Here is a 52931-nt window from a genome sequence, read left to right as displayed (position 1 = left end):
TCGCGCAGGGCCAGGGGGGCGACGGCTCGCAGGGGCTGGATGAGCATGGCAAAGACTCCGGTGCGGGTGGGCGACGGGGTCATTGGAAGCCGGAAGGGGCAGGGTGGCTACTGTCAGATCTGACAGGGGCGGGTGGGTTTGCGACCGGCGGTCATGCGCCTGCGGCGAGGGAGCAAGCGCCCTCGCCGCAGGTCAGGGGCGGATTTCGATCATCGTGCCGTCCGGCACCAGGTTCCAGACCTCACGCATGTCGACGTTGCGCATGGCGATGCAGCCGTCGGTCCAGTCGAGGGTGTGGAACAGGTTCTCCGGGTTCTCGGCGGAGTCCGGCGTGCCGTGGATCATGATCATCCCGCCGGGCTCGACGCCTTCGCGGCGGGCGCGGGCCGAGTCGCTGATGTTCGGGTAGGAGATGTGCATCGACAGGTTGAATTTGTCGCTGGTCTTGCGCCAGTCGATCCAATAGAAGCCTTCTGGCGTGCGTTTGTCGCCTTCAATCAGCTTCGGGCCTTTTTTCGCGCCTTTGCCCAAGGAGATGCGGTAGCTCTTGAGTGGCTTGCCGTCGGCGATCAGCTGCAGTTGATGGGCCGATTTGAGCACCAGCACCTTTTCGATCAACGGCGTGTTGGACGGTGTCACGGTGGTCACGAATGACGCCTGGGAGACGGTGACGAACGACAGGCAGAACAGGGCAAGCAACCAGCGCATTGAAACGATTCCCCAAAAATGAAGCAGATACTTTATTTATAGATGCCGTGCAGTCGCCGTCGCGGGCTGCGTACACGGGTTATCGGCCGGAGTGCGCGCAAATCAAGTGATGGCCGGCTGAACGAGCGGCGGGATCGACTCTGAGCGTACCGGGTAGGCCTCGGTGCGCCGGTCGGCGAAGAAGCATTCTAAGGTACGGCCCACGGTGCGGAAAGCCAGCTCGTCCCATGGAATGTCCGCTTCGTCGAACAGTTGCACCTCCAGGCTCTCGGGGCCGGCGGCGAAGTCCAGGTCCGCCAGTTCGGCGCGGAAGAACACGTGCACCTGGCTGATGTGCGGCACGTCGATCAAGGTGTAGATGCTCAAGTTGCGCACGCGGGCGCAGGCTTCCTCGGCGGTTTCGCGCATGGCGGCCTGTTCGAGGGTCTCGCCGTTCTCCATGAAGCCGGCCGGCAGCGTCCAGTAGCCCAGGCGCGGCTCGATGGCGCGGCGGCACAGCAGCACTTTCGTGCCCCAGGTCGGCACGCAGCCGGCGACGATGTTGGGGTTCTGGTAGTGAACGGTCTGACAGCTGTCGCAGACGAACCGCAGGCGCGAATCGCCTTCGGGAATGCGTTGGGTCACCGGGTTGCCGCACTGGCTGCAAAATTTCATGCTGGGGTTCCTGAAGGCTGCGCCTATCTTGGCGTGCGGCGGTGGCAGACGGCAAGTTGCCGTTTCGCGACATGGCGCCGTTCCAGGGGTTGGGCGGCTGCGGCGATTGGTGCATGATGCAGCGTAAGGCACAGATCGAGAACACTTATGCTGGATGAGCTGCTGCACCGGGTCAGCAATCACACGCCGCGCACGCTGGAGACCGACAAGCGTTTCCCCGAGGCCGCCGTCCTGGTGCCGATCACGCGCAACGACGAACCGGAACTTGTCCTCACCCTGCGCGCCAGCGGGCTCTCGACCCATGGCGGCGAGGTCGCCTTCCCCGGCGGCCGGCGCGACCCGGAGGATCCGGACCTGGTGTTCACGGCGTTGCGTGAGGCCGAAGAGGAAATCGGCCTGGCGCCGGGGTTGGTCGAAGTGATCGGGCCGCTCAGCCCGTTGATCTCCCTGCACGGCATCAAGGTCACGCCGTACGTCGGGGTGATTCCCGACTTCGTCGAGTACCAGGCCAACGACGCCGAGATCGCCGCCGTGTTCAGCGTGCCGCTGGCGTTCTTTCGCGAAGACCCGCGCGAACACACCCACCGCATCGATTATCAGGGCCGCAGTTGGTACGTGCCGAGCTACCGTTACGGTGGGTTCAAGATCTGGGGGCTGACGGCGATCATGATCGTCGAGTTGATCAATCTGCTGTATGACGCCAAGATCAGCCTGCACCGACCGCCCAAAAGCTTTATCAACACCTGAAGCCATCGTTCGAATGGCCGCCACCGTGAGCCCCGAGGAAAACACGATGAAATACCGCCTGGGCGACGCCCGCGTCGACACCCATCCGCAGAGCTGGGTCGCCCCCAATGCCGTGCTGGTGGGCAAGGTCAAGCTGGAAGAGGGCGCCAACGTCTGGTTCAACGCCGTGCTGCGCGGCGACAACGAACTGATCCTGATCGGCAAGAACAGCAACGTCCAGGACGGCACGGTAATGCACACCGACATGGGCTACCCGCTGACCGTCGGCACCGGCGTGACCATCGGCCACAACGCCATGCTCCATGGCTGCACCGTCGGCGACTACAGCCTGATCGGCATCAACGCGGTGATCCTCAACGGCGCGAAGATCGGCAAGCACTGCATCATCGGCGCCAACTCGCTGATCGGCGAGGGCAAGGAGATCCCGGACGGTTCGTTGGTGATGGGCTCGCCGGGCAAGGTCGTGCGCGAGCTGACCGAACCGCAGAAGAAAATGCTCGAAGCCAGCGCCGCGCACTATGTGCACAACTCGCAGCGTTATGCGCGCGACCTGGTCGAGCAGGAAGAATGACCACCCCAGAACGTCCGGTGGCGTCGCCCTGCGTGAGCATCTGCGCGCTGGACGATGACGACATCTGCACCGGCTGCCAGCGCACGGTGGAGGAAATCACCCGCTGGAGCCGCATGAGCAACGACGAGCGGCGGGTGGTGCTCGGGTTGTGCCATGAGCGGGCGAAGGCCAGCGGGTTGATCTGGATGTTGGGCGGCAAACCGGAACACTGAAGCGCGGCCATCGCCAGCAGGCTGGCTCCCATAGTGGATCCGTGTTGCCCATTGGTGTGGGAGCCAGCCTGCTGGCGATGGCGCCCGCTCCCTTGGCCCGGTGCCCGGCCTGAAGTACCCTGTGCGCCAATCCGACAGGTCGCCCCCCATGCTCTTTCTCATCGCCTACATCAGCAGCGTCGTGCTCATCAACTTCGCGTTCTCCACCGCGCCGCACCTGGACATCATCTGGTCGGCCTGGGGCGGGCTGGTGTTCGTGCTGCGGGACATGGTGCAGACCCGCTACGGCCACGGCGCGATCGTGGCGATGCTGGCGGCGCTGGTGCTGTCCTATGTCACGTCCGATCCGTCCATCGCGCTGGCCAGCGCCACGGCGTTCGCGGTGTCCGAGTGCATCGACTGGCTGGTATTCAGCATCACCAAGCGCCCGCTGCGCGATCGCCTGTGGATCAGTTCGGCCCTGAGCATTCCCCTCGATACGTTCATCTTCTTCGGCATGATCGACGCGCTGACCCCGCCGGTGATCATCACCGCGTTGGCCTCCAAGTTCGCCGGCGTCACGGCGGTCTGGCTGATCATGGCCTGGCGCGAGCGCAAACAGGCTGTCGCCGGCTGAAGCCAAAGCCTTCGGTTCATGTAAAATGCCGCGCTTTCTCCCCATGGGAAGTGCGCCTTTGGCCGCGACCCTCGACGATCCGCTGCTTTGAGGACCTGAGATGACCCGTATCGGAACGCCATTGTCGCCGACCGCGACCCGCGTATTGCTGTGTGGCTGTGGTGAGTTGGGCAAGGAGGTGGTGATCGAGCTGCAACGCCTGGGTGTCGAGGTGATTGCCGTTGACCGCTATGCCGATGCGCCGGCCATGCAGGTCGCCCATCGCAGCCACGTGATCAACATGCTCGACGGCGCCGCCCTGCGTGCGGTGATCGAGGCCGAAAAGCCGCATTTCATCGTGCCGGAAATCGAAGCCATCGCCACCGCCACCCTGGTCGAACTGGAAGCCGAAGGCTTCACCGTGATCCCGACCGCCCGCGCGGCGCAACTGACGATGAACCGCGAAGGCATCCGTCGCCTGGCCGCCGAAGAGCTGGATCTACCGACCTCGCCGTACCATTTCGCCGATACCTTCGAGGACTACAGCAAGGCGGTACAGGATCTGGGCTTCCCGTGCGTCGTCAAACCGGTGATGAGTTCTTCCGGCAAGGGCCAGAGCCTGCTGCGCAGCGCCGATGACGTGCAGAAGGCCTGGGACTACGCCCAAGAGGGCGGCCGTGCCGGCAAGGGCCGTGTGATCATCGAGGGCTTCATCGACTTCGATTACGAAATCACCCTGTTGACCGTGCGTCACGTCGGCGGCACCACATTCTGCGCGCCGGTCGGCCACCGTCAGGAGAAGGGCGACTACCAGGAGTCCTGGCAGCCGCAGGCCATGAGCCCGGTGGCGCTGGCGGAGTCCGAGCGTGTGGCCAAGGCGGTGACCGAGGCCCTGGGCGGCCGCGGCCTGTTCGGCGTCGAGCTGTTCATCAAGGGTGATCAGGTGTGGTTCAGCGAAGTGTCGCCTCGTCCGCACGACACCGGTTTGGTGACGCTGATTTCCCAGGATCTGTCCCAGTTCGCCCTGCACGCCCGGGCGATCCTCGGCCTGCCGGTGCCGCTGATCCGTCAGTTCGGCCCGTCGGCGTCGGCGGTGATCCTGGTGGAAGGCCAGTCGACCCAGACCGCCTTCGCCAACCTCGGCGCCGCCCTGAACGAGCCGGACACCGCGCTGCGCCTGTTCGGCAAGCCGGAAGTCAACGGCCAGCGCCGCATGGGCGTGGCCTTGGCCCGTGACGAGTCGATCGAGGCGGCCCGCGCCAAGGCGACCCGCGCGTCCAAGGCTGTTGTGGTCGAGCTGTAAACCGAGGCTCGCCTATCGCGGGCAAGCCCGCTCCCACAGGTCAAGCGGTGTTCACAGCTTTTGTGTACGACACCGGCACTGTGGGAGCGGGCTTGCCCGCGATGCTTTTGATCTTCTGTCAGGCAACCTGATTCAGGTCGTTGTGGCGCGTTTCCTTCAGGCACAGCACGGCGATCAAGCTCAGCACCGCCGCCCCCGACACATACCCGCCGACGTAACCCAATCCCCCCATCGCCACCAGTTTCTGGGCAAAGAAGGGCGCCGCCGAGGCTCCGACGATGCCGCCCAGGTTGTACGCCGCCGAGGCCCCCGTGTACCGCACATGGGTCGGAAACAGCTCCGGCAGCAACGCGCCCATCGGGGCGAACGTCACGCCCATCAGGAACAGCTCGATGCACAGGAACAGCGCCACGCCCGCCGTCGAGCCCTGGGTCAGCAGCGGCTCCATCAGGAAGCCGGACAGGATCGCCAGCACCCCGCCGCCGACCAGCACCGGTTTGCGCCCGTAGCGGTCGCTCGCCCAGGCCGACAACGGTGTCGCCGCCGCCATGAACAGCACCGCGAAGCACAGCAGCCCGAGGAATGTTTCGCGGCTGTAGCCGAGGGTGGATACCCCGTAGCTCAGGGAAAACACCGTCGAGATGTAGAACAGCGCGTAGCACACCACCATGGCCGCCGCCCCCAGCAGGGTCGGGGCCCAGTATTGGCTGAACAGCTCGACCAGCGGCACCTTGACCCGCTCCTGGCGGGCGATGGCGTTGGCGAACACCGGGGTTTCATGGAGCCTGAGGCGCACGTAGAGGCCGACCATCACCAGCGCCGCGCTGAGCAGGAACGGGATCCGCCAGCCCCAGCTGCGGAACTGTTCGTCGCTCAGGCCCATGGCCAGCGCCAGGAACAGGCCGTTGGCCGCCAGAAACCCGATGGAAGGGCCAAGCTGCGGAAACATGCCGAACCACGCCCGTTTGCCCTTCGGCGCGTTTTCGGTGGCCAGCAGCGCCGCGCCGCCCCATTCGCCGCCCAATCCCAGCCCCTGGCCGAAACGCAGCACGCAGAGCAGGATCGGCGCCCAGGCCCCGATGCTGTCGTAGCCCGGCAGCACGCCGATCAGGGTGGTGCACACGCCCATCAGCAGCAGCGAGGCCACCAGCGTCGACTTGCGCCCGATGCGGTCGCCGAAATGGCCGAACAGCGCCGAGCCCAGGGGGCGGGCGAGGAACGCGATGCCGAAGGTGAGGAAGGCCGACAGCATCTGCGCCGTGCCTGAGGTCTGCGGAAAGAACACCGGTCCGATCACCAGCGCGGCGGCGGTGGCGTAGACATAGAAGTCGTAGAACTCGATGGCGGTGCCGATGAAGCTCGCCGTGGCCACGCGGGCGGTTGAGTTGGCCGGCTGGGCGGCGTCGGTTTCGCGGTAAGCGGTATGGGTCGTCATGCGGTGATCCCTGACAGTCATGAGCTCCATTGGAGCGAATTATTATGGTCGAACACCCAGGGATGTGGGATGGGGCGCGAGCGCTGTTTCAGGTAGGAACAGTCGTCGGTGTGGTGCGGACATTGCCGGTGGTCAGGCCGGAACCTGTCGGTTGCCGGGTAGGCGCGCGGTTCGGCGGGGCTGGGTAAGCGCCCCGATTATAGGAAGCCGGCTAACGATCAAACAAGAGGACAAGATCCTGAAGGACGTCTGGCCCCTGTGGTGGTCAGACCGGCGCCGTTGCCGAGCTGGTGTGCCAGATCAGCACCTTGCTCACCCGGTTTTCCTCGGTTTCGAGGATCTCCAGCCGGTAGCGGCCGATCTTCAGGCACACCGCGCTTTCCGGGATGCTTTCCAGGGCTTCGGTCACCAGGCCGTTGAGGGTGCGCGGCCCGTCGCTCGGCAAGTGCCAGCCCAGGCACTTGTTCAGTTCGCGGATCGAGGCGGCGCCGTCGATCACCATCCGTCCGTCGGCCTGGGGGTGGATGTGCGGGTTGTCGAGGCTGTGCTCGCTTTCGAATTCGCCGACGATCTCTTCCAGGATGTCTTCCAGGGTGACGATGCCGAGCACTTCGCCGTACTCGTCCACCACCATGCCCAGGCGCCGCTGCTGCTTGTGGAAGTTCAGCAACTGCAGTTGCAGCGGGGTGCTTTCCGGCACGAAGTACGGCTCGTAGCTGGCGGCCAGCAGGGCGTCGCGGGTCAGTTGGCCGTTGTCCAGCAAGTGGCGGATCTGCCGGGTGTTGAGCACCGCTTCCACCTGGTTGATGTCGCTGTGGAACACCGGCAGGCGGGTGCGTTTGTTGTGGCGCAGTTGCTCGGTGATCTCCTCGATCGAGTCGTCGAGGTTGATGCCGTCGACGTCACTGCGGGGCACCAGGATGTCATTGACAGTGATGTTGTCCAGCGCGTGGATGCCCGCGACCGGGTGGGGCCGGCCGGCGGGGTGGTCTGTGGCCTCGCGGTCCGCCGGGGTGTCGTCCTCGCTCTGCTGCACGACCTGGGCCTTGCGTTCCAGCGGCCGCATCAGCAACCGGCTGGCGGCGGCGAACAGCCAGGCGAGTGGGTAGACGATCTTCAGCGGCACCGGCAGCAGCGCGTTGCCGAACGACAGCACGGCGTCGGGGTAGCGGCGGGCAAGGGTGCGCGGGAAGTGGTCGGCGAAGATCAGCAGCGCCGCGACGGCGCCGAGGCTCGCCGCCCAGGGGCCGTTCTCTGCGCAGAGAAAGATCGCCAGCAGCGTCGCCAGCACCACGGCCAGGGTTCGGCACAGGGTGTTGCAGAAGATCAGGCTGTCGAGCGGAAATGCGAGTCTGGCCAGCGGCTTGTCGCTGGCGCGGGACGCGGTGCGCTGCGCCAGCAGGTGCTGCTGTGCGGTTTCGACGGCGGTGAACAGGCCCGACCACAGAATCAGCAGGATGAACGCCGCGATCATAGGCCCTATGGGCAAACCGTCCATTTATGTCGCCCGTCAGATGTGCAGGATGTATTCGCGGACCAGTTTGCTGCCGAAGTACGCAAGCATCAGCAGGCAGAAACCGGCCAGGGTCCAGCGGATCGCCTTGTGGCCGCGCCAGCCCAGGCGGTTGCGGCCCCACAGCAGCACGCTGAACACGATCCAGGCCAGGCAAGCCAGCAGAGTCTTGTGCACCAGGTGCTGGGCGAACAGGTTCTCGACGAACAGCCAGCCGGAGATCAGCGACAGCGACAGCAGCGTCCAACCGGCCCACAGGAAGCCGAACAGCAGGCTTTCCATGGTCTGCAGCGGCGGGAAGTTGCGGATCAGCCCGGACGGGTGCTTGTGCTTGAGCTGATGGTCCTGCACCAGCAGCAGCAAGGCCTGGAACACCGCGATGGTGAACATGCCATAGGCGAGGATCGACAGCAGGATGTGGGCCAGGATGCCTGGCTCTTCGTCGATCACCTGCACCGTACCGGTCGGGGCGAACTGGGCCAGCAGCACCGTGACGGCGCCGAGGGGGAACAGCAGCACCAGCAGGTTCTCCACCGGGATCCGCGAGCAGGCCAGCAGGGTCAGGGCGATGACGGCGGCGGCGATCAGGCTCGAGGCGCTGAAGAAGTCCAGGGCCAGGCCGACCGGGGTCAGCAGGTGGGCGAGCAGGCTGGCGCCGTGGGCCAGCACGGCCAGCACGCCGAGCGTGACCAGCCGGCGCTTGTCGGCCTTGGCGCCGGTGGCCAGGCGGGTGCCCTGATAAAGGGTCGCAGCGGCGTACAGAAGGGCGGCGGCGAGGGTAGTCAGCAAACTGGGTGACAAGGGGAGCATAAGTCCTGTTAGGCAAGCCCGAAAGGCGCTGAGTGTGGCATAGATCGGCCACGGCACGAAAGACCGCATGACCCGACGGCGAGGTGTCCGCCGGCCGCAGTCTTCGCTATAATCCGCCGCCTGCCCACGCCGCAGGCTCGCCGGCCACCTGTTTGATTCCGGTTCGGGCCGCCATTATCCCGGTCTACACAGGGCCTGAAAGGATCGCGCAATGTTTGAAAACCTAACCGACCGTCTCTCGCAGACGCTGCGCCATGTCACCGGCAAGGCGAAGCTGACCGAGGACAACATCAAAGACACCCTGCGCGAAGTGCGCATGGCGTTGCTCGAAGCCGACGTCGCCCTGCCGGTGGTCAAGGACTTCGTCAATTCGGTCAAGGAACGCGCCGTCGGCACCGAGGTGTCGCGCAGCCTGACGCCGGGCCAGGCGTTCGTGAAGATCGTCCAGGCCGAGCTCGAAAGCCTGATGGGCGCGGCCAACGAAGACCTGAACCTGAGCGCGGTGCCGCCGGCCGTGGTGCTGATGGCCGGCCTGCAGGGCGCCGGCAAGACCACGACCGCCGGCAAGCTGGCGCGCTTCCTCAAGGAGCGCAAGAAGAAGTCGGTGATGGTCGTGTCGGCGGACGTCTACCGCCCGGCCGCGATCAAGCAGCTGGAAACCCTGGCCAACGACATCGGCGTGACGTTCTTCCCGTCCGACCTGAGCCAGAAGCCGGTCGACATCGCCCAGGCGGCTATTAAGGAAGCGAAGCTCAAGTACATCGACGTGGTCATCGTCGACACCGCCGGCCGCCTGCACATCGACGAAGAGATGATGGTCGAGATCAAGGCGCTGCACGCCTCGGTCAAGCCGGTGGAGACCCTGTTCGTGGTCGACGCCATGACCGGCCAGGACGCCGCCAACACGGCCAAGGCCTTCGGCGATGCGCTGCCGCTGACCGGCGTGATCCTGACCAAGGTCGACGGTGACGCCCGGGGCGGCGCCGCGCTGTCGGTGCGCTCGATCACCGGCAAGCCGATCAAGTTCATCGGCATGGGCGAGAAGAGCGAAGCGCTCGAGCCGTTCCATCCTGAGCGGATCGCCTCGCGGATCCTCGGCATGGGCGACGTGCTCAGCCTGATCGAGCAGGCCGAGCAGACCCTCGACAAGGAAAAGGCCGACAAGCTGGCCAAGAAGCTGAAGAAGGGCAAGGGCTTCGACCTCGAAGACTTCCGCGACCAGCTGCAACAGATGAAGAACATGGGCGGCCTCGGCGGGCTCATGGACAAGCTGCCGAACATCGGCGGCGTGAACCTGTCGCAGATGGGCAACGCCCAGAACGCGGCGGAGAAGCAGTTCAAGCAGATGGAGGCCATCATCAACTCCATGACCCCGGCCGAGCGTCGCGACCCCGAGCTGATCAGCGGCTCGCGCAAGCGCCGGATCGCCTTGGGTTCCGGCACCCAGGTGCAGGACATCGGCCGCTTGATCAAGCAGCACAAGCAGATGCAGAAGATGATGAAGAAGTTCTCCGCCAAGGGCGGGATGGCGAAAATGATGCGCGGCCTGGGCGGCATGATGCCCGGCGGCGGCATGCCCAAGCTCTGAAGAATCCGCGCCGGTCGTCGCACCGGCGCTGAACCCGCAAGGACGCGGGATCCACGGCAAACCCGCATACGGCGGGAGCCGACCGGCCGTTTTCAACGACGGCTCTACCGCAAATCTGCACGGCATGCCACAGGCGCCGGAAAAAGTCATTTGCAAAAGTCCGGATATTCCTTAGAATATGCGGCCTTTCGGGCACCCATGCCCGCTGTGCATTTAGATTTGCAGCACCGACTACAGGAACGATGTTCACATGCTAACAATCCGTCTTGCCCTTGGCGGCTCCAAAAAGCGCCCGTTTTACCACCTGACCGTAACCGACAGCCGCAACCCGCGCGACGGTTCCCACAAAGAGCAGGTTGGTTTCTTCAACCCTGTTGCCCGTGGTCAGGAAGTTCGTCTGTCCGTAAACGAAGAACGCCTGAACTACTGGCTGAGCGTTGGCGCACAGCCATCTGAGCGCGTTGCTCAGTTGCTGAAGGAAAAAGCCAAGGCAGCAGCCTGAGCAATATGAACGCGACGCCAGAAAAAGCGGACGACCTGATCGTCGTCGGCAAGATTTTTTCGGTTCACGGCGTTCGCGGCGAGGTGAAGGTCTTTTCCTTTACCGATCCGATTGAAAACCTGTTGGGTTACCGCAACTGGACGCTTCGGCGCGAAGGCGTGGTCAAACAGGTCGAGCTGGTCAGTGGCCGTTCCACTCAAAAGGATCTGGTCGCCAAGCTCAAAGGCCTCGACGATCGTGATGAAGCCCGTCTTCTGAGCGGTTACGAGATTTGCATCCCGCGAAGCCTTTTGCCCGACCTGACTGCCGACGAGTACTACTGGTACCAGTTGGTGGGTCTGAAGGTCATCAACCAGGACGAACAGCTGTTCGGCAAGGTTGATCACCTGTTGGAGACCGGCGCGAACGATGTAATGGTGGTCAAGCCCTGCGCAGGCAGCCTGGATGATCGCGAGCGGTTGTTGCCCTATACGGAGCAATGCGTGCTGGCCATCGACCTTGAGGCAGGCGTGATGAGGGTGGAATGGGACGCGGATTTCTAAGCGATGGCGAGCCTGCGCGTAGAAGTCATCACGTTGTTCCCCGAGATGTTCTCGGCCATCAGTGAGTACGGCATCACCAGTCGTGCGGTCAAGCAGGAGCTGTTGCAGCTGACCTGCTGGAATCCGCGGGATTACACGACGGATCGGCATCACACTGTGGACGATCGCCCGTTTGGCGGTGGTCCGGGCATGGTGATGAAGATCAAGCCCCTGGAAGACGCCCTGGTTCAGGCCAAGGCAGCGGCAGGGGAAGCGGCGAAGGTGATTTACCTGTCTCCGCAAGGCCGTCAGCTGACTCAGCCGGCGGTTCGCGAGCTGGCGAAAGAGGATGCATTGATCCTGATTGCCGGCCGTTACGAAGGCATCGACGAGCGTTTCATTGAAGCTCATGTCGATGAAGAGTGGTCGATCGGTGACTATGTACTGTCTGGCGGCGAGCTGCCGGCCATGGTGCTGATCGACGCGGTTACACGACTGCTGCCCGGAGCTTTAGGGCATGCGGATTCCGCCGAGGAGGATTCCTTTGCGGATGGTCTGCTGGATTGCCCGCACTACACCCGACCGGAGGTGTATGCGGATCAGCGTGTTCCCGACGTGTTGCTGAGTGGCAATCACGCGCACATCCGGCGTTGGCGTTTGCAGCAGTCCCTTGGTCGGACCTATGAACGACGCGCCGATCTTCTGGAAAGCCGCTCGCTTTCTGGAGAAGAGAAGAAGCTGCTCGAGGAATACATCCGCGAGCGGGACGATAGTTAACAACGTATCGATGGTAGATCCGACGATTTACCTTAGGAGCACAGCATGACCAACAAAATCATCCTTGCACTCGAAGCAGAGCAGATGACCAAAGAGATCCCTACCTTTGCACCGGGCGACACCGTTGTCGTTCAGGTTAAAGTGAAGGAAGGCGACCGTTCCCGTCTGCAGGCGTTCGAAGGCGTTGTCATCGCCAAGCGTAACCGCGGCGTGAACAGTGCGTTCACCGTTCGCAAAATCTCCAACGGTGTTGGCGTAGAGCGTACTTTCCAGACCTACTCCCCGCAGATCGACAGCATGGCTGTCAAGCGTCGCGGTGACGTACGTAAAGCCAAGCTGTACTACCTGCGCGACCTGTCGGGTAAAGCAGCCCGCATCAAGGAAAAACTGGCTTAATCCAGTCTCCGATGCAGAAAAAAGCAGCCTACGGGCTGCTTTTTTGTTGCCTGTCGTTTATCCACAACCCCGCAATCCCAGGCCGTACCCATGACTTCCCGCCAGCAAGAAATCGAACGCCGCACAGAGCTTTCCGTGACCCGCGTGACCAAGGCGGTCTTCCCGCCGACCACCAACCACCACAACACCCTGTTCGGCGGCACCGCCCTGGCCTGGATGGACGAGGTGTCGTTCATCGCCGCCACCCGGTTCTGCCGCCTGCCGCTGGTGACCGTGTCCACCGACCGCATCGACTTCAACCATGCCATCCCGGCCGGCTCCATCGTCGAGCTGGTGGGTCGTGTGGTCAAGGTCGGCAACACCAGCCTCAAGGTCGAGGTGGAGGTGTTTGTCGAAAGCATGAGCTGCGACAGCCGGGAGAAGGCGATCCATGGCCAATTCAGTTTTGTCGCCATCGATGATGACAAGCGGCCGGTGCCGGTGCTGCCGGGGTTTGCCGACTGAGCCGACTGGCTCGGCGGTTGCCCGTTTCGCTGCCCGTTCATGGGCTTGACGGTTCCTTGAAGGGGCGGGCTATGAAAGACTAGCGGCCATTTTTGACGACCACTCTTTATTTGCGCGCACCATGCCAGCCATCGACCATCCGCTGATTGACCAATTCCTCGACGCCCTGTGGCTGGAAAAAGGCCTGTCCGACAACACCCGCGATGCGTACCGCAGCGATTTGGCGCTGTTCAACGGTTGGTTGCAGGAGCAGCGCCTGGAGCTGATCGACGCCGGTCGCGAGCTGATCCTCGATCACCTGGCCTGGCGCCTGGAGCAGAACTACAAGCCTCGCTCCACCGCGCGCTTTCTCTCCGGCGTGCGGGGGTTCTACCGTTATCTGCTGCGGGAGAAACTGATCGCGGTGGATCCGACCCTGCGGGTCGACATGCCGCAATTGGGCAGGCCGTTGCCCAAGTCGCTGTCGGAGGCCGACGTCGAGGCGCTGCTGGCCGCTCCGGACTTGAGCGAACCCATCGGCCAGCGCGACCGCGCCATGCTGGAGGTGCTCTACGCCTGCGGTTTGCGGGTGACCGAGCTGGTCAGCCTGACGCTGGAACAGGTCAACCTGCGCCAGGGTGTGCTGCGGGTGATGGGCAAGGGCAGCAAGGAGCGTCTGGTGCCGATGGGCGAGGAGGCCATCGTCTGGGTCGAGCGCTACCTGCGCGACGGCCGCAACGACTTGCTCGGCGGGCGCCCCAGCGACGTGCTGTTCCCCAGCCAGCGCGGCGAACAGATGACGCGCCAGACCTTCTGGCACCGGATCAAGCACCAGGCCCAGGTCGCCGGGATCGGCAAGTCGCTGTCGCCGCACACCCTGCGCCACGCCTTCGCCACCCATCTGCTCAACCACGGCGCGGACCTGCGGGTGGTGCAGATGCTGCTCGGCCACAGCGACCTGTCCACGACCCAGATCTACACCCACGTCGCCCGCGCGCGGCTGCAAGACCTGCACGCCAAGCACCACCCGCGGGGTTGACCGGGGCCTTCTGCGGTCGTCATCGCCAGCAGGCTGGCTCCCACAGCGCGCGCGCCGCAGACACTGTGGGAGCGGGCTTGCCCGCGAAGGCGTCGGTGCAGTCGACACCGTCGCTGTCCAAGCCACAGGTTTCGGGTCGGGCCGACGTCTTGCGACAGGCGCATTCGGCCACGGAGGCCTTATGTGTTAGGCTTTGGCGGTTTGTACGATGAACGGTTATGACCCGGTGCCGCGGCACGGGCGTTCTGGCCGTTCCATCTGTCCGCCTTCAGGAGTTCCCATGCGTCTGACCCAGATTTTCGCGGCCGCCGCCCTCGCGTTGGCCAGCACCTTTGCCGTCGCCGACGATGCGGCGGAGAAAGCCATTCGCCAAAGCCTGGAAAACCTCCAGCTCGACGTGCCGGTCGACACCATCAGCGCCAGCCCGCTGCCCGGCCTGTACGAGGTCAAGCTCAAGGGCAGCCGCGTGCTGTACGCCAGCGCCGACGGCCAGTACATCGTCCAGGGCTACATGTTCCAGCTCAAGGACGGCAAGCCGGTCAACCTGACCGAGAAGACCGAGCGCCTGGGCATCTCCAAGCTGATCAACGCGATCCCTGTGGCCGAAACCGTGGTCTACCCGGCCGTGGGCGAGACCAAGTCGCACATCACCGTGTTCACCGACACCACCTGCCCGTACTGCCACAAGCTGCACGCCGAAGTACCGGAGCTGAACAAGCGCGGCATCGAAGTGCGCTACGTGGCGTTCCCGCGCCAGGGCCTGGGCTCGCCGGGCGATGAGCAGCTGCAGGCGGTGTGGTGCTCCAAGGACAAGAAGTCGGCCATGGACAAGATGGTCGACGGCAAGGAGATCAAGGCCGCCAAGTGCGATAACCCGGTCTCCAAGCAGTTCGCCCTCGGTCAGTCGATCGGCGTGAACGGCACACCGGCCATCGTATTGGCCGACGGACAGGTCATTCCGGGCTACCAGCCTGCGCCGCAAGTCGCCAAACTGGCGCTGGGCGCGAAATAAGTCCGCATCGTCACGGTTCGCCGTGACGAGCGTGGCCCGGCGGCGACATGGCCGGGCCGTCAACAGAGAGCCGCGATTGCGCGGTTGTTTTCACGGCCGGCCTCGCGTCGGCCGTTTCATGGGGAGTTCACAGTGAAACCGGTCAAAGTAGGCATCTGTGGGTTAGGGACCGTCGGTGGCGGAACCTTCAACGTACTTCAGCGCAACGCCGAGGAAATCGCTCGTCGTGCCGGGCGTGGGATCGAAGTGGCACAAATTGCCATGCGCACGCCAAAGCCTCAGTTCCAGACGACCGGTATTGCGATTACCAACGATGTCTTCGAAGTGGCCACGAACCCTGAGATCGACATCGTCATAGAGCTGATGGGCGGCTACACCGTTGCCCGCGAGCTGGTACTCAAGGCCATCGAGAATGGCAAGCATGTGGTCACCGCGAACAAGGCTCTGATTGCCGTTCACGGTAATGAAATTTTCGCCAAGGCACGCGAGAAAGGCGTGATCGTGGCATTTGAAGCGGCGGTAGCCGGTGGCATTCCGGTGATCAAGGCGATCCGTGAAGGCCTTTCCGCCAACCGTATCAACTGGGTCGCCGGGATCATCAACGGCACCGGCAACTTCATCCTCACCGAAATGCGCGAGAAGGGTCGCACCTTCGAAGACGTGCTGGCCGAGGCCCAGGCGCTGGGCTACGCCGAAGCCGATCCGACCTTCGACGTCGAAGGCATCGACGCAGCGCACAAGCTGACGATCCTGGCGTCCATCGCGTTCGGCGTTCCGCTGCAGTTCGACAAAGCGTACACCGAGGGCATCACCAAGCTGACCACCGCCGACGTGAACTACGCCGAAGCGCTGGGCTACCGCATCAAGCACCTGGGCGTGGCGCGCAGCACCGCGGCCGGCATCGAATTGCGCGTCCACCCGACGCTGATTCCGGCCGACCGCCTGATCGCCAACGTCAACGGCGTGATGAACGCGGTGATGGTCAACGGCGACGCCGCCGGCTCGACCCTGTTCTACGGCGCCGGCGCCGGCATGGAGCCGACCGCTTCGTCGGTGATCGCCGATTTGGTGGACGTGGTCCGCGCCATGACCTCCGACCCGGAAAACCGCGTGCCGCACCTGGCCTTCCAGCCGGACTCGCTGTCGGCCCATCCGATCCTGCCGATCGAAGCCTGCGAAAGTGCGTACTACCTGCGCATCCAGGCCAAGGACCATCCGGGCGTGCTGGCCCAGGTGGCGAGCATCCTGTCGGAGCGCGGCATCAACATCGAGTCGATCATGCAGAAAGAGGCCGAGGAACACGATGGCCTGGTGCCGATGATCCTGCTGACCCACCGCGTGCTGGAGCAGCGCATCAACGATGCGATCGCCGCCCTCGAAGCCCTGGCGGGCGTGGTCGGTCCGGTCGTGCGGATCCGTGTCGAATCCCTGAATTAACAGCAGCGGCAAGCGGCAAGTCGCAAGCGGCAAGTCAAAGGCAGTTCGGCTTTTCCTTGTTGCTTGCAGCTTGAAACTCGCGGCTCAAACCGAAGGTTTGAAAACATGCGTTATATAAGTACCCGCGGCCAGGCACCGGCCCTGAATTTCGAAGACGTCCTGCTGGCCGGCCTCGCCACCGACGGCGGCCTGTACGTCCCGGAAAACCTGCCACGCTTCACCCAGGAGGAAATCGCTTCCTGGGCCGGCCTGCCGTACCACGAGCTGGCTTTCCGCGTCATGCGGCCGTTCGTCACCGGCAGCATCGCCGACGCCGATTTCAAGAAGATCCTCGAAGAGACCTACGGTGCGTTCGCCCACAGCGCCGTCGCGCCGCTGCGTCAGCTGAACGGCAACGAGTGGGTGATGGAGCTGTTCCACGGCCCGACCCTGGCCTTCAAGGACTTCGCCCTGCAACTGCTCGGCCGCCTGCTCGATCACGTGCTGCAAAAGCGCGGCGAGCGCGTGGTGATCGTCGGCGCCACCTCCGGCGACACTGGTTCGGCCGCCATCGAAGGCTGCAAGCGCTGCGAGAACGTCGACATCTTCATCCTGCACCCGCACAACCGCGTGTCCGAAGTGCAGCGCCGGCAGATGACCACGATCCTGGGCGACAACATCCACAACATCGCCATCGAAGGCAACTTCGACGACTGCCAGGAGATGGTCAAGGCCAGCTTCGCCGACCAGGGCTTCCTCAAGGGCACGCGCCTGGTGGCGGTGAACTCGATCAACTGGGCGCGGATCATGGCCCAGATCGTCTACTACTTCCACGCGGCCCTGCAGTTGGGCGGACCGGCGCGTTCGGTGTCGTTCTCGGTGCCGACCGGCAACTTCGGCGACATCTTCGCCGGTTACCTGGCGCGCAACATGGGCCTGCCGATCAACCAGCTGATCGTCGCCACCAACCGCAACGACATCCTGCACCGCTTCATGAGCGGCAACCAGTACGTCAAGGAAACCCTGCACGCCACGCTGTCGCCGTCGATGGACATCATGGTGTCGTCGAACTTCGAACGCCTGCTGTTCGACCTGCACGGTCGCAACGGCGCCGCGATCGCCGGCCTGATGGATGCGTTCAAGCAGGGCGGTGGTTTCAGCGTTGAACAGGAACGCTGGACCGAGGCGCGCAAACTGTTCGATTCGCTGGCGGTGGACGATGCGCAGACCTGCGAGACCATCGCGCAAGTGTTCGAGCAGACCGGCGAAGTGCTGGACCCGCACACCGCCATCGGCGTCAAGGCCGCGCGGGAATGCCGCCGCAGCCTGGACATTCCGATGGTGATCCTGGGCACGGCGCACCCGGTGAAGTTCCCGGATGCGGTGGAAAAAGCCGGTGTAGGAAAAGCTCTCGAACTGCCTGCACATCTTTCTGATTTGTTTGAAAGAGAAGAGCGCTGCACCGTCCTGCCGAACGAGCTGAAATCCGTGCAGGCCTTTGTCAGCCAGCATGGCAACCGCGGCAAGCCGCTGTAGGCCCGAAAAGCTGTCACATTTTGAAGCCCGTCCGATGACGGGCTTTTTCATTCCTGCGTGCCACACTGCCCGGGTTTTCGCCCCAGCAAAGGACGGGTGAGTCGATCACGAAGGAAGTGGCAATGCTGTTCTACAGAAAAATGATGTCGGCGCTCGGCAGCCTGTGCCTGATGGCGCTGCTGGCCGGGTGCCAGGAAGGGAAGGCGGCGCAGCTGGCCATGCACGAGGGGGATGCTCCGCCGACCGCCGCCCTTGAACTGGACCCCGCCGAGCGCCAGTGGATCCGCGATCATCCCGAAGTGGCGGTCGCGTCGGTGCAGTACCCGCTGTACCTGTTCCAGGACGAGCACGGTCACTGGAGCGGCTTGAACAACGATGTGCTCCAGCGCATCGGCGCGATGACCGGACTGGTGTTCGTCCATCGCGAATCGTTTTCCACCGAGCAGATGCTGGAGCGGCTGAAAAGCGGCGCGGCGGACATCAGCACGACACTGGCGATGAACGACGAGCGCAAGGCGTTCCTGGATTTCAGCCATGCCTTCGGCGGGGCGGGCTGGGTGTTTGTCGGAAAGGCCGGCGCGCCGCTGCTCACATCGCTGGAGGAGTTGGCCGGCCGGGTGCTGGTGTTGCCCGCCCGGCATGCCCTGGAGGAGGCGATCCGCCGGGAGTATCCGGCCATCCGGGTACGCTCGGTCAAGACCTACGCCGAAGCCCGGGCGCTGGTGGAGAGTGGAGAGGCGCATGCCACCATCGAGAACGAGATCGGCGCCCAACTGTACCCGTCGGGGCTGCTCAAGGTGGGCGGCGTCGTCGAGGGACGCTGGGAGGCGGATCACTTGGCGTTGCGCAAAGGCCAGCCCGAGCTGCGCGGTATTCTCAACAAGGCCCTGGAGGCCTTTCCCGCCCAAGAGCTGCGGGCCATCCGCCTGAGGTGGCTGGGCGGAATCGCGCCGCCGCCCAAGTCCGGCTTCTGCTATCCGCTCAGTTGGTGGGGATGCTGGCTCATGTTCTTCGTAGGCGTTTTCGGTGTGCTGTCGATGGTCTGGAACCGCCGGCTGAGCGCTGTGATCCGGCAGCGCCGGGACGTCGAGCGGCATCTGGGCGATCAACTGGCCTTTCAGCGGGCCTTGATCGATGCCATGCCCGATCCGGTGTTCGTGCGGGATCCGGAAGGGCGCCTGGTCATGTGCAACAAGAGCTACGAGGAGAGCCTGTCGACCCGATTCGACCGGGTGCAGGGGCGCCGGCTGATCGACGTGGACACCTTGCCGGAATCCACCGCCCGGATGCTGCATGACGAATTCATGGCGCAGATGGGGTCGCGCAAGACCCGCTTCAGCAAACGCCGGCTGCTGTTCAAGGGCGGTCTGAGGGACATCTATCAATGGACTGTGCCGTTCTACGGCGTCGATGGCCAGTTGCGAGGCCTTGTGGGCGGTTGGACAGACATCAACCAGCGCAAGGCGGAGGGCGGGTCGGGATGCCCGTGAAAAACTAGGAAACGTCCTATAAAACGCGACCACTTTTCTGATGGGCGTCTGAAGGGGGGCTGCCCTAGAGTGGACGGCACATGCGGTGAGAGTCCGCGATTGTTGCCCGGAGGTCGTCCATGCGCGCACTCAAGATCCTGATACTCGAACACAATCCTTTCCGGTTGATGGCCCTGCACCAGATGCTCAACGCCGTCGGCATCTACGATGTGCTGACGGCACCGTCGCTCGCCTCGGCGCTCCGTTCGCTCAAGTGTCGGGGCCCGGTCGACATCGCCATCTGCGATCCGCAGCTCAAGGGCGGCGACGGCCTGGCGCTGATCCGCCACCTCGCGGTCGAGAAGCGGGCGCGGGGGCTGATACAGCTGGGCAATGTCGCGCCGAGCCTGTCGGCGGACCTCGACGCGCTGTTCAAGGCCCACGAACTCGTCTTGTTGGGGCGGTTGCAGTCGCCGGTGTCGGCGGTGCTGATGCGGGGGCTGCTGGACCGTTACCTCCAAACGGCAAGGCAATCGGCGAGCGCCTGAGCGGGCGGTTATGTTCCTGTCATCTTCGCCGCGCATGCTCTGATGCATTGACGATGCGCAGGTCCGGAGGTTCTGCCGGCAGAACTTTCTTCCCGGATCGCGGGTCATTCACGGTGTACACGCCCAAGGCACTTCGCTGCCGGACGAACGAGTGGAGATCCATATGGAAAGTATCAGTCTTTTGCTGGGCGAGGCGCTGAGCCCCTATCAGGTGACGGTAACGCCGAGCGGTCAGAACGGCGATTGCCAGGTGACGCTGCAGAACCCCGAGGGCACCGTCGTGCTGAAGCGCGGATTCAACCGGGCTCAGTTGGGCGACAGGCGCCAGCTCACGGACGTCGTCGACGGCCTGCACCGCGACCTGCTGATCGCCGAAGGGCGGCTGGAGCCCTGCGTCATCGCAGCCTTGCGCAATGCTGGCGAGGTTCGTCCTCCGGCGATCTGAGCGCCTAGGCAATTTTGTGGGAACCTTCCTGCGTTCCTGTCAGTCAGACCCCATGTCAGCAGGATCAAGCATTGTGCTCCGGTGCTTGTCGCCTGCTGTCACGAGGCTTTGTTGAAGGCCACGTTTGACCCCGAGATGGCTCCCCACTTCTCGGGGTTTCTTTTTGCCCGCCGTTCAGGGTGCCGACTGCTGCCGGAAGAACAGCCGTGCCTGCTCCAGGTAGTCTTCGCGCCTGTCAGGATCCAGCCAGTCGGCGTACAACCGGTTCAGGTGCTCATGGGGGAGGGTTCGCAGCAACTGGTCGATCTCGGCGATCGCCTGCCGGCCCTGGGTGGTGTCGGTGCAACCGACGTGGCTCGACAGGTACTTGTCCGCGCCGAGGATCGGAAAGAACAGCAGTTCGTCTTCGTCGATGTCGGCCTGGCGGGCCTGGTAGCGGATTTCCGGCCAGTAGCCCAGTACCACCTGCAACCGGCCCAGGCGCTGCATGGACAGCAGGCTGCTCACGGCATCGTTGCCGTAATGCGGGGTCAGGGCATTGGCCGGAGCCTGCCGCAGCAGGGTGTCGAGGTAATCGCCATAGCTGCGCTCGGCCACCACGCCGACCTTCCTCTCGCCGCTGGCCAGCAGTGCCGTCAGGTCGACTGCGCCGTCGGCCAGGAACGGCGTCAGCACCTCGCGGTCCCGGCGCCGAACCACCAGACCGTTGCTGACCGCCCGGACGGCCGGTATGGAGAAGGCGATCCACTGTGCCCGCTCCTTGTTCCAGAGCATCGAGGGGTCGCACGCGAAGGGGTGCTCATGCAGCATCTGCAGGCCGCGGGCGCGGTTGACCCGCATCAGCGTGTGTTCGTACTGCGGCATGCCGGCGATCAGCATCGGCATCAATTGATCGATCACGCCCTGGCCCTTCTTCGGGCCTTCGAAGATGGTCAGCGGCGGCAGGTCGCGCAACAGCCAGATCAACGTGGGTTTGGCCTGGGCCCACGCCGGGAGCGCCAGCAGGAAAAGCAGGCCGAACAACCGCCACGTCCACCAGTGGCGGGCGCGGTTGTGCGTTCGGTTCATCCGGGGCTTCAGCTTAAATGGCTCCGTCTTCGCGCAGCCGGGCGATCCGTTCGTCGTCGTAGCCAAGACCCTTGAGCACCTGTGCGTTGTGTTCACCCAACTGCGGCCCGACCCATTCGGCGGTGCCGGGCGTTTCAGACAGTTTCGGCACGATGCCCGGCATCTTGAAAGGCTTGCCGTCCGGCAGGCGGGCCTGCAGGAACATTTCCCGGGCCAGGTACTGCGGATCGCTGAACATGTCTTCGGCGCTGAAGATGCGGCTGGCGGGAACCTCGGCCTCGTTCAGCTTCTCCAGCACCAGGGCCAGCGGCAGTGAATTGACCCAGCGGTCGATCACGCCGTACAGCTCGTCGCGGCGGCTGTCGCGGCCGTCGTTGCTGGCCAGCGTCGGGTCGTCGGCCAGGTCGTCGCGGCCGATGATCTGCATGAAGCGCTTGAAGATCGCATCGCCGTTGGCGCCGATCTGCACATGCTTGCCGTCGGCGCTGGTGTGGATCGAGGAGGGGGTGATGCCGGGCATGATGTTGCCGGTGCGCTCGCGGATGAAGCCGAACACGTCGAATTCCGGCACCATGCTTTCCATCATGGCGAAGATCGCCTCGTACAGCGCCACATCGACCACCTGGCCGAGGCCGCCGTTGACCTCGCGGTGACGCAGGGCCATCAGGGCGCCGATCACGCCCCACAAGGCCGCGATCGAGTCGCCGATGGAGATGCCGGTGCGCACCGGCGGCCGATCCTCGAAACCTGTGATGTAGCGCAGGCCGCCCATGGACTCGCCCACCGCGCCGAACCCCGGCTGATCCTTCATGGGGCCGGTCTGGCCGAAGCCGGACAGACGCACCATCACCAGTTTGGGGTTGAGCGCGTGCAGGGTGTCCCAGCCCAGGCCGAGTTTTTCCAGCACACCGGGACGGAAGTTCTCGATCAGGATGTCGGCCTCGCCCAGCAGCTGCTTGAGGATCGCCAGGCCGTCCGGGTGCTTGAGGTTCAGGGTCAGGGACTGCTTGTTGCGCGCCTGGACGAACCACCACAGCGACGTGCCTTCATACAGCTTGCGCCACTTGCGCAGCGGATCGCCGCCGTCCGGCGATTCGACCTTGATCACGTCGGCGCCGAACTCGCCGCAGATGCGCGAGGCAAAGGGGCCGGCAATCAATGTACCCAACTCGATGACTTTCAGACCGCTGAGCGGTTTGCTGGAGAACGGCATGCTGAATCCTGTAGGACAAGGCGTGGCGGATACAGCGTTTTAACATAGCCGGCCGTCAGACGCGCAAGGTTGATCGCCATCAATTCGTGGATTGCCTGCGGCATCGGTTAGACTGGCCGACTTTCCACGTCTCAAGAAGCCCGTCCATGGCCCAGCCGTCCACCACCTACAAATTCGAACTGAACCTCACCGACCTCGACCGCAACGTCTACGAGAGCGTGAAGCAGACCATCGCCCGTCACCCTTCGGAAACCGAGGAACGCATGGCCGTTCGGCTGTTGGCCTACGCCCTCTGGTACAACGAGAACCTGTCGTTCGGCCGTGGTCTGTCGGACGTGGATGAAGCTGCGCTGTGGGAAAAGAGCCTGGACGACCGCATCCTGCACTGGATCGAAGTCGGCCAGCCAGACGCCGAGCGCCTGACCTGGTGCTCGCGCCGCACCGAACGCACCAGCCTGCTGGCCTACGGCAGCCTGCGCGTGTGGGAAGGCAAGGTGGTGCCGGCGGTCAAGACGCTGAAGAACGTCAACATCGCCGCCGTGCCGCAGGAGGCGCTGGAAGCCCTGGCCACCGACATGCCGCGTGCGATCAAGTGGGACGTGATGATCAGCGAGGGCACGGTGTTCGTGACCGACGACCGCGGTCAGCACGAAGTCCAGCTGACCTGGCTGCTCGGCGACCGCGGCTGAGGCCTTACCGGTTCGCAATTTCCCACACATTCAAGAGAAACAGCTGTCACCCCATGCGTATCGAACCTCGCCCGTTGCCTGAAACCCTGCCTTTTCTCGGTGATCTGCCGCCGCTGCTGACCCGTCTGTACGCGGCGCGGGGCGTGCAGTCCGAGTCGGAACTGGACAAGAGCCTGGCGCGGCTGATTCCGTTCCAGCAGCTCAAGGGCATCGATGCGGCGGTGGATCTGCTGGTGACGGCGCTGGACCTTCGGCAGCGGATCCTGATCGTCGGCGACTTCGACGCCGACGGCGCGACCGCCAGCACCGTGGGCGTGCTGGGCCTTCGTCTGTTGGGGGCGGCCCATGTGGATTACCTGGTGCCGAACCGTTTCGACTACGGCTACGGCCTGACCCCGGAAATCGTCGAGGTGGCCAAGACCCGCGAGCCGCACCTGCTGATCACGGTGGACAACGGCATCTCCAGCGTCGACGGCGTGGCGGCGGCGAAGCGGGCCGGGTTCAAGGTGCTGATCACCGATCACCACTTGCCCGGCGACGAGCTGCCGCAGGCCGACGCGCTGGTCAACCCGAACCAGCCCGGCTGCGAATTCCCGAGCAAGGCGCTGGCCGGGGTCGGGGTGATTTTCTATGTGCTGATGGCCTTGCGCGCACGCCTGCGCAGCCTCGGCCGCTACGACAGCCAGCCGCAGCCGAACATCGGCGAACTGCTGGATCTGGTGGCGCTGGGCAGCGTCGCCGACGTGGTGCCGCTGGACGCCAACAACCGGATCCTGGTGCACCAGGGGCTGGAGCGGATCCGCGTCGGGCGCGCGCGGCCGGGGATCAAGGCGATCCTGGAAGTGGCCAAGCGCGATGCGTCGCGCATCACCTCCACGGACCTTGGCTTCATCGTCGGCCCGCGCCTCAACGCGGCCGGCCGACTGGACGACATGAGCCTGGGCATCGAGTGCCTGCTGACCCAGGACGCCGCGCTGGCCCGGGAAATGGCCGCGCAGTTGGACGGCATGAACCAGGATCGCAAGTCCATCGAGCAGGGCATGCAGCGCGAAGCCATGGCCCAGCTCAAGGACCTGCCGGTGGAGTCGATGCCGTTCGGCCTGTGCCTGTTCGACCCGGAATGGCACCAAGGGGTGATCGGCATCCTCGCCTCGCGGATGAAGGAGCGCTATCACCGCCCGACCATCGCCTTCGCCGATGCCGGCGACGGTCTGCTCAAGGGCTCGGGCCGTTCGGTGCAGGGCTTTCACATCCGCGATGCCCTGAGCGTGGTGGCGGCGCAGCATCCGCACTTGATCACCAAGTACGGCGGCCACGCGATGGCGGCGGGCCTGACCTTGCCGCAGGAGCACTTTCCGCTGTTCGCCGAAGCGTTCGACGCGGAGGTGCGCCGACAGCTCCGTGAAGAGGACCTCACCGGGCGCCTGCTGTCGGACGGCACGCTGGCGGTGGAGGAGTTCCATCTGGAGCTGGCCCGCGCCTTGCGCCATGCAGGCCCCTGGGGGCAGCACTTCCCGGAGCCGCTGTTCCATGGCGTGTTCCAGTTGGTCGAGCAGCGGGTGGTCGGCGAGCGGCACCTCAAGGTGGTGCTCAAGAGCGAATGCGGTTCGGTGAAGCTGGACGGCATCGCGTTCGGCATTGACCGTGACATCTGGCCGAACCCGACCATCAAGTGGGTGGAACTGGCCTACAAGCTCGACCTCAACGAGTTCCGCGGCAATGAGACCGTGCAACTGATGATCGCCCACATCGAACCGCGTTAAGCCCAGCGCCAGCAGGCTGGCTCCCACAGCAACCGTGCCGTGCACAGGGTTGTGGGAGCGGCGGCCGGGCGGGGCGGCACCGAATCGCTCGCAACTCCGCCATCCTCCCCGGATGTCGTCTAGGCTCTAAACACTGCTTGATTGGCCTTGTGACGTCTTGTCGAGTTTTTTGCCCGCGGGGGCGGGTGCTGCATCCTTTCCTGTCACTCGTCGACTTTTCAAACAGAACCCTGGAGCCTGCCCACTGAATTGAGAGGTGCCCCATGAGTCTGCTGCTTGAGCCCTTTACCCTTCGCCAACTGACCTTGCCCAACCGCATTGCCGTGTCGCCGATGTGCCAGTACTCCAGCGTCGACGGCCTGGCCAACGACTGGCACCTGGTGCACCTCGGCAGCCGTGCGGTGGGCGGCGCCGGCCTGGTGTTCACCGAAGCCACGGCCGTCACCGCCGACGGCCGGATCACCGCGCAGGACCTCGGCCTGTGGAACGACGAGCAGATCGAACCCCTGCAACGCATCACCCGGTTCATCACCGCCCAGGGCGCCGTGGCCGGCATTCAGCTGGCCCATGCCGGGCGCAAGGCCAGCACCTTCCGCCCGTGGCTGGGCAAGCACGGCAGTGTCAAGCCGGCGGACGGCGGCTGGACGCCGGTGGGGCCGTCGCCGATCGCGTTCGACCCGCAGCACACCCAGCCCCGGCAGCTCGATGAAGGGCAGATCGCCGAGGTCGTCCAGGCCTTCGTCGCGGCGGCCAAACGAGCGTTGGCGGCGGGGTTCAAGGTGGCCGAAGTGCATGCCGCCCACGGCTATCTGTTGCATCAGTTCCTGTCGCCGTTGAGCAACCAGCGCCGGGATCAGTACGGTGGCTCGTTCGAGAACCGTATCCGCCTGGTGCTGCAAGTCACCGAGGCCGTGCGGGCGGTGTGGCCGCAAGAGTTGCCGGTGTTCGTTCGGGTGTCGGCCACCGATTGGGTGGAGGACGGCTGGAACCCGGACGAAACCGTGGAGCTGGCGCGGCGCCTCAAGGCCCTGGGCGCTGATCTGGTCGATGTGTCGTCGGGCGGCACCGCCGCGAACGCCGAGATCCCCGTGGGGCCCGGCTACCAGACCCGGTTTGCCGAACGGGTGCGTAAGGAGTCGGGGATATCCACAGGCACCGTGGGCATGATCACCGAACCGGCCCAGGCCGAGCACATCCTGCGCACCTGTCAGGCCGACATCATCTTCCTCGCCCGCGAATTGCTGCGCGACCCGTACTGGCCGCTGCACGCCGACGACGACCTGGGCGGGCGCAAGGCGACCTGGCCGGCGCAGTACCAGCGCGCGACGCACCGCGACCAGCCGATCCACGAGTCTGACCTGCGGGATTGATCGCCGGTTCGCTCCGGCCTATAAAGACCCGCCGCAGGTACGGCGGGTTTTTTCTGGCCTGCCGAAACGTGAACACAAAGGATTGAGCCCCGCATGCTGAACGAACGCGCCTTGACCGAAGACGATCTGCCGCTGCTGGCGCTGATCGACCGCACCGAACTGATCGAACAGTGCTATCGCCTGGAGAACGGCGAACTGGTGCTGTACCCGGTGCACTACGACATGCGCGGCTGGCCGGAGGGCGAGGCGCAGCGCGATGCCGTGACGCTGACGGAATGCTTCAGGCGCGGCGGCTGGTTCTACGGGGTGTTCGACGGGCAGGTGCTGGTGGCGGCGGTGGTTGTGGATAACCGGGTCATCCGCAACGGGGACTTGCGCATGCGCCAGTTGAAGTTCCTGCACATCAGCCATGGTTGGCGGGGGCGCGGGCTGGGGTCGCGGCTGTTTGCCCTGGCTTGCGGGCAAGGGCGGGAAACGGGGGCGCAGGCGCTGTACGTGTCGGCCACCGAGTCGCGCAATACCGTGGAGTTCTATCTGCGCCAGGGGTGTCGGCTGGTGAAGCGGCCGGATCCTGAACTGTTCGAGCTTGAGCCGCTGGACATTCACCTGTATCGCCCGCTGGACTGAGTCGGCTGCCGGCGATGATGTCGGACGCAAAGGCCTCTTCGCCAGCAGGCTGGCTCCCACAAGGAACCGGGGTGAATACCGAATCTGCGGTCACCGCAAACCCTGTGGGAGCCAGCCTGCTGGCGATGGCGCCCGTCAGGGCGCCGCAAAGCCTCAGGTGTACTTGCGCTTGTCCGGCGCCGGCGGGAAGTACTGGTACAGCCAGGTCTCGCTCAGCGTGCGGTCGTTGGTGCGGATGAACAGGCGCAGTTCCACCGGATCCACGCTGTCGTTGGTCGGGTACCAGTCGAACAGGATCCGGTAGCCCTTGATGTCGTCCAGCGCCAGCACGCTGAAGTCCTGCACCTTGCCGTTGGAGCAGGTCACCACCGGTTCGATCCCGGTGCCCTGTGGCAGGCGCTCCAGGCCGCCGCCGGTGAAGTCCACGGCGAAGCGGCGGGCCCAGACCTCAGGGTAATGCTCGCCCGGGGCCCAGCCCTCGGTGAAGCCGCCCATGCCGGAACGGGTGGCGTGCACCCGCGCCAGCGGCGTGCCGACCGGCGGCAGGGCGCTCCAGTAGAGCTTGTAGCCGTAGTTCAGCGAGTCGCCGGCGGCCACCGGTTTCTTCGGTGTCCAGAAGGCCACGATGTTGTCCATGGTCTCGCCGGTGGTCGGGATCTCCAGCAGATCGACCGAGCCTTCGCCCCAAGGGGTCGTCGGCTCGACCCACAGGCTCGGGCGACGGCTGTACCAGTCCACGGTGTCCTGGTAGTTGGCGAACTCGTGGTCGGTCTGCACCAGGCCGAAGCCTTTCGGATCCTTGTCGGAGAACGCGTTGAACTGCAGGGTCGCCGGGTTGTTCAGCGGACGGCAGATCCATTCGCCGTTGCCGCGCCACATGGCCAGGCGATCCGAGTCGTGGATCTGCGGGTGGATGGTGTCGCACATGCGCCGCTCGTGGGTGCCGCAGCTGAACATGCTGGTCATCGGCGCAATGCCCAGTTGGTCGATGGCGGTGCGGGCGTTGACGTGGGCGTCGACCTCCATCACCACGCGCTCGGCCTGGCAATCGATGTCGAAGCGGTAGGCGCCGGTGGCGCTCGGCGAATCGAGCAGGGCGTAGACCACGAAACGGGTGGCGTTCTGGTCAGGGGTCTCGAACCAGAATTTGGTGAAGTCAGGGAATTCTTCGCGCTTCTTGGCGTAGGTGTCGATGGCCAGGCCTCGGGCCGACAGGCCGTATTGGCCGGTGGCGTCCACCGCGCGGAAGTAGCTGGCGCCGAGGAACGACACCACGTCGTGGCGGTCCAGCTCCGGCGCCTTGAACAGCTTGAAGCCGGCGAAGCCCAGGTCGCCCTTGAGCTGCTGGGTGTCGACCGAGGTGTTCTCGTAGTTGAACAGCGACGGCCGGAAGTGCACCTCGCGGGCCATGCGGGTCTTGGTGTCGACGCTGTACATGCGCACCGGTTGACGGAAACCCATGCCGACGTGGAAGAACTGCACGTCGAGCTGGCCCTTGTTGTCCTTCCACAAAGAATGCTCGCCGTCGTAGCGGATGGCGTTGAAGTTCTGCGGGGTCATGGTCGCCAGGGTCGGCGGCAGCACTTGCTTGGTGTCCTGGTAGGCGCTGCTGGCCAGTTGCTTGGCCTGACGTTTGAGCGTCTCGAAATCGAAGGCCTGGGCCTCGCCGTCGGCGGCGCCGCTGCCGCTGGCGGCCCAGGCGCGGGCAGCCAACAGGCCGCTGGCGGAAAGGCCGGTGTAGGCCGCAATGGCCATGGACGCTTTGAGCAAATTCCTGCGGTGCATAAGTACAACCTGTCGTGGGCAATCCCGCGCCTTTCCTGGCACGTGCTGGATCAGAGATGAGGGTTCGGACAAGCCTTCGGCCAAACGCTGCGGACTATAAACAGATGCGCGCTAGCTTAAACCGTTCGCTTGAATTGCAAAATTCGTTGATAGCACGGCGCTAGCGTCTCAATGAAACAAGACGTTACGGTTAATTTATCCGACAGGGTTTTCTGATTTAGAGGGCATTTCTGCTTTTTTCGATTAATTACTCTAAAAACCGCTTTCCAGCGCCGATTAAATTTCTATCCTAGGGGCATGGCCGGCCACGATCCGTCGGGCCGGCGGGGGCTCAGATCGCTCCTGAAGGGAGCAGGGCGATGCGGTTTTCAGGAAATTCTTTGACGTATTGGAGAAGGACATCGTCCATGGCAAAAGCACAAGGCATCACCGAAATGTTGGGCATCTTTCCCTGCCTGGGCAGCCGGCGAAGGCGCAGGCTCAGCTCCGAGGAACTGAAACTGGTGGAGCGCTACCGCGAGCTGTCGGAAAGCGACCGGATCGCAATGCGCTACTTGGTGGACGCGATGCGCAGCGTTTCGCGGTTTTGAGCGGCAAGGCAACCCGCCGCGCCCGGCGCGGCGGGTTCACCAGTCCTGTGGGCGTTCTGTGCGTTGGTGCAGAATGCGCAGCACCTGTACCTGGCCTTGCACGAACCGGTAAGGCGCTACGAAGGGATACCGGCTCACCACCAGTTCGCGGATATCAGGCAAGACGGACGGTCTGCCTGAACCAGGGAACCGGCTCAACCGGTCAAGGGATTGAAGTATTGCGTCCACTGCTGCAAACGCCGCATTGGCGCCTGACTGCCTTTGGTCGTACTCGTGGACCACATCGAGATCGTTTTCAGCCCGTTCAGTCAGTGCGACGTTCAGCATGCTTTGCCCACTTAGCCTTCACGGCATCCAGGTCGGTGAGATTGCCCGCATCGGCATCGGCGATTCCCTCGCTGATGGCTTGCAGGTGCCAGGATTCGGCCTCCACATATCGGGCCAGCGCGCGCTTGAGGTGGTATTGACGGTCCCGGTCAGTGGCGGCGGCCAACTGATCCAGTTGTTGGGCAAGCAACGCTTCGACACGGAAGGATAAAACTGGCGAAGCCATGGGGCGGCTCTCCTGATCTGTATACGCTTTCAACAACGTAGACACCCTTGGCAGAAGTGGTGCCAGCGTCAACCGGGCAAGCGTTCGACGGCTGACGAAACTGTAGCGGCCGTTGCCGTCTCAGCGTGCCGGATTGTGTTGCGAAAAATGATTCGTCCCGAAAGACCGCCCCGCAGCCTCCATCGCTACGGGGCGATTGACTTCAGCGCCCCACCTTCCACGCATCCCCGGCCGGTGCCTTGCCGTGGTCGTACGGCTTGCCCATCCACATGTACAGCAGGCCCAACCCCACCACGATGGCGGTGCTGAGCACCATCGCGTAGTTGATGTACCACGCCGCGTCCGGCGTGCGCGGCCAGGCCATGTTGACGATGGCGCCGACGCCGTACACCAGCGCGCCGATGTTCACCGGCCAGCCCCAGGCGCCGAGGGTGAACTTGCCGCTCGGCTTCCAGCCTTTGGTCCGCGCGTACAGCGCCGCCAGCACGATCATCTGGAACGCCAAGTAGATGCCGATGGCGGCGAAGCTGACGATGGTGGCCACGGCGTCTTGCAGGAAGAAACCCAAGGCGATGATCAGGCCGGGCAGGACGCCGGACACGAACAGCGCCGCCACCGGAACCTGGGTCGTGGGAGAAATCCGTTTCAGCAGTCGGCTGCCGATCACCATCTCGTCACGGGCGTAGGAATACAGCAGACGGCTCGCCGCCGCTTGCAGGCTGATGACGCAGGAGATGAAGGAAATCATCACCACGCCCATCACCACTTTCGAGCCCACCGGGCCGAAGGCGTTGTTGAGGATGGTGGTGACCGGGTCCTTGTCGGTGCCGTTGATCACCGCCTGCATGTCCGGCACGGCGAGGATCAGCGCAAGGCAGGCGAACATCGCCGCGATGCCGCCGATGTAGATGGTCATGCGCATGGCCACCGGGATCCGCTTGCTCGGGTTCGGCGTCTCTTCGGCGACGTCGCCGCAGGCCTCGAAGCCGTAGTAGAGGAACATCCCCGCCAGCGAGGCGGTGAGGAAGGCCGGCAGGTAGGAGCCGTCGACGCTGATGGCGAACGTGTCGAACAGCACGCCGAGCGGCTGGTGGCGTTCGAAGATCAGCAGGTACACGCCGACGATCACCGCGCCGACCAGTTCGCAGAGGAAGCCGAACATGGCGATGCGCGCCAGGGCCTTGGTGCCGCTGAGGTTGACCAGCGTGGCGAACAGCGTCAGCGCCAGGGCGATCACGATGTTGGTGTTGTTGCTCGGCTCGAAGCCCATCATGGCCGCCAGGTAAGGGCCGGCGCCCACCGCCACCGCCGCGATGGTCACGCACAGGGCGATGGAGTAGATCCAGCCGACCATCCACGCCCATTTCTTGCCCACCAGGCGCCGGGCCCACGGGTAGACGCCGCCGGAGATCGGGAACTGCGAGACCACCTCGCCGAAGATCAGGCACACCAGCAACTGGCCGCAGCCCACCAGCAGGTAGGCCCAGAACATCGGCGGCCCGCCGGCCGCCAGGCACAGGCCGAACAAGGTGTACACGCCGACGACCGGCGACAGGTAGGTGAAGCCCAGGGCGAAGTTTTCCCACAGGCTCATGCTGCGTTTGAAATTGGAGGTGTAGCCCAGCTGACGCAGCTGTTCGGCATCGCTGTCGGCGATGGCGGTGGAGAGATCGGGTGACGCGCTCATGGGTGTTCGCTCCGCAGGATCGGCAGATTCCGGATGGCCGAAGCCGTGGCGGGGCCGTGCAGGCGCCGCCCGGATCGGTGGTTATTGTTTTGGGTGTTGCGGTGAAGTCAGGTGGTGCGTTGAAACCGTGGCGCCGTCATCGCCAGCAGGCTGGCTCCACATTGTTCGGCAGTGACTGCAAAAGCAGCATTCAACCAAGATCCCTGTGGGCGCTAGCCTGCTGGCGATGGCGTCATCCCTGGCGCCGCAGGGCAGTGGCTTGCTCAAGGGACTGCATTTCAACGATGGGAGCAGCGCTGCGACGAATCGACCGGCGTGTCAGTGCTTGAACATCACATGCCGCACGGTGGTGTAGTCCTCCAGCCCGTACATGGACATGTCCTTGCCGTACCCGGACAGTTTCTGACCGCCATGGGGCATTTCGCTGACGAGCATGAAGTGGGTGTTGACCCAGGTGCAGCCGTACTGCAGTCGCGCCGACAGGCGATGGGCGCGGCCGACGTCCGCCGTCCACACCGAGGACGCCAGGCCGTAGTCCGAATCGTTGGCCCACTCCAGCGCCTGGGCCTCGTCGGTGAACTTAGTCACCGACACCACCGGCCCGAACACTTCGCGGCGCACGATTTCGTCGTCCTGCTGCACGTCGGCCAGCACGGTCGGCTCGAAGAAGAAGCCGTTGCCCTCGACCTTCTTGCCGCCGGTGACCAGCCGGATGTGCGGCTGAGCCACCGCGCGCTCGACGAACCCGGCCACGCGGTCGCGGTGCTGGGCGGTGATCAGCGGGCCCAGCTCGGTGGCCGGATCGCTCTGCAAGCCATGCTTGATAGTGCTGACCGCGGCGCCGAGCTTCTCGACGAACTTGTCGTAGATGCCTTGCTGCGCGTAGATGCGGCATGCGGCGGTGCAGTCCTGGCCGGCGTTGTAGAAGCCGAAGGTGCGGATGCCCTCGACGGCGGCGTCGATGTCGGCGTCGTCGAAGATGATCACCGGGGCCTTGCCGCCCAGCTCCATGTGCATGCGTTTAACGCTCTCGGCGGTGTCGCTGATGATGTGGGCGCCGGTGGCGATGGAGCCGGTCAGCGACACCATGCGCACTTTCGGGTGGGTGACCAGCGGCTGGCCGACGCTCGGGCCGCGGCCGAACACCAGGTTGAGCACGCCGGCCGGGAAGATGTCCGACGCCAGCTGGGCCAGGCGCAGCGCGGTCAGCGGGGTCTGCTCCGACGGCTTGAGCACCACGGTGTTGCCGGCGGCGAGGGCCGGGGCGATCTTCCAGGCGACCATCATCAGCGGGTAGTTCCACGGCGCGATGGAGGCGATCACGCCCACCGGGTCGCGGCGGATCATCGAGGTGTGGCCGGGCAGGTATTCGCCGCCGGCCGAGCCGCTCAGGCAACGGCTGGCGCCGGCGAAGAAGCGGAACACGTCGGCGATCGCCGGGATCTCGTCGTTGAGGGCGGCGCTGTAGGGCTTGCCGCAGTTGTCCGATTCCAGTTTCGCCAGTTCCTCGCCGTGGGCTTCGATGGCGTCGGCCAATTTGAGCAGCAGCAGCGAACGGTCTTTCGGGGTGGTCTGCGACCACGCGGCGAAGGCGGCGTCGGCGGCGCGCACGGCGGCATCGACCTGGGCCTCGGTGGCTTCGTTGATCTCCGCCAGCACCTCGCCGAGGGCGGGGTTGAGCACCGGTTGCGCCGGGCCTTCACCGGTGACGAGTTGGCCGTTGATCAGGAGTTGCGTTTGCATGGTCATGTCCTCTCTAGCACCTTTGTCGTTCTGCTGAATCCGAAGGATTCCTTGTGGAAGGGATGTGTCTGTCACGTGCTCATTTGCCGCCGCTGCCCGCCACGCTCTCGCCGCCCCGGGTCAGGTAGTAGGCCCCCAGGATCGGCAGCATGGTCACCAGCATCACCAGCATCGCCACGACGTTGGTCACCGGCACGTCCCGCGGGCGGCTGAGCTGGTTGAGCAGCCACAGCGGCAGGGTGCGTTCGTGGCCTGCGGTGAAGGTGGTGACGATGATTTCGTCGAACGACAGGGCGAACGCCAGCATGCCGCCGGCGAGCAGGGCCGAGCCCAGGTTGGGCAGGATGATGTAGCGGAAGGTCTGCCAGCCGTCGGCGCCCAGGTCCATCGACGCCTCGATCAGGCTGTGGGACGTGCGGCGCAGGCGGGCGATGACGTTGTTGTAGACGATCACCACGCAGAAGGTCGCGTGGCCGGTGACGATGGTGAACATCCCAGGCTCGATCCCCAGCGTCTTGAAGGTCGCCAGCAGCGCGATCCCGGTGATGATCCCCGGCAGCGCGATCGGCAGGATCAGCATCAGCGAAATGCCCTGCTTGCCGAAGAAGTCCCGGCGGTACAGTGCCGCCGACGCCAGGGTGCCGAGCACCAGCGCGATCAGCGTGGCGATGGCCGCGATCTGCAGCGACAGCTTGATCGCCTCCAGCACGTCGGGCCGCCCGAAGGCCACGCTGAACCAGTGCAGGGTGAAGCCCTTGGGCGGAAAGCTGAACGCCGCGTCTTCGGTGTTGAAGGCGTAGAGAAAGATGATCAGGATCGGGAAGTGCAGGAACGCCAACCCGCCCCAGGCGGCTGCGCGCAAGCCCAGGGACGCTTTTTCAGAGTGCATCGAAGGCCCCCAGGCGTTTGACGATGGACAGGTAGACTGCGATCAGCACGATCGGCACCAGGGTGAACGCTGCGGCCATGGGCATGTTGCCGATGGCGCCTTGCTGGGCGTAGACCATGCTGCCGACGAAGTAGCCCGGTGGGCCCACCAGCTGCGGCACGATGAAGTCGCCCAGGGTCAGGGAAAACGTGAAGATCGAGCCGGCCGCGATGCCCGGCACCGACAGCGGCAGGATCACCTGCATGAAGGTCTGGCGCGGCTTGGCGCCGAGGTCGGCAGAGGCTTGCAGCAGCGACGGCGGCAGGCGTTCCAGCGAGGCCTGGATCGGCAGGATCATGAACGGCAGCCAGATGTAGACGAACACCATGAAGCGGCCCAGGTGCGAGGTGGACAGCGTGCTGCCGCCCACGCCGGGAATGCCGAGGATCACCTGCAGCAGCGGTTCCAGCCCCAAGTGCTGGACGAACCATTGCGCCACGCCGCCCTTGGCCAGCAGCAGCGTCCAGGCGTAGGCCTTGACGATGTAGCTGGCCCACATCGGCATCATCACCGCGATGTAGAAGAACGCCTTGGTCTTGCCGGTGGTATAGCGCGCCATGTAGTAGGCGATCGGGAACGCCACGACCGCACTGGCCACCGACACGGCGATCGCCATGCTCAGGGTGCGCAGGATGATGTCGAAGTTCGACGGCTGGAACAGCGCCGCGAAGTTGGCCAGGGTCAGGTCGGGGGTGACCGCCATGGTGAAGTCGTCGAAGGTGTAGAAACCCTGCCACAGCAGCACCAGCAGCGAGCCCAGGTAGATCGCGCCGAACCACAGCAGCGGCGGCACCAGCAGCAGCGACAGGTACAGGTTGGGCTTGCGGTACAGCAGGTTGGATACCCTGCGCAACGGCGCCGTCTGGGGGAGAACCATGGTGTTCATCTCACACCCCGCCCGCGACGGTGTCGTGCAGCGGGATCATCGCTTCCCGCGCCCACCGTGCGCTGATGCGCTGGCCGGTGCGGTGCTGCGCGCCCGTGTCGGTCCACTGGCTGTTGGCCTGGCTGACGCTCAGGGTCTGGCCGTTGTCCAGTTTCAGCTCATAACGGGTGGCGCTGCCCTGGTACTGGATGTCGTGGAGCAGGCCGCTGACTTCGATCTCGTGGCCGGCCAGCGGCCCTTCGGCGAAGCGCACGTGCTCCGGGCGGATCGAGAACGGCTGCGGATGGCCGCTGAGCTGGCGGGCCAGGTCGCCGCGGATCACGTTGGAGGTGCCGACGAATTCGGCGACGAAGGTGGTGGTCGGTTTCATGTACAGGTTGCGCGGCGTGTCGACCTGTTCGATCCGGCCCTTGTTGAACACCGCCACGCGGTCGGACATCGACAGCGCTTCGGTCTGGTCGTGGGTGACGAAGATGAAGGTGATGCCGAGCTGGCGCTGCAGCTTTTTCAGCTCGCTCTGCATCTGCTCGCGCAGCTTGAGGTCGAGGGCGCCCAAGGGCTCGTCGAGCAGCAGCACCCGGGGGCGGTTGACCAGGGCGCGGGCGAGGGCGACGCGCTGGCGCTGGCCGCCGGACAACTGCACCGGCTTGCGCTCGCCGTAGCCGCCGAGGGCGACCATCTCCAGGGCCTCTTCGGCGCGCTGGTGGCGTTCGGCCTTGCTCACGCCCTTGACCTTCAGGCCGTAGGCGACGTTGTCCCGCACGTTCATGTGCGGAAACAGCGCGTAATCCTGGAACACGGTGTTGACGTCGCGCTGGTACGGCGGCAGCCCGGCGGCTTCGGCGCCGTGGATGCGGATCGAGCCGGCGCTCGGCTGCTCGAACCCGGCGATCAGGCGCAGGCAGGTGGTCTTGCCCGAGCCTGAAGGGCCGAGCATGGAAAAGAACTCGCCGTCCTGGATATCGATGGAGACCCGGTCAACGGCCTTCACGTCGCCGAAGGTGCGGGAAACGTTGGTGAACTGGACTGCAAGCGTCATGGTGCGGTACTCCGGGAAGGCGAGGGCCGTCGCAGCGGCCCTGCCTGGACTTCTGAAGAGTCTGAATCTTGAAGGGCATCGCGGGCAGGCCCGCCCCCTACAGGGGGATGCGGCTGGGTGTAGGCGCGAGCCTGCCGGCGACGGGGCTCAGCGGCCGCCCATGATCGCGATGTAGTCCTGGGTCCAGCGGCTGTACGGCACGAACTTGCCGCCCTCGGCCTGCGGGGTCTTCCAGAAGGCGATCTTGTCGAACTGGTCGAAGCCGTTGGTCTTGCAGCCTTCGGCGCCGAGCAGTTCGCTTTCCTTGCACGCCGCCGGCACCGCCGGCAACGAGCCGAACCAGGCGGCCACGTCGCCCTGGACCTTCGGCTGCAGCGACCAGTCCATCCACTTGTAGGCGCAGTTGGGGTGCTTGGCCTCGCTGTGCAGCATGGTGGTGTCGGCCCACCCGGTGGCGCCTTCTTTCGGGATGGTCGAGGCGATCGGCTGCTTGTCGGTCGTCAGCCCGTTGACCTGGTACGGCCAGGAACTGGACGCCGCCACGCCTTCGTTCTTGAAGTCGCTCATCTGCACGGTCGCGTCGTGCCAGTAGCGGTGGATCAGCTTCTGCTGGGCGCGCAGCAGTTCAAGCACGGCCTTGTACTGCTCTTCGGTGAGCTGGTACGGATCCTTGATGCCCAGCTCAGGCTTGGCGGTCTTGAGGTACAGCGCCGCGTCGGCGATGTAGATCGGGCCGTCGTAGGCCTGCACGCGGCCCTTGTTCGGCTTGCCGTCGGGCAGGTTCTGTTCGGCGAACACCACGTTCCAGCTGGTCGGTGCGGTCTTGAACACGTTGGTGTTGTACATCAGCACGTTCGGGCCCCACTGGTACGGGGTGCCGTAGGTCTGCTGGCCGACCACGTACCAGGGCGCATCCTTGAGGCGCGGGTCGAGGTTCTTCCAGTTCGGGATCAGCGCGGTGTTGATCGGCTGCACACGCTTGCCGACGATCAGCCGCAGGGAGGCGTCGCCGGACGCGGTCACCAGGTCGTAGCCGCCCTTGGCCATCAGGCTGACCATCTCGTCGGAGGTGGCGGCGGTCTTCACGTTGACCTTGCAGCCGGTTTCCTTCTCGAAGCCGGTCACCCAGTCGTAGGCCTTGTCGCTTTCGCCGCGCTCGATGTAGCCCGGCCAGGCGACGATGTCGAGCTGGCCTTCGCCGGCGCCGACGGCCTTCAGCGGCTCGGCGGCCTGGACGCCGGCACTGGCCAGCAGGGCCGTGGTGATTGCACTGAGCAGTGCGGTCTTGTGCACGAACATGGTGAACCCTCTTCTTCAAATTATGGTCGGGGCAGTGGTGAACGCGGTGACGCATGCCGTGATCGGCTTGTTATTAGCGTAGTCAGAGATGCTGTCCGTGACGGGCCATGATGTGCCGCACCACGCTGTAGTCCTGCAGCGAGTCGCTGGATAAGTCTTTGCCGTAGCCGGAGCGTTTCAGGCCGCCGTGGGGCATTTCGCTGACCAGCATGAAATGGCTGTTGATCCAGGTGCAGCCGTATTGCAGCCGGGCGGCGACCTGCATGGCCTTGTCCAGGTTCTGCGTCCACACCGACGAGGCCAGGCCGTATTCGGAGTCGTTGGCCCAGTCCACCGCCTGCGCCAATTCGTCGAAGCGGGTCACGGTCACCACCGGGCCGAACACTTCGCGCTGGACGATCTCGTCGCTCTGCCGGCAGCCGGCCAGCAAGGTCGGCTGATAGAAGAAGCCGGGCCCGGAATGCACCGCCGCGCCGGTCACCCGCTCGATGTGCGGCTGGCCGAGGGCGCGTTCGACGAAGCTGGCCACCCGGTCGCGCTGGCGGGTGCTGATCAGCGGGCCGATCTCGTTGTCGGCGTCGCGCTTGCCGGCGAAGCGCAGGTTGCCGACGGCGGCGCCGAGTTCGGCCACCAGCTTGTCGTGGATGCCGGCCTGGGCGTAGATCCGGCAGGCGGCGGTGCAGTCCTGGCCGGCGTTGTAGTAGCCGTAGGTGCGAACGCCTTCGACCACGGCCTTGAGGTCGGCGTCGTCGCAGACGATCACCGGGGCCTTGCCGCCCAATTCAAGGTGCGTGCGTTTGAGGGTCTTGGCGGCGGCCTGAAGGATTTTCTGCCCGGTGACGATGTCGCCGGTCAGCGACACCATGCGCACTTTCGGGTGGCCGACCAGATGGCTGCCGACCCCTTCGCCGCCGCCGCAGATGATGTTGATCACCCCGCGCGGCAGGATCTCGGCCAAGGCCGGCGCCAGCGCCAGGATCGACAGCGGTGTGTGCTCCGACGGCTTGAACACCAGCGTGTTGCCGGCGGCCAGGGCCGGGGCGATCTTCCACGCGGCCATCATGATCGGGTAGTTCCACGGCGCAATCGATGCCACCACGCCGAGGGGGTCGCGGCGCACCATGCTGGTGTAGCCGGGCATGTACTCGCCGCTGAGCTGGCCGGTCTGGCAGCGCACGGCGCCGGCGAAAAAGCGGAACACATCGACGGTGGCGCTCAAGTCGTCCTGGCGGGCCAGGTGCAGCGGCTTGCCACAGTTCAGGGCTTCGAGGCGGGCGAGGTGGTCGGCGTGCCTTTCGACGGCGTCGGCGATGGCCAGCAGCAGGCCGGAGCGTTGCTGCGGGGTAGTGCGCGACCATTCGCCGAAGGCACGGTGGGCGGCGAGGATGGCGGCCTCGACCTGCTCGGTGTTGGCCTCGGCGATCTGGGTCAGGACTTCGCCGGTGGCCGGGTTGAGGATCTGTTCGACGAAACCCTGGCCTGCGACCAGTTCGCCGTCGATCAGCAACGCGGTACACATCGGGGTCTGCGCGCCAGCCATTTTCCGTGATCTCTTTTCTTGTGGGTTCATGGCACTCCCTGTGACCGGGAGCCGAACGTCTTATGGATGAAGCAAGACTAGTGCGCGGCTCCGGGGTCGACAAATTCTAAATACTGAAGGTGGCATTCGATTAAATAGATGGCTTGCGCCCGCCGTGGGGCTGCTCGCGGGCCACGGTGAGGAACGGGTCGACCAGCGCCGGCCGGGCGGTGCCGCGGCGCCAGGCCAGGCCGACGTCGAGGGTCTGGCTGAGGTCGGCGATGGGGCGGGCTTCGATGATGTCGCCCTCCAGCGACCACGGGCGGTAGGTCATGTCGGGCTGGATCGACACGCCGAGCCCCGCCGCCACCAGGCTGCGCACCGCCTCGGTCGAGGCGGTCCTGAGGGTGACCTTGGGCTGCAGCCCGGCGCCGCGCCACAGGCGCTGGGCGCTGCGGTCCATCTCGTCGACGTTCAGCTGGATCAGCGGTTCGCCGGCCACGTCGGCCAGGTTGATGCTGTCGTGTTCCAGCAACGGGTGCTGGGCCGGCAGCCAGAGACGGTGGGGCGAGTGGGTCAGCACCTCGGTCTGCAAGGCGTGGCGGTCTTCCAGGTTGGACAGGATCAGCACGCCCACGTCGATTTCGCCGCTGACCAGCAAATGCTCGATGTACGGCCGCTCGTCCTCCATTACCCGGATCTCGACATTGGGGTAGGCGCGCTGGAAGCGGGTGAGCAGATCCGCCAGGTAGTAGCCGGCCACCAGGCTGGTCACGCCGACGGTCAGTTGCCCGGCGACCTGGTCGGTGCTCTGCTGCAGGCTGCGCTTGGCGTTGTCCACGGTGGCCAGGATCAGGTGCGCCTGACGCAGGAACTGGTGGCCCTGGTGGGTCAGGGTCATGCCCTTGGCGTGGCGGTTGAACAGGCTGACGCCGATCTCTTCCTCCAGTTGCTGGATGGCCAGGGTCAGGGTCGACTGGGAAATGAACGCGGTCTGGGCGGCGGCGGAGATCGAGCCGGTCTCGGCCACGGCGATGAAATGGCGGATCTGACGCAGGGTCATCATGGCGGCGTACCCGGTGGGCTGTTTTTATCGATGGTTCCGAGTGTATATCGGTTTTCGCGAAGGGAGACTGCCCGGCACGCAACATCCGGAAGCACACTCGGGGGCCGGTGCCGGGCACTTTCGAACTAGGCTCAAGGCCTCACCGATCTGGAAAGTCCCTGTTTTGGAGGCGGAACATGAACACCCGTGGATTGCTCGATCAACTGCTCAAGTCCGGTCAGGCGCTGCTGCAGGACAAGGCCGGCGCAGGGCAGGGCAAAGCGGCGGCCGGCGGACTCGGCGGCCTGCTGTCCGGCGCGGGCGGCGGGGCACTGGCCGCCGGCGCCATGGGCCTTTTGCTGGGGAGCAAGAAGGCGCGCAAGGTCGGCGGCAAGGTCGCGCTCTACGGCGGCCTCGCCGCGCTCGGCGTGATTGCCTACAAGGCCTACGGCAACTGGAATGCCCAGCAGGGCCGGGCGCCGGAAACCGAACCGCAGACCCTCGACCGCCTGCCGCCGGCCCAGGCCGAGCAACACAGCCAGGCCATCCTCAAGGCGCTGGTCGCCGCCGCCAAGGCCGACGGGCATGTCGATGAGCGCGAGCGTCAGTTGATCGAAGGCGAATTCGCCAAGCTCGACAACGACCAGGCCCTGCACCACTGGCTGCACGCCGAACTCAACAAACCCCTCGACCCCGCCGACATCGCCCGCGCCGCCGGCACGCCGGAGATGGCGGCGGAGATGTACATCGCCAGCGTGATGATGGTGGACGAGGAGAACTTCATGGAGAAGGCGTACCTGGACGAACTCGCACGGCAGTTGGGGCTGGAGCCGGGGTTGAAGCTGGAACTGGAGAGGCAGGTTCGCCAGATCCCGCTGTAGGAATTTCGGGCCGGCCACCGCGAACCTAGGGGCGATGGCCGATCCATCGCCCCTTTTTGCCACTCCGCCACTGGTGCGCCTGCCCCCGCTTGCCGGAAAGTCCGTCCCAATGCCTGTACCGATTCAGCGTCGGCAGGCCTGAGCGTGGCAAAGCGTCTTATAAATGAAACACCGCCCTCAGCTATACTCCCCCGCATTTCGACCTAGGCACGAGGAATCACTGTGAAGAACTGGACGTTGCGCCAACGCATTTTGGCGAGCTTTGCGGTGATTATCGCCATCATGCTGCTCATGGTGGTCGTCTCGTACTCGCGCCTGCTGAAGATCGAGGCCAGCGAAAACAGCGTGCGCGACGACGCGATTCCCGGCGTCTACTACAGCTCGATGATCCGCGGCGCCTGGGTCGACAGTTACCTGCAGACCCAGGAACTGCTGGGCCTCAAGGAAGGCGAAGGCGTCAGCGCCGAAGACGCGGCGGACTACAAGACGTTCGAAGCCCGCCTGCAGGAGCAGATGACCAACTACCGCAACACCGTGACCACCGACGAAGACCGGATCGAGTTCACCGCCTTCGAGAAGGACCACGACAACTACATGAAGATCCAGGACGCCGTGCTGGATCTGCACAAGCGCAACCTCGAGGCCGAGGCGGTCAAGCTGTTCAACGAGAAACTGACCCCGGCGTGGGTCGGCGGGCGCATGAAGCTCAACGACATCATCGGCGAGAACAAAAAAGTCGCCGACCAGGCCATGAACAACATCGACGACGCGGTGGCGGCGGCCAAGGTCAGCATGTTCGTGTCGCTGCTGGTGGCGGTGCTGGCCGCCGGCCTGTGCGGCCTGTTGCTGATGCGCGCGATCATGGCGCCGATGAGCCGCATCGTGGACATCCTCGAGGTCATGCGCACAGGCGATCTGAGCACCCGCCTGAACCTGGACCGCAAGGACGAGTTCGGCGCGGTGGAGACCGGCTTCAACGACATGATGACCGAGCTCACCGCGCTGGTGTCCCAGGCCCAGCGCTCGTCGGTGCAGGTCACCACTTCGGTGACCGAGATCGCGGCCACCTCCAAGCAGCAGCAGGCCACCGCCACCGAAACCGCCGCCACCACCACCGAGATCGGCGCGACCTCGCGGGAGATCGCCGCCACCTCGCGCGACCTGGTGCGCACCATGACCGAGGTCTCCACCGCCGCCGATCAGGCGTCGGTGCTGGCCGGCTCCGGCCAGCAGGGCCTGGCGCGCATGGAAGACACCATGCATTCGGTGATGGGCGCCGCGGACCTGGTCAACGCCAAGCTTGCGATCCTCAACGAGAAGGCCGGCAACATCAACCAGGTGGTGGTGACCATCGTCAAGGTCGCCGACCAGACCAACCTGCTGTCCCTCAACGCGGCCATCGAGGCCGAGAAGGCCGGCGAATACGGCCGCGGCTTCTCGGTGGTCGCCACCGAAGTGCGGCGCCTGGCCGACCAGACCGCCGTCGCCACCTACGACATCGAACAGATGGTGCGCGAGATCCAGTCGGCGGTGTCCGCCGGGGTGATGGGCATGGACAAGTTCTCTGAGGAAGTGCGCCGGGGCATGGCCGAGGTGCAGCAGGTCGGCGAGCAGCTGTCGCAGATCATCCATCAGGTGCAGGCGCTGGCGCCGCGGGTGCTGATGGTCAACGAAGGCATGCAGGCCCAGGCCACCGGTGCCGAACAGATCAACCACGCGCTGGTGCAGTTGGGTGACGCCAGCAGCCAGACCGTCGAGTCGTTGCGCCAGGCCAGTTTCGCCATCGACGAACTGAGCCAGGTGGCCGTAGGCCTGCGCGGCGGCGTCTCGCGATTCAAAGTCTGATGAGCGAAGTCACCGCCAAACGCAGCGTCGCGCCGGCGGCGAGGCAGGCGCTGTTCCTGCTGTTCCGCATCGGCGAGGAACGCTACGCCTTGCGCGCCACCGAAGTGGCGGAGGTGCTGCCGCGCCTGCCGCTGAAGCCGATCGCCCGGGCGCCGCAGTGGGTGGCCGGGGTGTTCGCCTACCGCGGCGTGGTGGTGCCGGTGATCGACCTCAGCGCCCTCACGTTCGGCCGCAGCGCCGAGGCCCGCACCAGCACACGGCTGGTGCTGGTGCATTACCGCCCTGACGAAAATCAGCCGGCGCGCAAGCTCGGGCTGATCCTGGAGCAGGCCACCGACACCCTGCGCTGCAACGCGGACGAGTTCCAGCCATACGGCCTCGACAACCGCCAGGCGCCCTACCTGGGCCCGGTGCGTGAGGATGCCCAGGGTTTGGTGCAATGGGTGCGGGTGGCCGACCTGCTGGACGACAGCGTCCGTGGGCTGCTGTTTCCGACGCCGCCGCTGGATCCGGCGCGGCTCGAGGAGGCCCCATGAGCGGCGACCAACGGTTCTTCGGCTTCCTCAAGGAACGCATCGGCCTGGACGTGGCGTCGGTGGGGCCGGCCATCATCGAGCGGGCCGTGCGCCAGCGCATCACCCTGTCGCAGTCGGCAACCGCCGAGGAGTACTGGCAGACCCTGCAAGGCTCGCGGGACGAGCAGCAGGCGCTGATCGAAGCGGTGATCGTGCCCGAGACGTGGTTCTTCCGTTACCCGGAATCCTTCGCCACCTTGGGCAAGCTGGCGCGCAAGCGCCTGGCCGACCTCAACGGCATGCGTGCGCTGCGCATCCTCAGCCTGCCCTGTTCGACCGGGGAGGAACCCTATTCGATCGCCATGGCCTTGCTCGACGCGGGGCTCAAGCCCCATCAGTTCAAGGTCGACGGCATGGACGTCAGCCCGATGTCGGTGGAAAAGGCCCGGCGGGCGCTGTACGGCAAGAACTCCTTCCGCGGCCAGGACCTGGCGTTCCGCGACCGCCATTTCTGCCCGGAGCATGAGGGTTACCGGGTCAATGACCTGGTGCGCGAACAGGTGCGCTGGCAGACGGGCAACGTGCTCGACCCGACGTTGCTGGCCGGCGAGCCGCCGTTCGATTTCGTGTTCTGCCGCAACCTGCTGATCTACTTCGACCAACCGACCCAGCGGCTGGTGTTCGAAGTGCTCAAGCGCCTGACCCACGTCGACGGCGTGCTGTTCATCGGCCCGGCCGAGGGCAGCCTGCTGGGCCGGTTGGGCATGCGTTCGATCGGCATCCCGCAGTCGTTCGCCTTCAGCCGTCAGGACGATCCGCAGCCCGAACCCTTGCCGGCCACGTTCGCGCACCCGTTGCCTGTGCCTTTGCCGGTGCGCCAGCCGATCCGCAGCGCCCCTGCCGCGCCGGCGCGTCCGCGGCCGTTCGCCCCGGTGACGCCGTTGCCGGTGGCCGGCAAGGGTGTGCCTTCCGATGCGTCGGCCTTGCTGGCGGACATCGCCGGCCTGGCCAACGAAGGCAAGAGCGCCGAGGCCCGCGCCGCGTGCGAGCGCTACCTGCGCACCCACGAGCCGGTGGCCCAGGTGTTCTACTGGCTCGGCCTGCTCAGCGACGTCGCCGGCAACGCCCTCGAAGCCCAGGGCCATTACCGCAAGGCGCTGTACCTCGAACCGCAGCACCCTGAAGCCCTGATGCACCTGGCCGCCTTGTTGCAGGCCCAGGGCGACGGCGCAGGCGCCAGACGATTGCAGGAGCGCGCGGCCCGCAGCGCCGGCTCCGCCGACAGTGAGCGTAAACGATGATCCCGTCCGACACCTTGAACGTCACCCATGAAGACGCCCGGGCCATCGACGATTGCTGGAACCGCATCGGCATCCATGGCGACAAGTCCTGCCCGCTGCTGGACGAACACATCCATTGCCGCAACTGCTCGGTGTATTCCGCCGCCGCCACGCGCCTGCTCGACCGCTATGCGCTGCAGCAGGACGAACGCGACCCGGTGGCGACCACCGTCGAATCCGAACTCAAGACCCGTTCGCTGCTGATGTTCCGCCTCGGCGAAGAATGGCTGGGCCTGGCCACCCGCAGCCTGGTGGAGGTGGCGCCGCTGCAGGCGATCCATTCCCTGCCGCACCAGCGCTCCCGGGCCTTGCTCGGGGTGGCCAACGTGCGCGGGGCGCTGGTGGCGTGCCTGTCGCTGGTGGAGCTGCTCGACCTCGAGGCCGGCGCCGCCCCGGCCACCGGCGCACGGGTCATGCCGCGCATGCTGATCATCGCCGCCCAAGGGGGACCTGTGGTGGTGCCGGTGGACGAAGTGGACGGCATCCATGCCATCGACGAACGCCTGCTCGAGGCCGCTTCCCGCTCCGGCGCCCAGGCCGGCACCAAGTACACCCGGGGCGTGCTGCCCTTCAAGGGCCGCAGCCTGCGTTGGCTGGATGAAGAACAGCTGCTGTCCGCCGTGACCCGGAGCCTCACATGACCCCCGAGCAAATGCGCGACGCCTCCCTGCTGGAGCTGTTCAGCCTAGAAGCCGAGGCCCAGACCCAGGTGCTCAGCGCCGGGCTGCTGGCACTGGAGCGCAATCCGACCCAGGCCGACCAGTTGGAGTCGTGCATGCGCGCGGCCCACTCGCTCAAGGGCGCGGCGCGGATCGTCGGCATCGACAGCGGCGTCAGCGTCGCCCATGTGATGGAGGATTGCCTGGTCAGCGCCCAGGAAGGGCGGCTGTTCCTGCGCCCGGAACACATCGACGCGCTGTTGCAGGGCACCGACCTGCTGATGCGCATCGCCCACCCGACCAACGCCCCGCAGCCCGCCGACATCGACGCCTACGTGGCGTTGATGGGGCGCCTGATCGACCCGGCGGGCGCGCCGGTGGTTTCAACCCCGCCGCCCATGGCCGAACTGCTGCTTGAGACGCCGCCCGTGGCGCCGGTGATCTCTGCACCGGTTCCGGAGCCCCAGCCCGAGCCGGTGGAGCCCGAGTCGGCCCCGATCCCGGCCCCGCGCAAGGGCAAGCGCACCGCCGAAGGCGGCGAGCGGGTGCTGCGGGTCACCGCCGAACGCCTGAACAGCCTGCTGGACCTGTCGAGCAAGTCCCTGGTGGAGACCCAGCGGCTGAAACCGCACCTGGCCACCATGCAGCGCCTCAAACGCATGCAGAACAACGGCCTGCGGGCGTTGGAAAGCCTCAACGTGCACCTCAAGGAACATGCGCTGAGCCTGGAAGCCCAGGAAGCGCTGGAAGATGCGCGGCGCCTGCTGGCCGAATCGCAGCAGTTGCTGGCGGAGAAAAACGCCGAGCTCGACGAGTTCGCCTGGCAGGCCAGCCAGCGCGCCCAGGTCTTGTACGACACGGCGCTGGCCTGCCGCATGCGGCCGTTCGCCGACGTGCTGTCCGGTCAGGTGCGGATGGTGCGGGACCTGGGCCGCAGCCTCGGCAAGCAAGTGCGGCTGGAGGTCGAGGGCGAGAAGACCCAGGTCGACCGCGACGTGCTGGAGAAGCTCGAAGCGCCGCTGACCCACCTGCTGCGCAACGCCGTCGACCACGGCATCGAGACCCCGGCGCAGCGCCTGTTGGCGGGCAAGCCGGAAGAGGGCCTGATCCGTCTGCGCGCCTCGCACCAGGCCGGGCTGCTGGTGCTGGAGCTGAGCGACGACGGCAACGGCGTGGATCTGGACAAGGTGCGCCGCAGCATCGTCGAGCGTCAGCTGTCGCCGGCCGAGACCGCCGCCCAGTTGAGCGAAGAAGAGCTGCTGACGTTCCTGTTCCTGCCGGGGTTCAGCCTGCGGGACACCGTCACCGAGGTCTCCGGCCGCGGCGTCGGCCTCGATGCGGTGCAGCACATGGTGCGCCAGTTGCGCGGCGCGGTGGTGCTGGAGCAGGTGGCGGGCGAGGGCAGCCGTTTCCATCTGGAGGTGCCGCTGACCCTGTCGGTGGTGCGCAGCCTGGTGGTGGAGGTCGGCGATGAGGCCTACGCCTTTCCGTTGGCGCACATCGAGCGCATGTGCGACCTGGCGCCGGAAGACATCGTGCAGGTCGAGGGCCGCCAGCACTTCTGGCACGAAGGCCGCCATGTCGGCCTGGTCGCCGCCAGCCAGTTGCTGCAGCGCCCGGCCAGCCAGAACAGCGGCGACACCCTCAAGGTGGTGGTGATCCGCGAGCGCGACACCATCTACGGCGTGGCGGTGGAGCGCTTCATCGGCGAGCGCACGCTGGTGGTGCTGCCGCTGGACGAACGTCTGGGCAAGGTGCAGGACATCTCGTCCGGGGCGTTGCTCGACGACGGTTCGGTGGTGCTGATCGTCGATGTCGAGGACATGCTGCGGTCGGTGGACAAGCTGCTCAACACCGGGCGCCTGGAGCGCATCGCCCGCCACGGCGGCCAGGCGGCGGAAGCGGCGCGCAAGCGTATCCTGGTGGTCGACGACTCGCTGACGGTGCGCGAACTGCAGCGCAAGCTGCTGCTCAACCGCGGCTACGACGTGGCGGTGGCGGTCGACGGCATGGACGGCTGGAACGCCCTGCGCTCCGAAGACTTCGACCTGCTGATCACCGACATCGACATGCCGCGCATGGACGGCATCGAACTGGTCACCCTGCTGCGGCGCGACAACCGCCTGCAGTCGTTGCCGGTGATGGTGGTGTCCTACAAAGACCGCGAAGAGGACCGGCGCCGCGGGCTGGACGCCGGGGCCGACTATTATCTGGCCAAGGCCAGTTTTCATGACGACGCCCTGCTCGATGCAGTGGTCGAACTCATCGGAGGGGCGCGGGCATGAGGATCGCAATCGTCAACGACATGCCCCTGGCGGTGGAGGCACTGCGCCGGGCGCTGGCGTTCGAGCCGGCGCACCAGGTGGTGTGGGTCGCCGGCAACGGCGCCGAGGCGGTGCGACTGTGCGCGGAGAACACCCCGGACTTGATCCTGATGGACCTGATCATGCCGGTGATGGACGGCGTCGAGGCCACCCGGCGGATCATGGCCGAAACCCCGTGCGCCATCGTCATCGTCACGGTCGACCGGCAGCAGAACGTGCATAGGGTGTTCGAGGCCATGGGCCACGGCGCGCTGGATGTGGTCGACACCCCGGCCCTGGGCGCCGGCAACGCCCAGGAAGCGGCGGCGCCGCTGCTGCGCAAGATCCTCAACATCGGCTGGCTGATCGGCGAGCGGACCACCCGTTCCCGCCCGGCGCAGCCGCCCCAGCGCAGCTCGGCGTCGTGCAAGCGGCTGGTGGCCATCGGCTCGTCCGCCGGCGGGCCGGCGGCGCTGGAGGTCCTGCTCAAGGGCCTGCCGCGCAACTTCTCCGCCGCCATCGTGCTGGTGCAGCATGTCGACCAGGTGTTCGCCGCCGGCATGGCCGAATGGCTGGCGAGCGCCAGCGGCCTGGACGTGCGCCTGGCCCGCGAGGGCGAGCCGCCGCAGGCCGGCGCGGTGCTGCTGGCGGGCACCAATCACCATATCCGCCTGCTCAAGAACGGCACGCTGGCCTACACCGCAGAGCCGGTCAACGAGATCTACCGGCCCTCCATCGATGTGTTCTTCGAGAGCGTGGCCAACTTCTGGAACGGTGACGCCATCGGGGTTTTATTGACCGGAATGGGACGCGACGGGGCCCAAGGGCTTAAGCTCATGCGTCAGCAGGGTTATTTGACCATCGCCCAGGATCAGCAAAGCAGTGCGGTGTACGGCATGCCCAAGGCCGCGGCGGCGATCGACGCGGCCGTGGAAATCCGTCCGCTGGAAAAGATAGCGCCACGGTTGCTGGAGGTTTTCCCCAAATGAATCCATGTTTCAGCAATCCCGGCTCCCGCAGTATTCAGGTGACCGCCCATGAATGACTTACAGATCGATGACATCAAGACCGACGAGAACGCCGCCATGGTGTTGTTGGTGGACGATCAGGCGATGATCGGCGAAGCCGTGCGCCGCGGGCTGTCGAATGAAGAGAACATCGACTTCCACTTCTGCTCCGACCCGCACCAGGCGGTGGCCCATGCGGTGCGGATCAAGCCGACGGTGATCCTCCAGGACCTGGTGATGCCCGGCCTCGACGGCCTGAGCCTGGTGCGCGAATACCGCAACCACCCGGCGACCAAGGACATCCCGATCATCGTCCTGTCGACCAAGGAAGACCCGCTGATCAAGAGCGCGGCGTTCTCGGCCGGGGCCAACGACTATCTGGTGAAGCTGCCGGACAACATCGAGCTGGTGGCGCGCATCCGCTACCACTCGCGCTCCTACATGACCCTGCTGCAGCGCGACGCGGCCTACCGCGCCCTGCGGGTCAGCCAGCAGCAGTTGCTCGACACCAACCTGGTGCTGCAGCGGCTGATGAACTCCGACGGCCTGACCGGGCTGTCCAACCGTCGGCACTTCGACGAGTACCTGGAACTGGAATGGCGCCGCTGCCTGCGCGACCAGAGCCAGTTGTCGCTGCTGATGATCGACGTCGATTACTTCAAGTCCTACAACGACACCTTCGGCCACGTCGAAGGCGACGAAGCCCTGCGCAAGGTGGCCACGGCGATCCGCGAGGCCAGCGCGCGGCCGTCGGACCTGCCGGCGCGCTACGGCGGCGAGGAGTTCGCCCTGGTGCTGCCCAACACCTCGCCGGGCGGTGCGCGGCTGGTGGCGGAGAAGCTGCGCCAGACCGTCGCGGCCCTGAAGATCCCGCACATCGCACCGACCGAAGGGTCGAGCCTGACCATCAGCATCGGCCTGGCGACGATGGTGCCGGAGGCGGGCAGCGACTGCCGCCTGCTGATCTCGGCGGCGGACCGGGGCCTTTACCAGGCCAAGAACAACGGGCGCAACCAGGTGGGGATCGAGTAACCCCCGCCAGCCCGCATCGCCAGCAGGCTGGCTCCCACAGGCATTTCGGCCGGAAGCGGAGTCTGCGGTCACTGCGCAACACTGTGGGACCGAGCCTGCTCGCGATGGCGGCGCATGGGTCGTTGCGTTGGCGACTGCACACCGCTTTCGGGCTGCGCAGGCCGCTGTCAAGCGAATTGAGGTTACAGCCGCCGGACGGGCTGCCGCGCCAGCCCGATTACGTTATACTCGCCGGCTTTCAAAAGTTCGCCAACGAGTGCTGCCTGTCATGGAAATCAACCCGATCCTGAACACTATCAAGGACCTGTCCGAGCGCTCCGAAACCATTCGGGGGTATCTTTGACTACGATCAAAAGCATGAGCGTCTGACCGAGGTCAACCGCGAGCTTGAAGATCCGAGCGTCTGGAACAAACCCGAATACGCCCAGGAGCTGGGCCGCGAGCGCGCCGCCCTGGCGCAGATCGTCGAGACCCTGGACGGACTGTCCGGCGGCCTGGCCGATTGCCGCGACCTGCTGGACATGGCCGTCGAAGAGAACGACGAAGGCGCCGTAGGTGACGTGGTCACTGAACTGGCCCGCCTCGAAGACTCCCTGGCCAAGCTGGAATTCCGCCGCATGTTCAGCGGCGAAATGGACATGAACAACGCCTACCTGGACATCCAGGCCGGTTCCGGCGGCACCGAGGCCCAGGACTGGGCCAACATCCTGCTGCGCATGTACCTGCGCTGGGCCGACAAGCGCGGCTTCGACGCGACCATCATGGAACTGTCCGCCGGCGAAGTCGCCGGGATCAAGGGCGCCACCGTGCACATCAAGGGCGAATACGCCTTCGGCTGGCTGCGCACCGAGATCGGCGTGCACCGTCTGGTGCGCAAGAGCCCGTTCGACTCCGGCAACCGTCGCCACACCTCGTTCTCGGCCGTGTTCGTCTCGCCCGAGATCGACGACAAGGTGGAGATCGAGATCAACCCGGCCGACCTGCGGATCGACACCTACCGCTCCTCCGGCGCCGGCGGCCAGCACGTGAACACCACCGACTCGGCGGTGCGGATCACCCACGTGCCGACCAACACCGTGGTCAGCTGCCAGAACGAACGTTCCCAGCACGCCAACAAGGACACCGCCATGAAAATGCTGCGGGCCAAGTTGTACGAGCAGGAAATGCAGAAGCGCAACGCCGCTTCCCAGGCCCTGGAAGACAGCAAGTCCGACATCGGCTGGGGTCACCAGATCCGTTCGTACGTGCTCGATGCTTCGCGGATCAAGGATCTGCGCACCAACATCGAACGCAGCGACTGCGACAAGGTGCTCGACGGCGACATCGACGAATACCTGGAAGCGAGCCTGAAGTCCGGGCTGTAAGAGACGTAACACAGGGTTCGGCTGATTTCTGTCCGATCCCTGTGGAAGCCAGCCCTGCTGGCGATCCCCGGTCCGCAAGGCCCGGGGGCAACGAACCTGTGATGGAAAATTTGAAGACATGAGCGACCAACAACCCGATTCGCAAGCCCTGCAACAGGAAGAGAACTCCCTGATCGCCCTGCGCAAGGAAAAGCTTGCCGCCGAGCGCGCCAAGGGCAACGCCTTCCCGAACGACTTCCGCCGCGAGAACTACTGCGATGCCTTGCAGAAACAGTACGCGGACAAGACCAAGGAAGAGCTGGCAGAGGCTGCAATCCCGGTCAAGGTCGCCGGTCGCATCATGCTCAACCGTGGCTCGTTCATGGTGATCCAGGACATGACCGGCCGCATCCAGGTCTACGTCAACCGCAAGACCCTGTCGGAAGACACCCTGGCGGCGGTCAAGACCTGGGACATGGGCGACATCATCGCCGCCGAAGGCACCCTGGCCCGTTCCGGCAAGGGCGACCTGTACGTCGAGATGACCGATGTGCGCCTGCTGACCAAGTCCCTGCGCCCGCTGCCGGACAAGCACCACGGCCTGACCGACACCGAGCAGCGCTACCGTCAGCGCTACGTCGACCTGATCGTCAACGAAGACGTGCGCCAGACCTTCCGCGTGCGTTCGCAGGTCATCGCTCACATCCGCAGCTTCCTGATGAAGCGCGACTTCCTCGAAGTCGAGACGCCGATGCTGCAGACCATCCCGGGCGGCGCCGCGGCCAAGCCGTTCGAAACCCACCACAACGCGCTGGACATGGAAATGTTCCTGCGCATCGCGCCAGAGCTGTACCTCAAGCGCCTGGTGGTCGGCGGTTTCGAGAAGGTGTTCGAGATCAACCGCAACTTCCGCAACGAAGGCGTCTCGACCCGTCACAACCCTGAATTCACCATGTTGGAGTTCTACCAGGCCTACGCCGACTACGAAGACAACATGGACCTGACCGAAGAACTGTTCCGCGAGCTGGCGCAGCTGGTTCTGGGCAGCACCGACGTGCCGTACGGCGACAAGGTGTTCCACTTCGGCGAGCCGTTCGCCCGCCTGTCGGTGTTCGACTCGATCCTCAAGTACAACCCCGAGCTGACCGCCGATGACCTGAACGACATCGACAAGGCCCGTGACATCGCCAAGAAGGCCGGCGCCAAGGTGCTGGGCTTCGAAGGCCTGGGCAAGCTGCAGGTGATGATTTTCGAAGAGCTGGTCGAGCACAAGCTGGAGCAGCCGCACTTCATCACCCAGTACCCGTTCGAAGTGTCGCCGCTGGCGCGCCGCAACGACGAGAACCCGAACGTCACCGACCGCTTCGAGCTGTTCATCGGCGGCCGTGAGATCGCCAACGCCTACTCCGAGCTCAACGACGCGGAAGACCAGGCCGAGCGCTTCATGGCCCAGGTGGCCGACAAGGACGCCGGCGACGACGAAGCCATGCACTACGACGCCGACTTCGTCCGCGCGCTGGAGTACGGCATGCCGCCGACGGCCGGTGAAGGCATCGGCATCGACCGTCTGGTGATGCTGCTGACCAACTCGCCGTCGATCCGCGACGTGATCCTGTTCCCGCACATGCGGCCGCAAGCGTAAACGTTTCACTTAAAAAACCGCCTCGAACAGGCGGTTTTTTATTGCCTGTCTGGTACAAACGTATCAAATGGTTACTTTTGAAAAGAACAACAGAGGAATACCTGCCGTGATCGGTGCAATGGCTCAAGAGGGTGCAGCGGGAATCGCCGTTGCGGTCGCTGAAAGTGTTCAGTACCAGGGTCGCAAGGCCAGCCGACAGGGCAGCGAGCAGCGCCGGCAGGACATTCTCGACGCGGCGATGCGCATCGTCGTGCGCGACGGCGTGCGTGCCGTGCGCCAC

The 52931-nt window shown here is 65.2% G+C and carries 51 protein-coding genes and 1 pseudogene (1 of these 52 cut by a window edge); 34 read left to right on the top strand and 18 right to left on the bottom strand.

The features are described from left to right. Positions 1-192: 192 nt before the first annotated feature. Entirely contained in the window at positions 193-708 is a 516-nt protein-coding gene (locus CAG33_RS06935; RefSeq protein WP_085581215.1) for a murein L,D-transpeptidase family protein, read from the bottom strand. Between the two features lie 102 nt (positions 709-810). Next, the gene (locus tag CAG33_RS06930; protein ID WP_085581217.1) at positions 811-1362 is read right to left on the bottom strand and encodes an NUDIX hydrolase; all 552 of its coding nucleotides are present in this window, start codon (positions 1360-1362) and stop codon (positions 811-813) included. 147 nt (positions 1363-1509) lie between these two features. On the opposite strand from CAG33_RS06930, the gene CAG33_RS06925 reads away from it, so the two are divergent. From CAG33_RS06925 to purT, 5 genes are all read left to right on the top strand, one after another. Further along, complete coding sequence (locus tag CAG33_RS06925; RefSeq protein ID WP_085581219.1) at positions 1510-2109, top strand: CoA pyrophosphatase; 600 nt, start codon at positions 1510-1512, stop codon at positions 2107-2109. Positions 2110-2155: 46 nt separating this feature from the next. Then, entirely contained in the window at positions 2156-2680 is a 525-nt protein-coding gene (locus tag CAG33_RS06920; RefSeq protein WP_085637452.1) for a gamma carbonic anhydrase family protein, read from the top strand. Further along, positions 2677-2892, top strand: a complete 216-nt coding sequence (locus CAG33_RS06915; protein WP_085581221.1) for a DUF1289 domain-containing protein — start codon at positions 2677-2679, stop codon at positions 2890-2892. The genes CAG33_RS06920 and CAG33_RS06915 overlap by 4 nt, the downstream gene beginning before the upstream one ends. Before the next feature lie 148 nt (positions 2893-3040). Continuing rightward, a complete protein-coding gene (locus CAG33_RS06910) occupies positions 3041-3508 on the top strand; it encodes a VUT family protein (RefSeq protein WP_085581223.1) in 468 nt (155 codons plus the stop codon). Positions 3509-3608: 100 nt separating this feature from the next. Beyond that, complete coding sequence (purT, locus tag CAG33_RS06905; RefSeq protein ID WP_085581225.1) at positions 3609-4790, top strand: formate-dependent phosphoribosylglycinamide formyltransferase; 1182 nt, start codon at positions 3609-3611, stop codon at positions 4788-4790. A gap of 118 nt (positions 4791-4908) precedes the next feature. Here purT and CAG33_RS06900 read toward each other — a convergent pair whose 3' ends face one another. The 3 genes from CAG33_RS06900 to CAG33_RS06890 all read right to left on the bottom strand — a co-directional run bounded on the left by CAG33_RS06900 (position 4909) and on the right by CAG33_RS06890 (position 8548). Then, on the bottom strand, positions 4909-6225 hold the full coding sequence (locus CAG33_RS06900; protein WP_085581227.1) for an MFS transporter: 1317 nt from the start codon (positions 6223-6225) through the stop codon (positions 4909-4911). A gap of 265 nt (positions 6226-6490) precedes the next feature. Continuing rightward, on the bottom strand, positions 6491-7723 hold the full coding sequence (locus tag CAG33_RS06895) for a transporter associated domain-containing protein (protein WP_085581229.1): 1233 nt from the start codon (positions 7721-7723) through the stop codon (positions 6491-6493). Positions 7724-7735: 12 nt separating this feature from the next. After that, complete coding sequence (locus CAG33_RS06890; RefSeq protein WP_085581231.1) at positions 7736-8548, bottom strand: inner membrane protein YpjD; 813 nt, start codon at positions 8546-8548, stop codon at positions 7736-7738. Positions 8549-8759: 211 nt separating this feature from the next. On the opposite strand from CAG33_RS06890, the gene ffh reads away from it, so the two are divergent. The 13 genes from ffh (at position 8760) to CAG33_RS06825 (ending at position 20280) form a co-directional block, all read left to right on the top strand. Then, a complete protein-coding gene (ffh, locus tag CAG33_RS06885; protein WP_085581233.1) occupies positions 8760-10136 on the top strand; it encodes a signal recognition particle protein in 1377 nt (458 codons plus the stop codon). Between the two features lie 250 nt (positions 10137-10386). After that, a complete protein-coding gene (gene rpsP / locus CAG33_RS06880) occupies positions 10387-10638 on the top strand; it encodes a 30S ribosomal protein S16 (RefSeq protein ID WP_085581235.1) in 252 nt (83 codons plus the stop codon). A 5-nt stretch (positions 10639-10643) separates the two neighbouring features. After that, a complete protein-coding gene (gene rimM / locus CAG33_RS06875; protein ID WP_085581237.1) occupies positions 10644-11180 on the top strand; it encodes a ribosome maturation factor RimM in 537 nt (178 codons plus the stop codon). A gap of 3 nt (positions 11181-11183) precedes the next feature. Next, positions 11184-11936, top strand: coding sequence for a tRNA (guanosine(37)-N1)-methyltransferase TrmD (gene trmD / locus CAG33_RS06870; RefSeq protein ID WP_085581239.1), 753 nt, complete (start codon positions 11184-11186; stop codon positions 11934-11936). Between the two features lie 45 nt (positions 11937-11981). Then, entirely contained in the window at positions 11982-12332 is a 351-nt protein-coding gene (gene rplS, locus CAG33_RS06865) for a 50S ribosomal protein L19 (RefSeq protein ID WP_063322826.1), read from the top strand. Positions 12333-12422: 90 nt separating this feature from the next. Beyond that, entirely contained in the window at positions 12423-12836 is a 414-nt protein-coding gene (locus CAG33_RS06860; RefSeq protein WP_085581241.1) for an acyl-CoA thioesterase, read from the top strand. A 121-nt stretch (positions 12837-12957) separates the two neighbouring features. Continuing rightward, entirely contained in the window at positions 12958-13854 is an 897-nt protein-coding gene (gene xerD / locus CAG33_RS06855; RefSeq protein WP_085581243.1) for a site-specific tyrosine recombinase XerD, read from the top strand. Positions 13855-14134: 280 nt separating this feature from the next. Beyond that, complete coding sequence (gene dsbC, locus CAG33_RS06850) at positions 14135-14866, top strand: bifunctional protein-disulfide isomerase/oxidoreductase DsbC (protein ID WP_085581245.1); 732 nt, start codon at positions 14135-14137, stop codon at positions 14864-14866. A 132-nt stretch (positions 14867-14998) separates the two neighbouring features. Continuing rightward, a complete protein-coding gene (locus CAG33_RS06845) occupies positions 14999-16303 on the top strand; it encodes a homoserine dehydrogenase (protein WP_085581247.1) in 1305 nt (434 codons plus the stop codon). Positions 16304-16408: 105 nt separating this feature from the next. Further along, on the top strand, positions 16409-17818 hold the full coding sequence (gene thrC / locus CAG33_RS06840) for a threonine synthase (RefSeq protein ID WP_085581249.1): 1410 nt from the start codon (positions 16409-16411) through the stop codon (positions 17816-17818). A 122-nt stretch (positions 17819-17940) separates the two neighbouring features. Further along, the gene (locus CAG33_RS06835; protein WP_085637446.1) at positions 17941-19308 is read left to right on the top strand and encodes a transporter substrate-binding domain-containing protein; all 1368 of its coding nucleotides are present in this window, start codon (positions 17941-17943) and stop codon (positions 19306-19308) included. A gap of 119 nt (positions 19309-19427) precedes the next feature. Then, positions 19428-19835: a response regulator gene (locus tag CAG33_RS06830; protein ID WP_085581254.1), complete on the top strand. Its 408-nt coding sequence runs from the start codon at positions 19428-19430 to the stop codon at positions 19833-19835. 163 nt (positions 19836-19998) lie between these two features. Next, complete coding sequence (locus CAG33_RS06825; protein WP_085581256.1) at positions 19999-20280, top strand: DUF3509 domain-containing protein; 282 nt, start codon at positions 19999-20001, stop codon at positions 20278-20280. 174 nt (positions 20281-20454) lie between these two features. Here CAG33_RS06825 and CAG33_RS06820 read toward each other — a convergent pair whose 3' ends face one another. Then, positions 20455-21348: a TIGR02285 family protein gene (locus CAG33_RS06820; RefSeq protein WP_085581258.1), complete on the bottom strand. Its 894-nt coding sequence runs from the start codon at positions 21346-21348 to the stop codon at positions 20455-20457. Positions 21349-21361: 13 nt separating this feature from the next. Then, positions 21362-22561, bottom strand: a complete 1200-nt coding sequence (locus CAG33_RS06815) for a CaiB/BaiF CoA-transferase family protein (protein ID WP_085581260.1) — start codon at positions 22559-22561, stop codon at positions 21362-21364. Between the two features lie 146 nt (positions 22562-22707). Between CAG33_RS06815 and CAG33_RS06810 the strand changes: the two genes are divergently transcribed. From CAG33_RS06810 to CAG33_RS06795, 4 genes are all read left to right on the top strand, one after another. After that, a complete protein-coding gene (locus CAG33_RS06810) occupies positions 22708-23250 on the top strand; it encodes a YaeQ family protein (protein ID WP_085581262.1) in 543 nt (180 codons plus the stop codon). Between the two features lie 53 nt (positions 23251-23303). Continuing rightward, complete coding sequence (gene recJ, locus CAG33_RS06805; protein WP_085581264.1) at positions 23304-25013, top strand: single-stranded-DNA-specific exonuclease RecJ; 1710 nt, start codon at positions 23304-23306, stop codon at positions 25011-25013. 263 nt (positions 25014-25276) lie between these two features. After that, entirely contained in the window at positions 25277-26383 is a 1107-nt protein-coding gene (locus CAG33_RS06800; RefSeq protein ID WP_085637443.1) for an NADH:flavin oxidoreductase/NADH oxidase, read from the top strand. 93 nt (positions 26384-26476) lie between these two features. Then, a complete protein-coding gene (locus CAG33_RS06795) occupies positions 26477-27010 on the top strand; it encodes a GNAT family N-acetyltransferase (RefSeq protein ID WP_085581268.1) in 534 nt (177 codons plus the stop codon). A gap of 153 nt (positions 27011-27163) precedes the next feature. On the opposite strand, the gene CAG33_RS06790 is transcribed toward CAG33_RS06795, so the two are convergent. Beyond that, a complete protein-coding gene (locus CAG33_RS06790) occupies positions 27164-28795 on the bottom strand; it encodes a glucan biosynthesis protein D (RefSeq protein ID WP_085581270.1) in 1632 nt (543 codons plus the stop codon). Positions 28796-29202: 407 nt separating this feature from the next. On the opposite strand from CAG33_RS06790, the gene CAG33_RS06785 reads away from it, so the two are divergent. Continuing rightward, the gene (locus CAG33_RS06785) at positions 29203-29385 is read left to right on the top strand and encodes a hypothetical protein (RefSeq protein ID WP_085581272.1); all 183 of its coding nucleotides are present in this window, start codon (positions 29203-29205) and stop codon (positions 29383-29385) included. A gap of 36 nt (positions 29386-29421) precedes the next feature. On the opposite strand, the gene CAG33_RS06780 is transcribed toward CAG33_RS06785, so the two are convergent. The 10 genes from CAG33_RS06780 to CAG33_RS06735 all read right to left on the bottom strand — a co-directional run bounded on the left by CAG33_RS06780 (position 29422) and on the right by CAG33_RS06735 (position 40105). After that, the gene (locus tag CAG33_RS06780) at positions 29422-29712 is read right to left on the bottom strand and encodes a type II toxin-antitoxin system RelE/ParE family toxin (RefSeq protein WP_085637440.1); all 291 of its coding nucleotides are present in this window, start codon (positions 29710-29712) and stop codon (positions 29422-29424) included. Beyond that, entirely contained in the window at positions 29690-29938 is a 249-nt protein-coding gene (locus CAG33_RS06775; RefSeq protein ID WP_085637437.1) for a CopG family ribbon-helix-helix protein, read from the bottom strand. Before CAG33_RS06775 ends, CAG33_RS06780 begins: the two co-directional genes overlap by 23 nt. A 202-nt stretch (positions 29939-30140) precedes the next feature. Beyond that, positions 30141-31625: an APC family permease gene (locus CAG33_RS06770; RefSeq protein WP_085637434.1), complete on the bottom strand. Its 1485-nt coding sequence runs from the start codon at positions 31623-31625 to the stop codon at positions 30141-30143. A 318-nt stretch (positions 31626-31943) separates the two neighbouring features. Continuing rightward, entirely contained in the window at positions 31944-33368 is a 1425-nt protein-coding gene (locus CAG33_RS06765; protein ID WP_085633986.1) for a gamma-aminobutyraldehyde dehydrogenase, read from the bottom strand. 79 nt (positions 33369-33447) lie between these two features. Next, a complete protein-coding gene (locus tag CAG33_RS06760) occupies positions 33448-34257 on the bottom strand; it encodes an ABC transporter permease (protein WP_085581276.1) in 810 nt (269 codons plus the stop codon). Next, positions 34247-35182 (bottom strand): ABC transporter permease, encoded by a 936-nt coding sequence (locus CAG33_RS06755; RefSeq protein WP_085581277.1) that lies wholly within the window; start codon positions 35180-35182, stop codon positions 34247-34249. Before CAG33_RS06755 ends, CAG33_RS06760 begins: the two co-directional genes overlap by 11 nt. 1 nt (position 35183) lies before the next feature. Continuing rightward, a complete protein-coding gene (locus CAG33_RS06750) occupies positions 35184-36221 on the bottom strand; it encodes an ABC transporter ATP-binding protein (RefSeq protein ID WP_085581278.1) in 1038 nt (345 codons plus the stop codon). A gap of 147 nt (positions 36222-36368) precedes the next feature. Beyond that, a complete protein-coding gene (ydcS, locus tag CAG33_RS06745; protein WP_085581280.1) occupies positions 36369-37520 on the bottom strand; it encodes a putative ABC transporter substrate-binding protein YdcS in 1152 nt (383 codons plus the stop codon). Between the two features lie 82 nt (positions 37521-37602). Continuing rightward, positions 37603-39090 carry a gamma-aminobutyraldehyde dehydrogenase gene (locus CAG33_RS06740; RefSeq protein ID WP_085637431.1) on the bottom strand — a complete coding sequence of 496 codons (1488 nt, stop codon included), beginning with the start codon at positions 39088-39090 and terminating at the stop codon, positions 37603-37605. Between the two features lie 100 nt (positions 39091-39190). Next, complete coding sequence (locus CAG33_RS06735) at positions 39191-40105, bottom strand: LysR family transcriptional regulator (RefSeq protein ID WP_085581284.1); 915 nt, start codon at positions 40103-40105, stop codon at positions 39191-39193. 176 nt (positions 40106-40281) lie between these two features. Between CAG33_RS06735 and CAG33_RS06730 the strand changes: the two genes are divergently transcribed. From CAG33_RS06730 to CAG33_RS06680, 11 genes and pseudogenes are all read left to right on the top strand, one after another. Next, the gene (locus CAG33_RS06730; protein WP_085581286.1) at positions 40282-40965 is read left to right on the top strand and encodes a tellurite resistance TerB family protein; all 684 of its coding nucleotides are present in this window, start codon (positions 40282-40284) and stop codon (positions 40963-40965) included. 222 nt (positions 40966-41187) lie between these two features. Continuing rightward, entirely contained in the window at positions 41188-42810 is a 1623-nt protein-coding gene (locus tag CAG33_RS06725) for a methyl-accepting chemotaxis protein (RefSeq protein ID WP_085581288.1), read from the top strand. Then, the gene (locus CAG33_RS06720; RefSeq protein WP_085581290.1) at positions 42810-43346 is read left to right on the top strand and encodes a chemotaxis protein CheW; all 537 of its coding nucleotides are present in this window, start codon (positions 42810-42812) and stop codon (positions 43344-43346) included. Before CAG33_RS06725 ends, CAG33_RS06720 begins: the two co-directional genes overlap by 1 nt. After that, positions 43343-44626, top strand: a complete 1284-nt coding sequence (locus tag CAG33_RS06715) for a CheR family methyltransferase (RefSeq protein WP_085637428.1) — start codon at positions 43343-43345, stop codon at positions 44624-44626. The genes CAG33_RS06720 and CAG33_RS06715 overlap by 4 nt, the downstream gene beginning before the upstream one ends. Beyond that, on the top strand, positions 44623-45306 hold the full coding sequence (locus CAG33_RS06710) for a chemotaxis protein CheW (protein WP_085637425.1): 684 nt from the start codon (positions 44623-44625) through the stop codon (positions 45304-45306). The genes CAG33_RS06715 and CAG33_RS06710 overlap by 4 nt, the downstream gene beginning before the upstream one ends. Then, on the top strand, positions 45303-47609 hold the full coding sequence (locus tag CAG33_RS06705) for a hybrid sensor histidine kinase/response regulator (RefSeq protein ID WP_085637422.1): 2307 nt from the start codon (positions 45303-45305) through the stop codon (positions 47607-47609). Before CAG33_RS06710 ends, CAG33_RS06705 begins: the two co-directional genes overlap by 4 nt. Next, entirely contained in the window at positions 47606-48616 is a 1011-nt protein-coding gene (locus CAG33_RS06700; RefSeq protein ID WP_085581298.1) for a chemotaxis response regulator protein-glutamate methylesterase, read from the top strand. Before CAG33_RS06705 ends, CAG33_RS06700 begins: the two co-directional genes overlap by 4 nt. A 48-nt stretch (positions 48617-48664) precedes the next feature. Then, a pseudogene (locus CAG33_RS06695) lies at positions 48665-49694 on the top strand (diguanylate cyclase domain-containing protein); the annotation flags it as partial. 240 nt (positions 49695-49934) lie between these two features. Further along, positions 49935-51030, top strand: a protein-coding gene (gene prfB / locus CAG33_RS06690) for a peptide chain release factor 2 (protein WP_139831342.1) whose coding sequence is annotated in 2 segments (ribosomal slippage) — positions 49935-50006 and positions 50008-51030 — 1095 coding nt in all. Because the reading frame shifts where the segments join, the coding sequence is not laid out codon by codon here. Positions 51031-51148: 118 nt separating this feature from the next. Continuing rightward, positions 51149-52651, top strand: a complete 1503-nt coding sequence (gene lysS / locus CAG33_RS06685) for a lysine--tRNA ligase (RefSeq protein WP_085581302.1) — start codon at positions 51149-51151, stop codon at positions 52649-52651. 118 nt (positions 52652-52769) lie between these two features. Further along, positions 52770-52931: the beginning of a TetR/AcrR family transcriptional regulator gene (locus CAG33_RS06680; protein WP_085581304.1), read on the top strand. It continues 543 nt past the right edge of the window; 162 of the gene's 705 nt are visible here — the first part of the coding sequence; the start codon lies at positions 52770-52772; its stop codon lies beyond the right edge, outside the window.

This window comes from Pseudomonas sp. B3(2017), assembly GCF_002113595.1.
GTDB classification, from domain to species: Bacteria; Pseudomonadota; Gammaproteobacteria; order Pseudomonadales; family Pseudomonadaceae; genus Aquipseudomonas; species Aquipseudomonas ekonensis.
Note: the sequence above shows the minus strand (reverse complement) of the source record. Positions and strands in the feature narration are given on the sequence as shown.

Excerpts from the sequence above, each read along its gene's own strand:
- CAG33_RS06935 (WP_085581215.1), bottom strand. The coding sequence starts at position 708 with ATGCGCTGGTTGCTTGCCCTGTTCTGCCTGTCGTTCGTCACCGTCTCC.
- CAG33_RS06930 (WP_085581217.1), bottom strand. The coding sequence starts at position 1,362 with ATGAAATTTTGCAGCCAGTGCGGCAACCCGGTGACCCAACGCATTCCC.
- CAG33_RS06925 (WP_085581219.1), top strand. The coding sequence starts at position 1,510 with ATGCTGGATGAGCTGCTGCACCGGGTCAGCAATCACACGCCGCGCACG.
- CAG33_RS06920 (WP_085637452.1), top strand. The coding sequence starts at position 2,156 with ATGAAATACCGCCTGGGCGACGCCCGCGTCGACACCCATCCGCAGAGC.
- CAG33_RS06915 (WP_085581221.1), top strand. The coding sequence starts at position 2,677 with ATGACCACCCCAGAACGTCCGGTGGCGTCGCCCTGCGTGAGCATCTGC.
- CAG33_RS06910 (WP_085581223.1), top strand. The coding sequence starts at position 3,041 with ATGCTCTTTCTCATCGCCTACATCAGCAGCGTCGTGCTCATCAACTTC.
- purT (WP_085581225.1), top strand. The coding sequence starts at position 3,609 with ATGACCCGTATCGGAACGCCATTGTCGCCGACCGCGACCCGCGTATTG.
- CAG33_RS06900 (WP_085581227.1), bottom strand. The coding sequence starts at position 6,225 with ATGACGACCCATACCGCTTACCGCGAAACCGACGCCGCCCAGCCGGCC.
- CAG33_RS06895 (WP_085581229.1), bottom strand. The coding sequence starts at position 7,723 with ATGGACGGTTTGCCCATAGGGCCTATGATCGCGGCGTTCATCCTGCTG.
- CAG33_RS06890 (WP_085581231.1), bottom strand. The coding sequence starts at position 8,548 with ATGCTCCCCTTGTCACCCAGTTTGCTGACTACCCTCGCCGCCGCCCTT.
- ffh (WP_085581233.1), top strand. The coding sequence starts at position 8,760 with ATGTTTGAAAACCTAACCGACCGTCTCTCGCAGACGCTGCGCCATGTC.
- rpsP (WP_085581235.1), top strand. The coding sequence starts at position 10,387 with ATGCTAACAATCCGTCTTGCCCTTGGCGGCTCCAAAAAGCGCCCGTTT.
- rimM (WP_085581237.1), top strand. The coding sequence starts at position 10,644 with ATGAACGCGACGCCAGAAAAAGCGGACGACCTGATCGTCGTCGGCAAG.
- trmD (WP_085581239.1), top strand. The coding sequence starts at position 11,184 with ATGGCGAGCCTGCGCGTAGAAGTCATCACGTTGTTCCCCGAGATGTTC.
- rplS (WP_063322826.1), top strand. The coding sequence starts at position 11,982 with ATGACCAACAAAATCATCCTTGCACTCGAAGCAGAGCAGATGACCAAA.
- CAG33_RS06860 (WP_085581241.1), top strand. The coding sequence starts at position 12,423 with ATGACTTCCCGCCAGCAAGAAATCGAACGCCGCACAGAGCTTTCCGTG.
- xerD (WP_085581243.1), top strand. The coding sequence starts at position 12,958 with ATGCCAGCCATCGACCATCCGCTGATTGACCAATTCCTCGACGCCCTG.
- dsbC (WP_085581245.1), top strand. The coding sequence starts at position 14,135 with ATGCGTCTGACCCAGATTTTCGCGGCCGCCGCCCTCGCGTTGGCCAGC.
- thrC (WP_085581249.1), top strand. The coding sequence starts at position 16,409 with ATGCGTTATATAAGTACCCGCGGCCAGGCACCGGCCCTGAATTTCGAA.
- CAG33_RS06835 (WP_085637446.1), top strand. The coding sequence starts at position 17,941 with ATGCTGTTCTACAGAAAAATGATGTCGGCGCTCGGCAGCCTGTGCCTG.
- CAG33_RS06830 (WP_085581254.1), top strand. The coding sequence starts at position 19,428 with ATGCGCGCACTCAAGATCCTGATACTCGAACACAATCCTTTCCGGTTG.
- CAG33_RS06825 (WP_085581256.1), top strand. The coding sequence starts at position 19,999 with ATGGAAAGTATCAGTCTTTTGCTGGGCGAGGCGCTGAGCCCCTATCAG.
- CAG33_RS06820 (WP_085581258.1), bottom strand. The coding sequence starts at position 21,348 with ATGAACCGAACGCACAACCGCGCCCGCCACTGGTGGACGTGGCGGTTG.
- CAG33_RS06815 (WP_085581260.1), bottom strand. The coding sequence starts at position 22,561 with ATGCCGTTCTCCAGCAAACCGCTCAGCGGTCTGAAAGTCATCGAGTTG.
- CAG33_RS06810 (WP_085581262.1), top strand. The coding sequence starts at position 22,708 with ATGGCCCAGCCGTCCACCACCTACAAATTCGAACTGAACCTCACCGAC.
- recJ (WP_085581264.1), top strand. The coding sequence starts at position 23,304 with ATGCGTATCGAACCTCGCCCGTTGCCTGAAACCCTGCCTTTTCTCGGT.
- CAG33_RS06800 (WP_085637443.1), top strand. The coding sequence starts at position 25,277 with ATGAGTCTGCTGCTTGAGCCCTTTACCCTTCGCCAACTGACCTTGCCC.
- CAG33_RS06795 (WP_085581268.1), top strand. The coding sequence starts at position 26,477 with ATGCTGAACGAACGCGCCTTGACCGAAGACGATCTGCCGCTGCTGGCG.
- CAG33_RS06790 (WP_085581270.1), bottom strand. The coding sequence starts at position 28,795 with ATGCACCGCAGGAATTTGCTCAAAGCGTCCATGGCCATTGCGGCCTAC.
- CAG33_RS06785 (WP_085581272.1), top strand. The coding sequence starts at position 29,203 with ATGGCAAAAGCACAAGGCATCACCGAAATGTTGGGCATCTTTCCCTGC.
- CAG33_RS06780 (WP_085637440.1), bottom strand. The coding sequence starts at position 29,712 with ATGCTGAACGTCGCACTGACTGAACGGGCTGAAAACGATCTCGATGTG.
- CAG33_RS06775 (WP_085637437.1), bottom strand. The coding sequence starts at position 29,938 with ATGGCTTCGCCAGTTTTATCCTTCCGTGTCGAAGCGTTGCTTGCCCAA.
- CAG33_RS06770 (WP_085637434.1), bottom strand. The coding sequence starts at position 31,625 with ATGAGCGCGTCACCCGATCTCTCCACCGCCATCGCCGACAGCGATGCC.
- CAG33_RS06765 (WP_085633986.1), bottom strand. The coding sequence starts at position 33,368 with ATGCAAACGCAACTCCTGATCAACGGCCAACTCGTCACCGGTGAAGGC.
- CAG33_RS06760 (WP_085581276.1), bottom strand. The coding sequence starts at position 34,257 with ATGCACTCTGAAAAAGCGTCCCTGGGCTTGCGCGCAGCCGCCTGGGGC.
- CAG33_RS06755 (WP_085581277.1), bottom strand. The coding sequence starts at position 35,182 with ATGAACACCATGGTTCTCCCCCAGACGGCGCCGTTGCGCAGGGTATCC.
- CAG33_RS06750 (WP_085581278.1), bottom strand. The coding sequence starts at position 36,221 with ATGACGCTTGCAGTCCAGTTCACCAACGTTTCCCGCACCTTCGGCGAC.
- ydcS (WP_085581280.1), bottom strand. The coding sequence starts at position 37,520 with ATGTTCGTGCACAAGACCGCACTGCTCAGTGCAATCACCACGGCCCTG.
- CAG33_RS06740 (WP_085637431.1), bottom strand. The coding sequence starts at position 39,090 with ATGAACCCACAAGAAAAGAGATCACGGAAAATGGCTGGCGCGCAGACC.
- CAG33_RS06735 (WP_085581284.1), bottom strand. The coding sequence starts at position 40,105 with ATGATGACCCTGCGTCAGATCCGCCATTTCATCGCCGTGGCCGAGACC.
- CAG33_RS06730 (WP_085581286.1), top strand. The coding sequence starts at position 40,282 with ATGAACACCCGTGGATTGCTCGATCAACTGCTCAAGTCCGGTCAGGCG.
- CAG33_RS06720 (WP_085581290.1), top strand. The coding sequence starts at position 42,810 with ATGAGCGAAGTCACCGCCAAACGCAGCGTCGCGCCGGCGGCGAGGCAG.
- CAG33_RS06715 (WP_085637428.1), top strand. The coding sequence starts at position 43,343 with ATGAGCGGCGACCAACGGTTCTTCGGCTTCCTCAAGGAACGCATCGGC.
- CAG33_RS06710 (WP_085637425.1), top strand. The coding sequence starts at position 44,623 with ATGATCCCGTCCGACACCTTGAACGTCACCCATGAAGACGCCCGGGCC.
- CAG33_RS06705 (WP_085637422.1), top strand. The coding sequence starts at position 45,303 with ATGACCCCCGAGCAAATGCGCGACGCCTCCCTGCTGGAGCTGTTCAGC.
- CAG33_RS06700 (WP_085581298.1), top strand. The coding sequence starts at position 47,606 with ATGAGGATCGCAATCGTCAACGACATGCCCCTGGCGGTGGAGGCACTG.
- lysS (WP_085581302.1), top strand. The coding sequence starts at position 51,149 with ATGAGCGACCAACAACCCGATTCGCAAGCCCTGCAACAGGAAGAGAAC.